The 57,671-nt window shown below is 52.4% G+C and carries 49 protein-coding genes (2 of these 49 cut by a window edge); 21 read left to right on the forward strand and 28 right to left on the reverse strand.

Features of this window, described 5'->3' with window-relative positions; all coding sequences use genetic code 11:
- The 3 genes from ACYVBJ_RS05640 to ACYVBJ_RS05650 all read left to right on the forward strand — a co-directional run.
- Positions 1 to 1,471, forward strand: the final stretch of a protein-coding gene (locus ACYVBJ_RS05640; RefSeq protein ID WP_460981323.1) for a SusC/RagA family TonB-linked outer membrane protein. Its footprint begins 1,646 nt before the window's first position; only the last 1,471 of its 3,117 coding nucleotides appear in the window; the start codon falls outside the window, past its left edge; it ends in the stop codon at positions 1,469 to 1,471.
- A gap of 114 nt (positions 1,472 to 1,585) precedes the next feature.
- The gene (locus ACYVBJ_RS05645) at positions 1,586 to 3,109 is read left to right on the forward strand and encodes a RagB/SusD family nutrient uptake outer membrane protein (RefSeq protein WP_460981324.1); all 1,524 of its coding nucleotides are present in this window, start codon (positions 1,586 to 1,588) and stop codon (positions 3,107 to 3,109) included.
- Positions 3,110 to 3,309: 200 nt separating this feature from the next.
- Positions 3,310 to 4,536 (forward strand): sialidase family protein, encoded by a 1,227-nt coding sequence (locus ACYVBJ_RS05650; RefSeq protein WP_460981325.1) that lies wholly within the window; start codon positions 3,310 to 3,312, stop codon positions 4,534 to 4,536.
- Between the two features lie 34 nt (positions 4,537 to 4,570).
- Here ACYVBJ_RS05650 and ACYVBJ_RS05655 read toward each other — a convergent pair whose 3' ends face one another.
- The 10 genes from ACYVBJ_RS05655 to ACYVBJ_RS05700 all read right to left on the reverse strand — a co-directional run bounded on the left by ACYVBJ_RS05655 (position 4,571) and on the right by ACYVBJ_RS05700 (position 15,293).
- Entirely contained in the window at positions 4,571 to 4,852 is a 282-nt protein-coding gene (locus ACYVBJ_RS05655; protein WP_460981326.1) for a hypothetical protein, read from the reverse strand.
- A gap of 246 nt (positions 4,853 to 5,098) precedes the next feature.
- Entirely contained in the window at positions 5,099 to 5,809 is a 711-nt protein-coding gene (locus ACYVBJ_RS05660) for a 3-keto-disaccharide hydrolase (protein ID WP_460981327.1), read from the reverse strand.
- Positions 5,810 to 6,025: 216 nt separating this feature from the next.
- On the reverse strand, positions 6,026 to 6,817 hold the full coding sequence (locus ACYVBJ_RS05665; RefSeq protein ID WP_460981328.1) for an NIPSNAP family protein: 792 nt from the start codon (positions 6,815 to 6,817) through the stop codon (positions 6,026 to 6,028).
- A gap of 142 nt (positions 6,818 to 6,959) precedes the next feature.
- Complete coding sequence (locus ACYVBJ_RS05670) at positions 6,960 to 7,541, reverse strand: chemotaxis protein CheB (RefSeq protein ID WP_460981329.1); 582 nt, start codon at positions 7,539 to 7,541, stop codon at positions 6,960 to 6,962.
- Complete coding sequence (locus ACYVBJ_RS05675; RefSeq protein WP_460981330.1) at positions 7,523 to 8,332, reverse strand: CheR family methyltransferase; 810 nt, start codon at positions 8,330 to 8,332, stop codon at positions 7,523 to 7,525. Before ACYVBJ_RS05675 ends, ACYVBJ_RS05670 begins: the two co-directional genes overlap by 19 nt.
- A gap of 10 nt (positions 8,333 to 8,342) precedes the next feature.
- Positions 8,343 to 8,708: a response regulator gene (locus tag ACYVBJ_RS05680; protein ID WP_460981331.1), complete on the reverse strand. Its 366-nt coding sequence runs from the start codon at positions 8,706 to 8,708 to the stop codon at positions 8,343 to 8,345.
- A 51-nt stretch (positions 8,709 to 8,759) separates the two neighbouring features.
- Complete coding sequence (locus tag ACYVBJ_RS05685; protein ID WP_460981332.1) at positions 8,760 to 12,353, reverse strand: response regulator; 3,594 nt, start codon at positions 12,351 to 12,353, stop codon at positions 8,760 to 8,762.
- A gap of 26 nt (positions 12,354 to 12,379) precedes the next feature.
- A complete protein-coding gene (locus ACYVBJ_RS05690) occupies positions 12,380 to 13,963 on the reverse strand; it encodes a hybrid sensor histidine kinase/response regulator (protein ID WP_460981333.1) in 1,584 nt (527 codons plus the stop codon).
- A 221-nt stretch (positions 13,964 to 14,184) separates the two neighbouring features.
- Positions 14,185 to 15,150 (reverse strand): YihY/virulence factor BrkB family protein, encoded by a 966-nt coding sequence (locus tag ACYVBJ_RS05695; protein ID WP_460981334.1) that lies wholly within the window; start codon positions 15,148 to 15,150, stop codon positions 14,185 to 14,187.
- Positions 15,151 to 15,158: 8 nt separating this feature from the next.
- On the reverse strand, positions 15,159 to 15,293 hold the full coding sequence (locus ACYVBJ_RS05700; protein ID WP_460981335.1) for a hypothetical protein: 135 nt from the start codon (positions 15,291 to 15,293) through the stop codon (positions 15,159 to 15,161).
- Between the two features lie 181 nt (positions 15,294 to 15,474).
- Between ACYVBJ_RS05700 and ACYVBJ_RS05705 the strand changes: the two genes are divergently transcribed.
- The 3 genes from ACYVBJ_RS05705 (at position 15,475) to ACYVBJ_RS05715 (ending at position 19,133) form a co-directional block, all read left to right on the forward strand.
- Complete coding sequence (locus tag ACYVBJ_RS05705) at positions 15,475 to 17,619, forward strand: M3 family metallopeptidase (protein WP_460981336.1); 2,145 nt, start codon at positions 15,475 to 15,477, stop codon at positions 17,617 to 17,619.
- 209 nt (positions 17,620 to 17,828) lie between these two features.
- Positions 17,829 to 18,155, forward strand: a complete 327-nt coding sequence (locus ACYVBJ_RS05710) for a sensor histidine kinase (RefSeq protein ID WP_460981337.1) — start codon at positions 17,829 to 17,831, stop codon at positions 18,153 to 18,155.
- A gap of 126 nt (positions 18,156 to 18,281) precedes the next feature.
- Positions 18,282 to 19,133 carry an endonuclease/exonuclease/phosphatase family protein gene (locus ACYVBJ_RS05715; RefSeq protein WP_460981338.1) on the forward strand — a complete coding sequence of 284 codons (852 nt, stop codon included), beginning with the start codon at positions 18,282 to 18,284 and terminating at the stop codon, positions 19,131 to 19,133.
- 91 nt (positions 19,134 to 19,224) lie between these two features.
- Here ACYVBJ_RS05715 and ACYVBJ_RS05720 read toward each other — a convergent pair whose 3' ends face one another.
- Positions 19,225 to 20,448, reverse strand: coding sequence for a heparan-alpha-glucosaminide N-acetyltransferase domain-containing protein (locus ACYVBJ_RS05720; protein ID WP_460981339.1), 1,224 nt, complete (start codon positions 20,446 to 20,448; stop codon positions 19,225 to 19,227).
- 262 nt (positions 20,449 to 20,710) lie between these two features.
- Here ACYVBJ_RS05720 and ACYVBJ_RS05725 point away from each other — a divergent pair, with 262 nt between their 5' ends.
- Positions 20,711 to 21,427: an SDR family oxidoreductase gene (locus ACYVBJ_RS05725; protein WP_460981340.1), complete on the forward strand. Its 717-nt coding sequence runs from the start codon at positions 20,711 to 20,713 to the stop codon at positions 21,425 to 21,427.
- Between the two features lie 132 nt (positions 21,428 to 21,559).
- Here the strand turns inward: ACYVBJ_RS05725 and ACYVBJ_RS05730 are convergent, their stop codons facing one another.
- Positions 21,560 to 23,194 (reverse strand): Na+/H+ antiporter, encoded by a 1,635-nt coding sequence (locus ACYVBJ_RS05730; RefSeq protein ID WP_460981341.1) that lies wholly within the window; start codon positions 23,192 to 23,194, stop codon positions 21,560 to 21,562.
- A 206-nt stretch (positions 23,195 to 23,400) separates the two neighbouring features.
- Between ACYVBJ_RS05730 and ACYVBJ_RS05735 the strand changes: the two genes are divergently transcribed.
- From ACYVBJ_RS05735 to ACYVBJ_RS05745, 3 genes are all read left to right on the forward strand, one after another.
- Positions 23,401 to 24,648 carry a DUF819 family protein gene (locus ACYVBJ_RS05735; RefSeq protein WP_460981342.1) on the forward strand — a complete coding sequence of 416 codons (1,248 nt, stop codon included), beginning with the start codon at positions 23,401 to 23,403 and terminating at the stop codon, positions 24,646 to 24,648.
- A 338-nt stretch (positions 24,649 to 24,986) separates the two neighbouring features.
- On the forward strand, positions 24,987 to 28,106 hold the full coding sequence (locus ACYVBJ_RS05740; protein WP_460981343.1) for a ligand-binding sensor domain-containing protein: 3,120 nt from the start codon (positions 24,987 to 24,989) through the stop codon (positions 28,104 to 28,106).
- A gap of 10 nt (positions 28,107 to 28,116) precedes the next feature.
- The gene (locus ACYVBJ_RS05745; RefSeq protein WP_460981344.1) at positions 28,117 to 28,761 is read left to right on the forward strand and encodes a response regulator; all 645 of its coding nucleotides are present in this window, start codon (positions 28,117 to 28,119) and stop codon (positions 28,759 to 28,761) included.
- A 101-nt stretch (positions 28,762 to 28,862) separates the two neighbouring features.
- Here ACYVBJ_RS05745 and ACYVBJ_RS05750 read toward each other — a convergent pair whose 3' ends face one another.
- Both ACYVBJ_RS05750 and ACYVBJ_RS05755 read right to left on the reverse strand, forming a co-directional pair.
- On the reverse strand, positions 28,863 to 29,345 hold the full coding sequence (locus ACYVBJ_RS05750; protein WP_460981345.1) for an ankyrin repeat domain-containing protein: 483 nt from the start codon (positions 29,343 to 29,345) through the stop codon (positions 28,863 to 28,865).
- A gap of 124 nt (positions 29,346 to 29,469) precedes the next feature.
- Entirely contained in the window at positions 29,470 to 30,804 is a 1,335-nt protein-coding gene (locus ACYVBJ_RS05755) for a GntP family permease (RefSeq protein ID WP_460981346.1), read from the reverse strand.
- Between the two features lie 192 nt (positions 30,805 to 30,996).
- Between ACYVBJ_RS05755 and ACYVBJ_RS05760 the strand changes: the two genes are divergently transcribed.
- Positions 30,997 to 31,407 carry a Dabb family protein gene (locus tag ACYVBJ_RS05760; protein ID WP_460978215.1) on the forward strand — a complete coding sequence of 137 codons (411 nt, stop codon included), beginning with the start codon at positions 30,997 to 30,999 and terminating at the stop codon, positions 31,405 to 31,407.
- A gap of 77 nt (positions 31,408 to 31,484) precedes the next feature.
- Here ACYVBJ_RS05760 and ACYVBJ_RS05765 read toward each other — a convergent pair whose 3' ends face one another.
- A complete protein-coding gene (locus ACYVBJ_RS05765; protein ID WP_460981347.1) occupies positions 31,485 to 31,919 on the reverse strand; it encodes a hypothetical protein in 435 nt (144 codons plus the stop codon).
- Positions 31,920 to 32,130: 211 nt separating this feature from the next.
- Between ACYVBJ_RS05765 and ACYVBJ_RS05770 the strand changes: the two genes are divergently transcribed.
- Positions 32,131 to 33,450, forward strand: a complete 1,320-nt coding sequence (locus ACYVBJ_RS05770) for a glycosyltransferase (RefSeq protein ID WP_460981348.1) — start codon at positions 32,131 to 32,133, stop codon at positions 33,448 to 33,450.
- 166 nt (positions 33,451 to 33,616) lie between these two features.
- Positions 33,617 to 35,332: a GMC oxidoreductase gene (locus ACYVBJ_RS05775; protein ID WP_460981349.1), complete on the forward strand. Its 1,716-nt coding sequence runs from the start codon at positions 33,617 to 33,619 to the stop codon at positions 35,330 to 35,332.
- Positions 35,333 to 35,389: 57 nt separating this feature from the next.
- On the opposite strand, the gene ACYVBJ_RS05780 is transcribed toward ACYVBJ_RS05775, so the two are convergent.
- Entirely contained in the window at positions 35,390 to 37,765 is a 2,376-nt protein-coding gene (locus tag ACYVBJ_RS05780) for a PAS domain-containing protein (protein WP_460981350.1), read from the reverse strand.
- A 554-nt stretch (positions 37,766 to 38,319) separates the two neighbouring features.
- On the opposite strand from ACYVBJ_RS05780, the gene ACYVBJ_RS05785 reads away from it, so the two are divergent.
- Entirely contained in the window at positions 38,320 to 38,535 is a 216-nt protein-coding gene (locus tag ACYVBJ_RS05785; protein ID WP_460981351.1) for a hypothetical protein, read from the forward strand.
- Between the two features lie 185 nt (positions 38,536 to 38,720).
- Here ACYVBJ_RS05785 and ACYVBJ_RS05790 read toward each other — a convergent pair whose 3' ends face one another.
- Complete coding sequence (locus ACYVBJ_RS05790; protein WP_460981352.1) at positions 38,721 to 40,385, reverse strand: ArnT family glycosyltransferase; 1,665 nt, start codon at positions 40,383 to 40,385, stop codon at positions 38,721 to 38,723.
- A gap of 195 nt (positions 40,386 to 40,580) precedes the next feature.
- Here ACYVBJ_RS05790 and pgi point away from each other — a divergent pair, with 195 nt between their 5' ends.
- From pgi to ACYVBJ_RS05825, 7 genes are all read left to right on the forward strand, one after another.
- Positions 40,581 to 42,236: a glucose-6-phosphate isomerase gene (pgi, locus tag ACYVBJ_RS05795; RefSeq protein WP_460981353.1), complete on the forward strand. Its 1,656-nt coding sequence runs from the start codon at positions 40,581 to 40,583 to the stop codon at positions 42,234 to 42,236.
- A 170-nt stretch (positions 42,237 to 42,406) separates the two neighbouring features.
- Entirely contained in the window at positions 42,407 to 43,273 is an 867-nt protein-coding gene (locus ACYVBJ_RS05800) for an outer membrane beta-barrel protein (RefSeq protein ID WP_460981354.1), read from the forward strand.
- 137 nt (positions 43,274 to 43,410) lie between these two features.
- Positions 43,411 to 44,328: an outer membrane beta-barrel protein gene (locus ACYVBJ_RS05805; RefSeq protein WP_460981355.1), complete on the forward strand. Its 918-nt coding sequence runs from the start codon at positions 43,411 to 43,413 to the stop codon at positions 44,326 to 44,328.
- A 172-nt stretch (positions 44,329 to 44,500) separates the two neighbouring features.
- Positions 44,501 to 45,406 carry a hypothetical protein gene (locus ACYVBJ_RS05810; protein ID WP_460981356.1) on the forward strand — a complete coding sequence of 302 codons (906 nt, stop codon included), beginning with the start codon at positions 44,501 to 44,503 and terminating at the stop codon, positions 45,404 to 45,406.
- A 112-nt stretch (positions 45,407 to 45,518) separates the two neighbouring features.
- Positions 45,519 to 46,085 (forward strand): precorrin-2 dehydrogenase/sirohydrochlorin ferrochelatase family protein, encoded by a 567-nt coding sequence (locus ACYVBJ_RS05815; protein ID WP_460981357.1) that lies wholly within the window; start codon positions 45,519 to 45,521, stop codon positions 46,083 to 46,085.
- Positions 46,086 to 46,110: 25 nt separating this feature from the next.
- Positions 46,111 to 46,665, forward strand: a complete 555-nt coding sequence (locus ACYVBJ_RS05820) for an NADPH-dependent FMN reductase (protein ID WP_460981358.1) — start codon at positions 46,111 to 46,113, stop codon at positions 46,663 to 46,665.
- A 108-nt stretch (positions 46,666 to 46,773) separates the two neighbouring features.
- Positions 46,774 to 47,433, forward strand: a complete 660-nt coding sequence (locus ACYVBJ_RS05825) for a YdcF family protein (RefSeq protein ID WP_460981359.1) — start codon at positions 46,774 to 46,776, stop codon at positions 47,431 to 47,433.
- 138 nt (positions 47,434 to 47,571) lie between these two features.
- Here the strand turns inward: ACYVBJ_RS05825 and ACYVBJ_RS05830 are convergent, their stop codons facing one another.
- From ACYVBJ_RS05830 to ACYVBJ_RS05880, 11 genes are all read right to left on the reverse strand, one after another.
- Positions 47,572 to 48,198, reverse strand: coding sequence for a carbonic anhydrase (locus tag ACYVBJ_RS05830; RefSeq protein WP_460981360.1), 627 nt, complete (start codon positions 48,196 to 48,198; stop codon positions 47,572 to 47,574).
- 382 nt (positions 48,199 to 48,580) lie between these two features.
- The gene (locus ACYVBJ_RS05835) at positions 48,581 to 48,913 is read right to left on the reverse strand and encodes an MGMT family protein (protein ID WP_460981361.1); all 333 of its coding nucleotides are present in this window, start codon (positions 48,911 to 48,913) and stop codon (positions 48,581 to 48,583) included.
- Positions 48,914 to 48,978: 65 nt separating this feature from the next.
- Positions 48,979 to 49,542, reverse strand: coding sequence for a DUF3109 family protein (locus ACYVBJ_RS05840; protein ID WP_460981362.1), 564 nt, complete (start codon positions 49,540 to 49,542; stop codon positions 48,979 to 48,981).
- A 110-nt stretch (positions 49,543 to 49,652) separates the two neighbouring features.
- The gene (locus ACYVBJ_RS05845; RefSeq protein WP_460981363.1) at positions 49,653 to 52,073 is read right to left on the reverse strand and encodes a lytic transglycosylase domain-containing protein; all 2,421 of its coding nucleotides are present in this window, start codon (positions 52,071 to 52,073) and stop codon (positions 49,653 to 49,655) included.
- Between the two features lie 37 nt (positions 52,074 to 52,110).
- Positions 52,111 to 52,752: an O-methyltransferase gene (locus ACYVBJ_RS05850; protein WP_460981364.1), complete on the reverse strand. Its 642-nt coding sequence runs from the start codon at positions 52,750 to 52,752 to the stop codon at positions 52,111 to 52,113.
- Between the two features lie 216 nt (positions 52,753 to 52,968).
- Positions 52,969 to 53,421 (reverse strand): D-aminoacyl-tRNA deacylase, encoded by a 453-nt coding sequence (gene dtd / locus ACYVBJ_RS05855; RefSeq protein ID WP_460981365.1) that lies wholly within the window; start codon positions 53,419 to 53,421, stop codon positions 52,969 to 52,971.
- 222 nt (positions 53,422 to 53,643) lie between these two features.
- Positions 53,644 to 53,925, reverse strand: a complete 282-nt coding sequence (locus tag ACYVBJ_RS05860) for a DUF2442 domain-containing protein (RefSeq protein ID WP_460981366.1) — start codon at positions 53,923 to 53,925, stop codon at positions 53,644 to 53,646.
- A gap of 1 nt (position 53,926) precedes the next feature.
- Positions 53,927 to 54,205, reverse strand: coding sequence for a DUF4160 domain-containing protein (locus ACYVBJ_RS05865; RefSeq protein ID WP_460981367.1), 279 nt, complete (start codon positions 54,203 to 54,205; stop codon positions 53,927 to 53,929).
- A gap of 16 nt (positions 54,206 to 54,221) precedes the next feature.
- Positions 54,222 to 55,574: a magnesium transporter gene (gene mgtE, locus ACYVBJ_RS05870; protein WP_460981368.1), complete on the reverse strand. Its 1,353-nt coding sequence runs from the start codon at positions 55,572 to 55,574 to the stop codon at positions 54,222 to 54,224.
- Positions 55,575 to 55,628: 54 nt separating this feature from the next.
- On the reverse strand, positions 55,629 to 56,441 hold the full coding sequence (gene rsmA / locus ACYVBJ_RS05875) for a 16S rRNA (adenine(1518)-N(6)/adenine(1519)-N(6))-dimethyltransferase RsmA (protein WP_460981369.1): 813 nt from the start codon (positions 56,439 to 56,441) through the stop codon (positions 55,629 to 55,631).
- 144 nt (positions 56,442 to 56,585) lie between these two features.
- Positions 56,586 to 57,671, reverse strand: the 3' portion of a protein-coding gene (locus ACYVBJ_RS05880; protein WP_460981370.1) for an Ig-like domain-containing domain. It continues 537 nt past the right edge of the window; the window shows 1,086 of its 1,623 coding nt (coding positions 538-1,623); its start codon lies off the right edge, out of view; the stop codon is at positions 56,586 to 56,588.

Below are 57,671 nucleotides of genomic sequence, written 5' to 3' on the forward strand. Positions count from 1 at the left end.
CGCAGGTGGGCAGTATTTTACGACCATCGGCGCAGCAACCGGGGTTTCTAACTCAGCGGGTGGAACGCCTGAGTATTACCGGATTCTGGGGTATCTCGGCCGGATAAATTATACGTATAACGATCGCTACCTGTTGACGCTGACGGGCCGTGTTGACCAGGACTCGCGCTTTGGACCCAACAACCGAACCGGCTTTTTTCCATCCGTCGCGGCTGCCTGGCGCATCAGTCAGGAGAAATTCTTTGATGTCGGCTGGATATCGGAGCTGAAGCTGAACGCATCGTACGGCAAGCTGGGTATTGTGGTGCCGACGTTGGGTTCGTTTCCCTATACCGCCTTCATCAACAGCAACCCACGCGCCATTTTCGGACCGGACCAAACCGCCAATGTAGGGGCGTATCAGGCGCAGTTAGCCAACCCCGATCTCCGGTGGGAAGAGCGGATTCAGCAGAACATCGGCGTGACGGCCAGCTTTCTGAACAACCGTATTTTTGCCGACATCAATGTGTATAACTCGCTTTCGTCGAATGCCATTCTGAATCTGACCGTGCCGGGTTATCTGGGTAACCTGCGCGGCAATCCCTACGTCAATACGGCCTCCATCCGCAACCGGGGTATTGAGTTTTCGGCGACGTACCGCAGCGATAACCGGAAAGAGTTCAAGTGGGACGTCTCGGGGAACTTCACCACGATCAGGAACCGGGTCGAAAACGTTGGGAACCAGGGCCAGGACATCAACTACATCGTCAGCGGCAATACCCGCTCGCAGGTAGGCAATCCGGTGGGGCAGTGGTTTGTGTTGAAAACCAATGGCTTGTTCCAGAGCCAGGAAGAGATCAACAACTACCGGGGGCCCGATGGCTCGCTTGTTCAGCCGTTTGCAAAGCCCGGCGATATCCGCTATATCGATGCGAACAACGACGGCCGAATTGACGTCAACGACCGGCAGTTTGTTACGTCGCCCTGGCCGAAGTTGCAGACGGGTGCTCAGTTCAACGCATCGTACAAGCAGTTCTCGCTGAACGTACAGTTTTTGGGCGTATTTGGCTATACCGTATACAACGATGTTCGGCGCATTCTGGATAGTTACCAGCTGACCAATTTCCGAAGTGACGTTAATCCGTGGTCGCCGACCAATACCGGCGCCAGCGACCCCCGCCTGGGTCTGGAAGCGGGGGATCAGGGGATTATCTCGAATAACCTGCCGTATACGGATCGCTGGCTCGAGAATGCGTCGTATGTGCGGCTGCGTAACGTTGAAATCGGCTACTCACTACCGAAAGCGTTTGCAAACCGGCTCAAAATACGTGGTGCCCGTGTGTACGTCAGTGGACAGACGCTGTTTACCATCACAAAATACACGGGACTTGATCCCGACGTAACGGGGGCCAATATTCAGGAGCGGGGCGTAGACAACGGCCATTGGCCTTCACCCCGCGTTATTTCGCTCGGTTTAAACTGTGATTTCTAAGCAATCCTTGTGCGTCCGTCCTGTCAGGGCCTACCCGTCGCCGGGTAAAACTGGCGACATTTTGATCACGACTGACAGGCCATGACTGCACATAAACTGTACTGACAAAGCCTTATGAAAAATACATGTATGCTGCTGTTGCTGGCCGGGGCTATAACGCTGGCTGGCTGCGATCGAAACCTAAATATCGTTAACCCAAACCAGGTAACTGCTCAGGTCTACTGGCGAACGGCGGCCGACGCCCTGGCGGGTATTAATTCGGTGTACAGCACCACGCACCGGGGCGGTATCTCGCGGTGGATGCCGTTTTATTATATCATCCGGTCTGACGAGGGACGTAGCCAGAGCCCGGCAACGGATATTGTCAACAACATGGACCAGTTCCTGATTACGGACTATAATTACGGTAACGCCTACGCGGTCTGGAACGACAATTACATCGGCGTCAACCGGGCAAATCAGGTTGTTAACAATGTGCCCGGGATTCAGATGGACGAAGCCCTGAAGGCGCGGTACGTCGGCGAAGCCAAGTTTCTGCGGGCCATGTATTATTTTCATCTGGTGACTCTGTTTGGCAACGTACCGCTGATTCTGGAAACAGCCTCGTTGGGCGATAAACCCGGATCGGCCACCATTGCGCAGGTTTGGGCCCAAATTGAGCGGGACCTCACCGAAGCTGCGGCTGCTTTGCCTACTACGTATACCGGAGCTGACCTGGGCCGGGCTACCAAAGGAGCAGCTTATGCCTTGCTGGCCAGAGCGCAGCTACAGCAACGAAAATACACCGAAGCGCTGACGCCGTTGCAGTGGCTGGCCGAAGGCGAGGGACGTAGTGTCTATGCGCTGGTGCCGAACTACCGCGAAAACTTTTTAATTACGACGGAAAATAACCGCGAGTCGGTATTCGAGTGGCAGTTTCAGATCAACCCGGCTGAATATACCGACGACGATACCGAAACGCCCAATCAGAACTATGGTACATCCATTGCTCAGTTCTTCGGCCCTCCCGGCATTGGCTGGTCCGATGGCGAAGCAAACCGTTGGCCCGTGTACGAGTTCAACGAGCCGACAACGGCCGGTACGCGCGATCCCCGACTGGAAGCATCTTTTTTGTTCGATTCAACGGATGTGCGTGGGCCGGCCTTTACGCCGATTTACGGCCAGACCTTTCTGCAACGCTACGGTGCCGACAACAAGCGGGTGTGGTTCCGGAAGTTCCAGAACGACCACTGGAAAAATGAAGAAGGCTACCGCTCTCCCAATAACTGGCGCTACATCCGCTATTCGGACGTTCTGCTGATGTACGCCGAAGCGCTGAACGCGGTAGGCCGAACGACACAAGCCTATCCGTTTGTGGATCAGGTACGACAGCGGGCTGGGCTGGCTCCTTTGTCAACGGCAAAACCCGGCCTGACGCAGGCTCAGTTTCTCAACCAGCTCAAGCACGAACGCGTAACCGAGCTGTCGGGCGAAGGCTGGCGCTGGAACGACCTGGCCCGCTGGGGTGATCTGGGTCCGCAACTGGCCAATCGTGACCCGGCTTTCTCGACGTTTGTGCGGGGGCGGAGTGAGTTGCTGCCCATTCCTCAGCAGGACCGTGACCTGAACCCAAATCTAGGGCAGAATCCAAGCTATTAGAACGTAACAAGGGTAAGAAAGCGTCGAATTCCGTAAACATCGGGTCGGCGCTTTTGCTTAATTAGCCCGGTACGGGCTCGATTCAGGCTTATTTTTCGTTCTCTTTATAACGAGTTTATTCTGAATCGGTTGACTGAAAATGCCAGCTGCCGAACATGACAGCTGACGTAGTTCACCTTTTTCGTAAGCACACTTCATTGATGAATAGTTTATTTATAGATCGCCTGAAACAAAGTAGTCTGGTCGTATTGACTGGCCTGATCGGCTTCGTGTCGTGCAAGAATGAGCCGGGCGTAACACCCACCCCGGTTAACCCGCCGACATCAACGGTGGCTCCCAACGATCAGCCACCGGCCGACAACGCCCAGCCTGCCCTTACCATTGCGTGGGATAATACTGCCAGGAAACTTTCGCACGATGTTTATTTTGCTGAGTACGGACGTGTGCATCGCGTAAAGGGCGATACGTTGCTGCTTACGTATCACTGTGGCGATGCCCAGAATTACTGGGATAATATTGCCATCCGCCGTAGCGTAGACGGCGGAAACACCTGGTCGGCGGCCGAGATCGTCATGGCCGATAATGACCCTAACTATTACGGTTTTGCCAACCCTGAGATCCTGGTTATGCAGAACGGCGACGTCATGCTGGCCTACACGGGCCGGGGTAATCCCGACGATAATGCACACGGCAATATCCAGATACGCATCAGCAAAGACCGAGGCTGGACGTTCGGCGCTCCGCGTATCGTGGCCACCGGTCGTTCGTGGGAGCCGGGCATGATCCAACTGCCCGACGGCGATATTGAGCTGTTTTACTCCAGTGAAGCGGCCTGGTGGCCGAGTGCCAGTCCGCAACAGGAGATTCTGATGGTTCACTCTACCGACAACGGCCTTACCTGGTCGCAGCCCGCGCACGTAGCGTATACCGACCGTATGCGCGATGGCATGGCTGTACCGCTGGTCCTGAAGGATAACAAAGGCATTGTGTTTCCGATTGAGTCGGTCAACAATACGCAGTCGCCCTGGATTCTGTGGTCCTCGCTGTCGGCAAAGTGGCAATACGCCGGGTTGGGTACACCCACTAACCAGCGTCGCTGGCTGGCTACGGCCGAGCGGATCTGGGGGGGCGCTCCCTACATTGTTCAGTTATCGGGCGGGCAAACCCTCCTGTCGACGCAGGATGCGGGCGGACGTTCAATCAGCAGCGACTGGCGTAAGAACACGATGCTGGTATTGGTCGGGAACAGCGTCGCCAAAAACTTTACGAACAGCTCATTCCCCTGGCCGAACCTACCGACGAACGAAGGGGCGTATTATAGCTCGCTTTTCCTGAAGAATGATACGACCCCGGTGCTGATTACGACCCGTAACTTCGCCGATGGGCATAGCGAAATTTACTGGAAAGAAGGCCACATTACGAAGTGACCCGAAGGGTTTACGCCTGGATGACCGCGGCTTTTTAATGAACCGATGCGGGTTCAGGGTCTAACAGGAAAGCTAACTGATCGATTAGCTGATCGGCCAGATACAGGTATTTTTCTTCCGAAAGCAACCCCTGCTCATACAGCGAATGGAGCTGGTTCAGGTCTCGTTCGATACGACGGCGGCTTCGAACCCGTCGACTCGATGGATTGGGGGCCTGAAGCAGTCGTTTGGTGTTATGATGTTCCCAAATCTGACCTGCCACAAAACAAACCAGACCTATACCCAGTACGCCCAGAAGAATGATAAGTATCAACATAGCCAACTAGTTTTGTCCCGCCTTGGGGGAAGTTGGGCTGCCGATGGCTAACCAACTTCCCCCAAGAATGGCCGGGCTAATGAGGCTGCTAAGTAACAGGAATCGCTACGAATACTTGTTCCCGTTCCATCACTTTTATACGTGCTCAATGAAGGTAAGGTCGTCATCTGGCGATGGTTACCAGATTGTATGATAACCCCGACCTGTAATCCAGTGCGGGCGGATTTGCTTGTCTGATTCGGTCAGCTACAGCGTCTTTACTGATACCTCTTTGAAATAAACGACATCGTCGGGGCCATGATTCTGCAAGCCGATATAGCCGGCGACGGGCCTTGGACCCCGGTACGGCTCGAAATCAAACTTGCGGGCTGGCACTGCTGCCCCTTCCCGATAGTCGGTCACTTTTTGCCCGTTCACCGAAACCAGGGTGCGGGTGCCGTCCAGTGTGATCTCCATTGTGTTCCATTCGGGGCCGGGTTTGCCGGGCTTCGCCAGCGGTTTGGTCAGCGAATAGAGTGTTCCCGTTACGTGGTACTCATCTTCTTTAGAGGTTTCCGGGTGGTTGTCAATTTGGACCTCATAGCCGTAATGAACGGGCATCCAGGCTTCGCGTGGCTCGACCGGAATGCGAATAAAGACGCCCGAGTTGCTATTCTGTTTTTGCATGCGGTACACGACCCGTATGGTGCAATTGCTGAACTTTTCTTTCGACCAGTACAGCAGGCCCATGCCATCGTGACCGCGAATCAATCCCTTCTCCACCGACATGCGTCCGTCGCCCACGTGTTTCCAGCCGGTCAAGTCGTTACCGTTAAACAACTGCCGCCAGCCAGTAGTCTTGGGGGTTTGCGTAGTTGGAGATTGAGTCAGCGGAAGCCGCATCGAGGTTTGGCTAAGTCCCAGTAGAACCAATAAACTGGTTCCAGCCAGCCAGTTTGTTGCTATTGTCTTTTTCATGAGTATCGGGTGCTGTTAGTTATCCAGACGGAGCGTAGCTGGTTTCTATTCGCGGTTCGTACTGATAAGGAATCTGGATAGATTTTCTAATGAAAACGAATACGTAGCACCCAGGCTGTGCCGATATGTATCGGTCTCCATTCTAAACACACTTGCCCCGTTGCTATATCATCATAGCAACGGGGCAAGTGGAACAACGTATCGGTTTCGCGATTACTAAATCTCCGAGTAATCGGTTGGGTGGAGCAGGTAAATATCGGCGCGCAGGAAGTTGTGTGCGTATTCGGGCCGGGCGTTGAACTCTTTCCAGCCGGGGTCAGCGCTGAACGTTTTCCAGTGCTCATCGCGGGCTGCTTTGCTTTCGAACGAGGTCATGTACATCAGGCTGGGTAGCTTGGCCCCCGCTTTTACCTGCCCGCAGAAGATTGTGTTAAAACCCAGGCGCTTGAAAATGTCCAGTTCGCCGTTATTAAACTGGCTGATTTTATTCTCGTGCAACTTCTCGGTGGCCGCTTCGTAGTTACGAAGTTCGTAGATGCGTTCGGCTGGCTTAGCCTGGAGCGTGGGCATCTGTAATGCTGGCATCCCCGCAAAGGCTTCCATCAGCACCGAGTCGAATCGTTTGTAGAACGGATTGTTGTACTCGGCGTCGATATAGTCTTTAGCTGCCGTTACGTATTGCTTGTCCTTCATCAGGGTTTCGGAAAGCGACATGAACTGATCCACTGATTTGAACGGGATCAGGACGTACACCAGCGAATCGGCGACTTCGGTGGCGGGCCGGAACACGCCAACCTTACTGACGCCCGCGCGGTGCAGAGCGGGCAGATACGCCTGCCGGAGGTACGTCTCCAGCCGGTCTTTCTGGGTGTTGTCTTTCAGGTGGTAAATTTTGAGTTGATAAAACTCGCGTTTGGGCGCGAAGCCGAATGCCTGCATACCGACGATCAGTAAGGCGGATAGCAGGCCGAGGGCAAATCTGGTGGTTGGTTTACGCGTGTAACTCATGTGTATTGTTAAAAGAAGAATTGTAACGATGAAACCATGTAATTGGTGAAAACTACCCCTGCACGAAGCGAATTCTGGCGAAGATGAGGCATCGGCCCCGTATGGTAGCTGCATCATGTCCAGGCTGCCTATCGCAGGGAATTTAGGTAAGCGTATTCATGAAGCTGATCAGCTCCTCCACCGTGAATACGTAATCGATGGGGAGCTGCCGAATGGCCTGCTGGGGCATAAATTCAGCCAGGGCCGTGCTGGGGTTCTGGGCAATAATCAGCCCGCCCGCCCGCTTGATGGCGTCGAGTCCGCCGACGCCATCGGCGTTGGCTCCCGACAGCAATACGCCGACCAGCCCGCGCCCGTACACATCAGCCGCCGACTCGAAGGTTACGTCGATCGAGGGCCGACTGTAGTGGATTTTCTCGGAGTCGTCCAGGGTAAGCAACCCGTTTGGTTCGATCAGCAGGTGGTAATCAGCCGGGGCTAGATAAATTGTTCCTGGGGTAAGGGGGTCTTTGTCGTCTACCTCTTTGAGGGGGATCGCTGTTTTGGTCGCCAGCAACGTAGCGAGGGTAGAATCAGCCGTGTTTTTCCGGTGCACCACCACAATAAGCGCCACTGGCAGGGGCGACTGCAAGGCAGGCAGCAGTTTAAGCAAGACCTCGATACTGCCCGTCGAACCGCCAATCACGACAACCTGAACACGGCGGCTTACGTAATCTTTCGCCATATTTTTTCGTTGGCTACCTGTTTATAATTAGGCTGAATCGTTGAAAATTTAAGTGTTTCTTTCGACCCCAGGGCCAGATAGCCCAGGGAGGCCAGACTCTCGTCGAACAAGTTAAATACATGCTGCTGAAGGGCTTTGTCGAAATAAATCAGGACGTTCCGGCAAACGATAAGATCGAATTCGTTGAACGACCGATCAGAGACCAGGTTGTGGGTGGAAAAAATCATTTTTTCACCGAGTTCTTCGCGAAATTTTACATAGCTGTACTGGGCCGTGTAGTAACTGGAAAACTCGCTGGTACCGCCGGAGGCAATGTAGTTTTCGGAGTACTGCTTCATGGAGCCGAGCGCAAAAATGCCCTGGCGCGCCGTTTCCAGCACTTCGGGATTCAGGTCGGTGGCGTACAGCAGCGATTTATGGAGCAGATTCGCTTCTTTGAGCAGAATCGCCATCGAATATACTTCTTCGCCCGTTGAGCAGCCGGCGTGCCAGATCCGGATGAACGGCTTGGCCGTCAGCGTGCTCAATACGTCGTTGCGAAGGCTTTTATAGAACAGCGGGTCGCGAAACATTTCGGTTACGTTCACCGTCAGCTCTTCCACGAACCGTTTCAGGTAACTGGCATCGGACTTAACGCGGTAGCGGAGTTCGGCAAAGCTGGGAAACTTGTCGAGCATCCACAGACGACTGATCCGTCGCTTCAGCGAAGCTCGTGAATAGTTGGTAAAATCATAGCCGTATAGCTCCAGCAGATCGTTCAGTAAAAGCTCAACCTCCTCGTCCGTAATCATAATTAAGTGGTCAAATACGCGATAGTAACGCCAGAAGCCGATCAACGTCGATCGGTTTTGCGATGTATTCGGTGGCCCCCGCCCGCAGGCACTTTTCCCGGTCGCCTACCATCGCCTGCGCTGTTACGGAAAAAATGGGGGTGCCGGCCCGGTTGGCGAGCGCCTTGATGCGCGGAATGGCTTCGTAGCCATCCATTTCGGGCATCATCATGTCGATCAGAATGGCATCGACAACTTCATCGGTCTGGAGCAGGTCGAGGGCCTCCTGAGCATTCGAGCGCGAAAGGCAGTCGAATGATTTTGCCTTTAACGTAGCCGTCAGGGCGAAGATGTTTTTAGCATCGTCATCAATAATCAGCACCCGTTTTTTTTGCATCGTACTGGCAGTTAGAAGTAGAGGAATGTAGAGGTTTAGGACGACGCTACGTTAGGAGCGGTCGTAGAGCCACACCCGCAGCAGCGAGATGAGCTGATCGATGTCAACGGGTTTGGTAATGTAATCCGATGCACCCGCCTGAATACACTTCTCGCGGTCGCCGGTCATGGCTTTCGCCGTAACGGCAATGACGGGCAGGTTGCGCCACTGATAGTGCTCCCGAATTTTCCGGGCGGTTTCGTACCCATCCAGTTGCGGCATCATCATATCCAGCAGCACCACATCAATGGCGGGGTTTTCTTCCAGCCGCTGCAGCGCTTCTTTGCCATCCAGCGCGGCAATAACGGTCATATTGTAGCGTTCGAGCGCTTTCGACAGAGAGAAAATGTTTCGTACGTCATCGTCGGCAACCAGAATGGTTTTGTTTTCCAGCACCTGTGTCAGGGCGCCCAGTTTTTTGGCTTCCCGCGCGGCTTCGGGCTGGTTGGCGCCATCGACCAGATGCAGGAAGAGTGACACCTCATCGAGCATACGCTGGTACGAATGGGCCGTTTTAACAATGATCGAGTCGGCGTATTTTTTGATGCGCAGCTCTTCGGATAAGGACAGGCTCTTCCCCGTAAAAATGATAATCGGCAGGTTCTCCAGACCGGGATTTTTCTTGGCCTCCTCCAGCGTTTCGTAGGCTTTATGATCCGGAATACCCATGTCCAGAATCACGCAGTCGACTTCTTTCCGTTTCAGGGCATCTACGCCCTCGTTGATGCTGCTTTTCAGCTCGGAGTTGACGTTAAACGTTTCCAGGAAGTAAGCCAGTGCTTTGGCGTGTTTCGGATTGTCTTCGATGATCAGGACCTTCTTGGCGTCGCGCTTGACGACGTATTCCAGCTTTTTGAACACCTCCTGCATCTGCTCAAAAGCCATCGGCTTATCCACAAAGTCGATGGCCCCTTTCAGCAGGCTTTCGTTTTTCATCTTGTGCGACGACATGATGTGTACCGGAATGGGCCGGGTTTGCGGGTCGGCTTTCAGGGCGTCCATCACCTCCCAGCCGCTCATAACGGGCAGTTGTATATCCAGCAGAATACCCAGCGGTTTATAAATAGTTGCCAGCTTTAAACCTTCGTCACCCCGAACCGATACAATGCCTTTGTAGCCTTTCTTTCGGGCGTAGTCCAGCAGGGATTTGGCGAAGTTGGTATCGTCTTCAACAATCAGGATTGTTTTGTCGCCTTCGGTGATGCTGTTCCGGTCGTCGGGAATGGCTTCGGGAATCACCGTACTGATGTATGTTACGTCCTTAGACGCCTGAGCGGGTACTACGTCCGACTGTGGGTGGGTATAGGTGCTGGAGGGGAGCACTGCCGGTGAGGGAAGGGCGCCCGAAATGGGTAGATACACTGTAAATTCGCTGCCTTCGTTAACCTCGCTGGTCAGCTTAATCTCGCCCCCGAGTAGTTTCACCAGTTCCCGGCTGATCGATAAGCCGAGCCCGGTTCCGCCGTATTTCCGTTTTGTAGAGCCATCGGCCTGCTGAAAGGCTTCGAAGATGAGCCGCTGCTTGTCGGGCGGAATGCCGATACCCGTGTCTTTGACCACGAAGCACAGCCGGTTGACTGCTGGCGATTGCCGACGAATGGTGAGCGTTACGTTACCCGCCGAAGTGAACTTAAGGGCATTGCTGATCAGGTTCTTCAGAATTTGCCCCAATCGCATTTTATCCGTTTCAATCACCGCCGGTACGTCGGAATCTACTGTAATGGCGAAGTCGATTCCTTTTTCTTTCGCAACCAAGCTGAACAGCGCCTGAAGCTCGTCGGTGATCTCCTGAACCGGTACGTCCTGCGTTTCGAGTTTCATCTGCCCGGCTTCAATCTTCGACAGATCCAGAATTTCGTCGATCAGGCCGAGCAGTCCATTCCCCGACGACTGAATGACCTGGGCGTATTCAACTTGTTCGCCCGTCAGGTTGGCGTCGTTGTTTTCGGCCAGCAGTCGGCTCAGCAAGAGAATCGAGTTGAGCGGAGTCCGGAGCTCGTGCGACATGTTGGCCAGAAACTCCGACTTATAACGGGTCGACAGTTCCAGTTCGGCGGCTTTTTTCTGAATCTCTTCGTTACGTTCTTCCAGCAGCATGCCCCGCTCTTCGAGTTCGGCGTTGGTTTGTTGAAGCTCTTCCTGCTGCACCCGCAATTCTTCTTCCGAAGCCTGTAGTTTTTGGGTCTGCATCTCCAGCTCGGCATTCAGATTCTCTAATTCCGAATGCTGCGCCTGCAGTTCTTCGGCCTGCGCCTGGGTCTCTTCCAGGAAATTCTGGAGCTTACTGTAATCGAGTGCGCCATTCACCCCGATCGCAATGGCTTCCAGGTTCTGTTGCAGCATCTCGACTTCCAGCGTGGTCGGTTTCCGGAACAGACCTAGCTCAATAGCGCCTAGGCACGTATCGGCGTAGAGCAGGGGGACAATAAGTAACGAAGCGGGTCGGGCATCGCCCAATGACGACGCCACACGCACGTAATCAGGCGGGAGGTCGTCTACAACCAGTAGTTGCTTCCGCTCAATGACCTGCCCAATCAATCCCTCGCCCGGCCTGATAGTATGGGGAGCGTTCTGTGCGGCAAAGCTGCCGACCAGTTTGTAGGCCCCATTATCGAGCACATACATCGTTCCCAGCGGAGCTTTGACGTAATCAGCGAGCGTATGGATGAGGCTGGTGGCCAACTGGCTTAGGTTGCGCTTGCCGCGAATGGCACCGCTTATGTTGACGCTGCCCGTTTGCAGCCAGGTCTGGTTCTGTAGATCCGTGAACGTCTGTTCCAGAGCCTGCGTCATTACGTTCAAGGCATTACCAATTCGTCCCAGTTCATCGTCCTGCGTATCCTCACTTCGAACCGAATAGTCACCCCCGGCTATCTCCTGTGTAATGTCTTCCATGACCGCAATGCGCCCGGCGGTTTCCTGGTATTTGGCTTCGGCGAGTCGTTGTTCGGCCAGCCGCCTGTCCAGGTCCTGCTTGATGCGGATATAAGTCAGCGCCGTGATCATCATGGAAATGAAGGCGGCAATAACCAATAACAAGGGTGTATACGTAATGTAGATCTGCTGCTGCTCCAGGCGGTTGGCTAATAGTTTCGATTCGGCCAATTTTATTCGGTTAATGACCGAACGCAGATCGTCCATCACCTTCTTCCCCTTAACCATTTCGGCATGGCGCGCGATGGTATCTCGGGCAAACACTTTATCACGGCGGGTCAGGGCAATAACCCGTTCCATCTGCGTGGTTTTGGCCTCGTACAGCGCCTTCACCTGGGCCAGATTCGCCTGCTGGTCGGGATTGTCTTTAGTGAGATCGGCCAGTTTATTGTAACTGTCCGTTATTCGTTCGTACGCCCCGTTATAAGGACTCAGAAACGTCGGATCGAGCGTAACCAGATAGCCACGCTGGCCGGTTTCCGCATCTTTCATGTGCGAAATAATGTTTTCTGCTTCCATCAATACCTCGTTGGTATGATTGACCAGTTCCGAATTACGGATGAGCTTCTGAATGCTATAGAACGAAGCCATAAGGCTAACAAGAAGCAGAAGCGTTGAGAGCGTGAAAACAACCTGAAGTTGCCGAATGACTGAATTTGTAGTTTTGGACATAAGGAACGGCAGAAATACGAATGTCTTTATTGAATCCTAGGCTGATCGGCCTGCACCATGGGCAGTACCAGAATGAAACGGGACCCTTCGCCGGGGTGGCTGCGGGCTGAGATAAGTCCATTGTGTTTATCCATATTCTTTTTGGCAATGGCTAAGCCGATACCGGTGCCTTCGTAGCTGGTGCGGTTGTGTAACCGCTGGAAAATAACAAAGATGCGGCTCAGAAATTTCTCGTCGAAACCAATTCCATTGTCACGCACGGTAATGCGGCAGTACGGTCCGGCCGGTTCGGGTAGACCGTCGATGTCGTTGGTAGCAATCCGGTCGGCCTGAACAGTAATCACCGGCGGCACGCCGGGTTTGGCAAACTTAAGGGCGTTGCTGATCAGGTTCTGAAAAACCTGCCGAATCCGCGACGGAATGGTATCTAAAATGGGCAGTGGATGGATGGTTACGACCGCACCCGTCCGGGCAATCACGTCATCGAAGTCGAGCAGCAACTCATCCAGCAAGGCATTCAGGTCGGTCGGTTTGAACGGTTCGGGAGCCGATAGCTGCGAGTAAGCCAACAGATCGTTGATCAGCGCCGACATCCGGGCCGACGACCGAATCGACCGGTCGAGGTAAGACACCGCTTCGGGATTGTCTTTGAGAAATTTCTCCTTGATTGTGTCGTTCAGCAATTGAATTTTACGGAGGGGCTCTTTCAGATCGTGCGACACGACCCACGTAAACTGCTGAAGTTCGTGATTGGTACGTTCCAGTTCAGCATTTTTGGTGAGGAGTTCAGTCGTGCGCAGAAAAACCTGCTGTTCCAGCAGTTCGGCGGCCTCTTTCTGGGCGTGTATATCGGTAAACGTACCGATCCAGCGAATCAGGCGTTCGTCCTGCCGTACGGGCACAACCCGAAGCAGGTGGTGAACGTAATAGCCGGTGGCTAGCTCTTTCAACCGCACTTCCTGCGAAAACTCGGTACTGGCTGTAAACAACGCGGCCCAGGTCGTCGGTAACGTATCGTCGGGGTGAGTGGCGGGTAGCTGGGCCGCATCCGATGAATACCGAAACCAGTATTCATTGACGTAATCGAGACTGCCATCGGGGGTTGTGATAAAGGCGATCTGCGGCAGTGACCCCAGCACGGTCTGCAACTCCTGCATGCGCGCTGCCAGGTCTTCCTGCGCCTGCTTTCGAACCTCAATTTCTTTCCGGAGAGAATCCTGCGTGGCCCGCAACTCCTGCTGCTGTTCGTAAAGACGGTGGAGGGTTTTAACTTTTAAAACCAGGATATCCGGATCGACCGGCTTGGTCAGGTAATCGATGCCGCCCGATGTATAGCCTTTGGTAATAAACTTCTTTTCGGTATTGACAGCCGACAAAAATATGATGGACGTATCCTTCGTTCGGCTGAATCCGCCGAGGGCCGTTGCCACCTCAAAGCCGTCCATGCCAGGCATCTGAACGTCGAGAATGATAACGGAGTAAGCCGTTTTCAATACTTTTTTCAGGGCTTCTTCACCCGACTGGGCCGTATCGACGGTAAAGCGATGAAGCTCAAGTATCTTTTTTAGGGGAAGAATATTTTCAGGCCTGTCATCAACAATAAGGATCATTTAAGGTAGTGAGTTAGTCAGTCGGGGAACAGACCCAAATCAGTTCTATTCCTGGTAGCATAAAGGCAGACGGGGCCGAACATGAATACGCTCACCCAGCCTTCCCGAAAATAGTGCGTGAATATAACCCGCCGAGGAGGGTGGTTGCAAATTATTGGCAGAATGCTGGTTCAGAAGAGCTGGTATCCGACCGACAAACGGCCGGTACCAGTCGATGCCAGTTACTGACGGCTTTGCTCTACTTTCTGCTGGGTTGGAATAGCACCTACTTCACGTTCCCGCTCGGTTTGCTCCACGTAAACGGCGTACGAAGCAGGCTCGATCTTGACGCCGAAATGGTTGGCATAAGCCAGGGTAAACTCCGCACCGAAGTACAAAATGGCAGCTGTGTAATAAATCCAGGTCAGGATAACGATCAGCGAACCGGCCGCGCCGTAGGTGGAACTGGTACTGGTCGTTTCGATATATAGACCGATGAGGTAACGCCCCAGCATAAAGAGCAGAGCCGTAAACAGGGCACCCCAGCGGACGTCTTTCCAGGCAATTTTGGCGTCGGGCAGCACTTTGAAAATCGTACCGAACAGGATAGCCACAATCACGGTGCTGATGATGAAGTTGATTCCGCTGATCAATATAACGCCTAAGCCCGGGATGTAGCGGGTCAATACGTCGCTGAGCGCCAGTATGATGCCATTAATAATCAGCGATACCAGCAAGAGAAAGCCCAGACTGATAATCAATGATGAGGAGAGAAGCCGATCTTTCAGGATTTTGAGCCATCCCCGCTTGGGTTTGGCTTTCACGCGCCAGATCATATTTACCGAGTCCTGAATCTCCACAAACAGGCTGGTCGCACCCAGCAGCAGCGTTGCAATACCAATGACCAGGGCCGTGTTTGTCTGGCCCGATAGCTCTACGTTCTTGATCATATCCTGAATCTGCTTAGCCGCTTCGTTGCCTACCAGACCGTTAATCTGCGAAAAGATTTGCCCCTGAATGGCTTCCTGGCCCAGAAAAATGCTGATCAGCGATATAACCAGCACCAGTAAGGGAGCCAGTGAAAAAACTGTATAGTAGGCCAGAGCCGCACTCAATTTCAGGCATCGGTCGTCCATAAAGCCGTTGAAGGCATCTTTAAGAACTACCCAGGCATTGGTGAAAAAATGGTTGATCTTATCAGTTGTCATAATCGTCTTTATGTTGAATACGTAAACGGCGTCGGCCGGTCGACGAATGGACGAACAGATCTTGTAATCTGAGCTAATTTAGGTAGGTTCCACTCCGGCTCATCGGCCAGCGGCACGGGTTTTGCCCGTTGGTGACGCGCCATTGTCGATACAGGTTAACTCGCCAGACTATGTATTGCCTTTGAGTTTATCTAAATCTTAGCGAAAGGGATTTCAACTGGCGCTGGCAGCGATTGGGTGCTGGCTGAATCGGGTGCAATCCATGGCGGGTCAAATCTTTAAAATCGGTATCTTTGAGACTTATTCTTCAACCAACTACGTTCAATGAAAACCACGCTGGTTCTTTTATTCGTTGCTTTGTTTATGACTGCATTCGTGCCGGTGGCCGAGCCGCCAACCTCGGATAATCCGTTTTTTAGTTCGTACAATACGCCGTTCGGTGTGCCTGATTTTGACAAGATCAGGCCGGAGCATTTCGAACCCGCCATTGAGGAAGGTATGAAACAACAGGCGGCCGAAATTTCGGCTATCACCCAGCAGACGCAGGCACCTACCTTTGCCAACACCATCGAAGCGCTGGAAGCGAGTGGCGATCTGCTGCGCCGGGTAAATACGGTCCTGTCGAACCTGAACGGGGCCAATACCAACGACGCGCTTCAGAAAATCGCGCAGACCGTAGCGCCCAAGCTGGCCAGACACAGCGACGACATTTCGCTGAATCCGGTTCTGTTCCAGCGCGTGAAAGCCGTGTACGGGCAGCGTACCAAACTTAAACTGAGTGGCGATCAGCAGCGGCTGCTCGAAAAAACCTTTAAAAACTTCGTCCGGAACGGGGCCGCCCTCCCGGCTGACAAACAGGATCGGCTGCGGAAAATCAACGGCGAACTGTCGGTGCTTACGCTTAAGTTTGGCCAGAACCTGCTGGCCGAGAACAACGCCTATACGCTGGTCATCGATAAGCCGGAAGATTTGAGCGGTTTGCCTGCTTCGTTAATGGCTACGGCAGCTGATGAAGCCAAGAAACGCAATCTGGCCGACGGTGCGACGGTTAAGAAGTGGGTCTTTACGCTCCAGAACCCAAGTATTATGCCGTTCCTGCAATACGCCGATAACCGGTCGCTGCGGGAAAAGATTTTCAAGGCGTATCTCGAACGGGGTAACCACAACGACGCGCGCGATAACAAAGAGATCATGGCGAAAATGGTTGCCTTACGGGCCGAAAAAGCGCAGTTGCTGGGCTACGAAAACCACGCAGCTTACGTCTTGGAAGAAAGCATGGCCCAGACCCCGGCCAAGGTGAGCGAACTGCTGAATCAGCTCTGGTCAGCTACCGTACCCGTAACGAAGCAGGAAGCGGTTGAACTACAAGCTATTATGGACAAAGACCCGGCCGCCGGGAAAGGAGAGAAGCTGGCCAGCTGGGATTGGCGCTACTATGCCGAAAAGCTGCGCAAAGAGAAATTCGCTCTGGATGAGCAGGAACTGAAACCTTATTTCTCGCTGGAGAACGTACGGGAAGGCATTTTTACCCTCTGCAATAAACTATATGGCCTGCGCTTTGAACGGCGCACCGACGTACCGGTTTACCACGAAGAAGCCACGGTATATGAAGTGAAAGAAGCCGATGGTCGGCATGTGGGTATTATGTACATGGATTTTCACCCACGGGCCAGCAAACGCGGTGGTGCCTGGATGACCAGCTACCGGCGGCAGGAGGTCGAGAACGGCAAGAACATCACGCCGGTCGTGTCCATTGTCTGCAACTTCTCCCGGCCGTCGGGTGGAGCACCGGCGTTGCTCACGCTCGATGAAACCAGTACGTTCTTCCACGAGTTTGGCCACGCCCTGCACGGTCTACTTTCCAACGTGAAATACGGCAGCCAGTCGGGTACGTCGGTGCCCCGCGATTTTGTGGAACTACCCTCGCAGATCATGGAGAACTGGGCCGTTGAACCCGAAATGCTACGTCTGTTTGCCAAGCATTACCAGACCGGAGCGGTAATTCCGGACGCCTTGATCGACAAAATCAAAAAGAGCAGCCTGTTCAATCAGGGATTTGCGACAACCGAGTACCTGGCGGCTTCGCTGCTTGACATGGCGTATCACACGCTGAAACCCGGCCAGACGCCGACCGATGTGCTGGCGTTTGAGAAGCAGGCGATGGATAAAATCGGGTTGATCGACCAGATTCCACCGCGTTACCGGAGTACGTATTTTCAGCACGTATTTGCGGGCGGCTACTCGGCGGGTTACTACAGCTACATCTGGTCGGCGGTATTGGATGCCGATGCCTTTGAAGTGTTTAAGCAAAAAGGCTTGTTTGATGCCAAATCGGCCCAGTCGTTCCGCAAGAGTGTGCTCGAAAAGGGTGGTACCGATGAGCCCATGAAGCTGTACCGGAATTTCCGCGGTGCTGAACCCGACATCAAGCCCCTGCTGCGCCGGAGAGGCCTGTTGAAAGACGTATAAATATCGCTATCCATGTAAAACCACTCACTTGTCAGGCTTCTTCAGGTTGACAGGTGAGGGGTTTACTGTTGAACGTTCGTTCATCAAACTATACCGTACGGGCACTCAAAAACGTATGAACCGATAGCGTAGTTCTTAGCGAAAATTACCAACTTTGAGGTTGGTTTTGGATAAGGCGTCTTTCGGTAAAAGGTCCGTTACGTTACCGTATGAACGTTGTGAACCCGAGTCAAACGCGCTTATTACTACGTTACTCAGTCTGTCAACGAATTGACGCCGTTGGCCTGCCGGCTGCGGGGCAGCAGCTGTCGTTTCACGAGGTAGTGATCGTGGACAACGGCATTTGCTTCGACCAGAGCGATGTTGATCGAGTCTTCCGGATGTTCCAGCGGCTGCACAGTCGCTCCAGCTACAGTGGTACGGGTATGGGGGTGGCAATCTGTAAGAAAATTGTTGAAAACCATCAGGGGTACATCACCGCGCAGAGCCAGCCTGGTCAGGGGGCGAGATTTGCGGTCTTCCTGCCAATCAACTAACGTCTTGATTCCGGCTAGTTGTCGACCTCATTCAGCGGGTAGAACAGAACTCGCCTGAGAAAGTCCGGTAAGTAATTCGGACGTAGCCTGGCCTTTATTTAAGGCTACATACCTCCTAATGATCCCATGCTTACCAAGCAAATCTCGTTATTTCTCCTGCTTTTCAGTGCATTAATGGTTCAACAGGCGTTTGCCCAGAAAACCGCGCCTATCAACATCGCCACCTATAATTTACGGTACAATACACCGAACGATGGCGTGAACGCCTGGCCGAATCGGAAAGAAAACGTAAAGAGTCTGATCCGCTACCACGAGTTCGACATCTTCGGAACGCAGGAAGGCTTGATCGGTCAACTGAACGATTTGAGCGAGATGACCGAATTTGCCCGCACCGGAAAAGGCCGCGACGATGGCAAAGAAGCAGGTGAACACTCGGCCATTTTTTATAAAAAAGATCGCTTTACCGAACTGCAGTCGGGTGATTTCTGGCTCAGCGAAACCCCCGACAAACCCGGTAAAGGGTGGGATGCTACGTGCTGCAACCGCATCTGTTCGTGGGCTAAGTTTAAAGACCGGACGACGAATAAGGAATTTTACTTCTTCAGCGTGCATTTCGACCACCAGGGCGTTGAAGCGCGTCGGCAGTCGGGAAAGCTGATGGTGCAGAAGATCAAAGAGATCGCTAAAAATGCGCCGGTGATTTGCGTAGGCGATCTGAATTCTACCCCGGAAACCGAGCAGGTTCAGACGATGCAGACCATTCTCAACGATGCCTATAAAGTTACCGCCATGCCGCCATACGGACCCGTGGGTACGTTCAATAGTTTCAAGTTTGACGCCCCCATGAACAATCGAATCGACTACATCTTCGTGAGCAAAGGCATCGACGTCCTGAAATACGCAGCCCTGACCGACTCAAAAGAACAACGCTATCCATCTGACCATCAGCCGGTTGTGGTGAAGGCGGTAATCAGGTAATGTTGTTTTCTGACGTAGTGATTGCTGGCGCGATTGAGACGCAAAAGGTTACGCCTTCTCGCGTCAGCAATTTTTTCTTCGGGCCGTTACGTTAAATCTTCAGTCTGATTCGCAGCTTGCCCAGAACGGCCGTTATGCCAATAACCAGCAAGGCAAACAGGAGCGACTTAAGCAGGCCCACAACCCCAACCGTCAGCGATTGCGGGAGTGAAACGCCTGATAAATCAGCAATGCTGTAATAGACATACGGAATCAGGTAACAGGTGAGTGTGCTGGTACCAGCCGGTCTGATGAGGCTGAACCAGTTCGCTTTATCTTTAAGGTCAACTACGTAGTACGCGATTGCGTAGACAACAAAGGCAATACCTGAGCACAGAAACACCCAGGTCGGCGTTGCCTGAATTTTAGAGATGATAAAGAAGTTTCGGGAGATCAGCCCCGCCAGGATCAGCAGGACGCCAAGACCAATATAAACCACCGGCAGTTTTTGGGTATTGTAACGAGTGAGCAGAAGCGTAGCGAGTATGCCCGCAAAGGCAAACGCGTGAAAAGCCCCATTCCCCAATATCCAGTCGCGGGGGCCGTCTGGCCAGATAGCGTGCAGCCAACCCGCATGACCCGCGATGTTGATCAGTGTAAAGAGAACCCAGGAAAGTACTAACAGAACCGGCTGTTTATATGCGAACACATAAAGCAGGGCGCAGGTCAGGTACGTCCAGCCGATGAGGCCGAGGATACCCCACCACTGGGGCGTCATCGGCCCCGTATGGTCAGGGCCAGTGCCTTTAAATTTGATGGCTAAAAACACCAGCAGTATTACCCCCGCAAGCTGTAGACCACTGAAAATCCACTTCGTCGAATCGGTACGTTTGGGATATACATTCCAGATCAGAAAGAAGCCCGTTACCATCAGAATCTGGAACCACTCACTGCTCAGTCCGGTGGCCTGTTGATTCAGATCAGGAACGTTAACGGTGAAAATGCCCATAACCAGCAGCGCCAGAGAACGTACTACAATGTGGCGTGCAATCTGAATTCGCGACTCGCCTTTGGCGATACGCTGACGAGTGGCAAAGGGAATCGACATGCCCACGATGAACAGAAAGCAGGGAAATATCGTATCCGAGAAACCCAGAAAGTCCTGATCCGCCTTGGCGTGTTCAAGCCAGGCCGGAACGCCCGATAGGGTCCACAGATCATTGACGAAGATCATCAGCAGCATGGTCAATGCCCGAAAGACATCAATGGAGAAAACGCGTCGCAGCGCCAGCTCTCCGGTGGTTTTGGTTGCGTCAAGGGTTCCTGCGCTGATCATTATAAAGCAGTTCGTTTCTAAGGTTTTTTCAAACAGGTGTACAGACTGATTGCGGGTCTGGCTGCCCAGGTTAACGCTTACAGCTCGATACGTTTAAAAGCGCAATCACCGCACAGGTCTACTCCTGGTTACAGCCTGTACAGGTATAAACAAAGGGTCTACGGGGCTCGTCGGGCCAGTCTCTTCAAACTTTCAGTAGTCTCGCCGTGTTATCGCCGAAGTCTTCAACAGACATTAATGTATCAATTCAGTTATTGTACGTATGGCAGATCACATCAGAACGGCGCTGATTACAGGCGGCTCAAAAGGTATCGGTTACGGCATTGCCGAAGTGCTCATCAAGCAAGGGGTTAACGTGGCGGTTACCAGCCGCTCGTCGGTGGCGGCCGAATTAGCCGCAGTCAAACTTAACGGGATAAATGCAGATCATGCCCTGGGCCTCGCAGCCGATGTGCGCGATCTGGCGTCGCAGCAGCGGGTTGTCGACGCTATCCTGCAGAAGTGGGGGCGGCTCGACTACGTCATTGCCAACGCGGGGGTTGGGCATTTTGCCCCCATTCAGGACATGACACCCGAGCAGTGGCACGAAACCATCGACATCAACCTGACGGGGGTGTTCAATACGGCCAAAGCTACCCTGGATGCGTTGAAGCAGACCCAGGGGTACTTCATCACGATCGCTAGTCTGGCCGGCACAAATTTCTTCGAGAAAGGCTCGGCCTATAACGCCAGTAAGTTCGGTCTGGTTGGCTTTACACAAGCCATTATGCTTGATTTACGGAGTGAAGGCATTAAAGTGTCGACAATCATGCCCGGTTCAGTTGCTACCGAGTTTGCGGATAATCAGCCGAGCGAGAAAGACGCCTGGAAGATTCAGCCGCAGGACATCGGCGAGATGGTGTACGACCTGCTTAAAATGAACCCCCGGACGCTGCCCAGCAAAATCGAAGTGCGCCCAACGCGACCGGGTGGTAGATAGGATAGGGGTACGGTTAGTTTCTTTGCCAGGGGCCGCGTCATCGCGGCCCTTTTTCGTATTCGCATATTGTGAAGATTTGCTGATGCTTACTGGCTATCTCTTAGCAGTAGGTGCGCTAGCATGACCTGTGTTTTACTCGCGGGCGATGAGCTGCAACGCGTCGAGCCGGGCTTTTTCCAGGTCAAGGCTCTGCTCCGCAGCCCGCAGCGCTTCGTCGCTGAACTCGCCTTCGCGGTACATTTTTACGATCAATTGCTGCTGAAAATTGCTGATGGCCAGTTGAGCGGCCAGGAGCTGGCTAAGCGGAAACGTACTCTCTTCGGCGGTTGGCTTTATAGCCGGGGTAGCCTCCAGTGCCCGCGTTAATTCGGTGACCACTACCTCATAACGCCGGATAAGCATGCGGTGCAGATTAGGCGTCATCCGGATGGGAAAATCCTGCTCAATAAAGCAAAGGACCTGATTGGCGAGCGTCAGCTGAAGTTCGCGTTCTTCCTGCTGCGGATTTTCCTGGGGCTGTACACCCAGCAACCGTACCAGAAGGGGTAAGCTTAACCCTTGTAAGACCAACGTCACGAAAATAACGCTGAACGCCAGAAACAGAATCAACGGCCGGTTCGGAAAGACTCCCCCCTGCGGCAAAGTTAGGGGAAGAGCCAGTGCGGTAGCCAGCGATACGACCCCGCGCGTGCCAGTCCAGGCAACAATCAGCACATTCTTCCAATTGACCTCTTCATCAGGTTCTCCCCGGGCAACGTCTTTCGGCTTGGTCGCTGGTCGTAGCAGCGAGGGGTAATATGCACTCAGGAATACCCATAAAATACGAACAATAATGGTAACGGCACTGATCGCGAGGCTGTAGTAGACTAGCTGCCACGTAGTATATGCGTGTAGATCGGCTACGATACTCGGCAGCTGTAAACCAATCAGGATGAACACCAGGCCATTCATGATAAAAATTAATGTATCCCATACCGCTCGGGTATGAATGCGGGACTGGTACGACAGCACCTCCGGGGTCTTCCGCGTAATGACCAGTCCCGTGCTGACCACCGCCAGTACGCCGGACGTGTGCACGTGTTCGGCGGTTAAGTACGCCACGAAGGGGGCCAGAAACGTCAGGCTGGTTTCAACCAACGTATCGTCGATCCGACGGAAGATGGCCACAAAGAGTAAACCCGTAACGATACCGATGACCAGGCCTCCCCCGGCGACAAGCAAAAATTGCAGTCCGGCTTTCCAGAGTACAAAGCTGCCCGTCGTTACGGCGGCTACGGCATACCGATAAGCGATCAGGGCCGACGCATCGTTGAGCAGACTTTCGCCCTCTAGTATGGCAATGACGCGTTTATTGAGCCCTAAACCTTTGATGATACTGGTGGCGGCAACCGCATCGGGTGGCGAAACAATGGCCCCGAGCACAAACGCCAGTGGCCAGCTAAAGCCCGGAACCAGATAATGAGCCACAATAGCCACCGCCGTTGCTGTAAAAAAGACCAGCGTAACGGCCAGGGTGCTGATGGTTCGGATCGACGTAGTAAACTCCTGCCACGACGTTTTGGCGGCTGCATCATACAGGAGTGGGGGCAAAAAGAGCAGAAAAACAATATCAGGCTCCAGCGCCAGGTTGGGCAGAAACGGAACAAACCCAATGACTAGGCCCGCTCCTACTAAAAGAATTGGATAGGGCAGCTTAATTTTATCGGCTACGGCAGAGAGACCAATTAAAATAGCCAGAATAAAAATGATGGTTTCAAGATTTGCCATACACAGACGTAACAAGGGAACCGGATGAACCTTAACGAATATCCCCGTACTAATAACGGCCTGGTAAGCCTGCTGTTCGGCGGGAACCGTACAAAACTCAATCGATTTAGTTTAGCTTGCCTCACAATGGCGCGGGCGCTTTGCGGAAATTAAGCCGTTACCTGCCGGTTGCTCTTAACGTATCGTCACCTTTACCGTCCCGACCCGTGGAACCACTGATTACGCACGACGCCATTATTCTGGGCATTTTACTGGTTTTGCTGGCGCTCATTTTCCAGACGGCTAAATCGCCGAATCCGTTCTGGCAGAAGTTTTATACCGTAGTGCCGGCTCTGCTTTTGTGCTACATCTTCCCGGCGTTGATGAACAGCCTCAACATCGTGTCGGGCGAAGACTCGAAGCTGTATACCGTTGCGTCGCAGTATCTGCTGCCAGCCGCACTGGTCATGCTCACCTCTACCGCCGATCTGCGTTCCATCTGGAAGCTCGGTTCCAAAGCGCTGCTTGTCTTTCTGGCCGGCACATTCGGAGTTATTATCGGCGGACCGATTGCCCTCTGGGTGGTGGAGCAATGTTCCGATAGTTTCCACCAGCAGGCTATTGAGCAGCAGTACTGGAAAGGGCTGGTTACGTTGTCGGGCAGCTGGATCGGCGGCAGCAGCAGCCAGTTAGTCCTGAAAGAGATCTACGGCAGCAGCGAATCCTTGTTCACGATCGTGCTGGTGATCGATGCCGTTGTTGCCAACACCTGGACGGCCTGTCTGATTTACGGCGCTGCGTTTACAACCCGCATTGATTCGTTCCTGAAAGCCGACACATCCAGTATTGAAGACGTAAAGAAGCGCGTGAAAGCGTACCATCAGCAGACCGATAAACCCGCTACGATAAGCGATATCACGAGCATACTGGCGTTAGGGTTTGGCGGGGCCGCTGTGGCGCATGCTGCGGCCGCTGGTATCGTATCCGTGCTGATGCGCTACCAGTCGGTTCTGGAGGCTAACGGGCTGCAACCCTTTCTGTCCAACTTCTTATGGATCGTACTCGTATCGACGACCTTAGGCATCCTGCTCTCGTTTACCCGGGTTCGGAACTTCGAAAAATTAGGCACCACCGACTTCGCTACCTTGTTCATCTACTTCCTGATTATGACCATCGGCATGCGGCTGGACGTAACGGCACTTAGCGGCAACATCGGTCTGCTGTTTGTGGCCATCATCTGGATGTTCATTCATATATTGGTGATGTTCATAGCCGCCCGAGTCATGCGGGCTCCCTACTTTTTCGTGGCCGTAGGTAGCCAGGCCAACATTGGCGGTGTGGCAACGGCTCCGGCCGTAGCGAGCGTTTTTCACCCGTCACTGGCACCCGTAGGCGTACTGCTGGCGGTGCTCAGCCACGTATTGGGAACCTACGGCGGTATCGCCTGCGGCTGGCTGATGCAGTTTGTACAATAACCAATTGCCAGCAGACAGGCTAGAGTAAGCCATTTAAAACTGCCTGATCGTTTCGGTTGTGCCCAACCCTTGTCACTCCAGTTCAACCGCGGCCCTGGCTCACGAGAGAATCAAATTCCTTGAGGTATTAAAAGCCGGAGCTGCGATCGACTGAGGAGATTCAGGTAAATGCCAACTTAACGAGAAGATCGTCAGTCTACTTAAGAAGTAAGATGGTGTGGATAGAATGGAAATTAATGTAAATTTCTGACCCTTAGCGCGGATAGGCTATACCCCTTTAGGGGTATTTTCTAAAAAATATCCAGCCTCTATCTTCATACTGATTATGCAACTTTCTCATGAATCGCACGTGGTTTATTGCACTGTGGTTAGTTCTTGATTTATATCTGTCGAGCAACGCCCAGATCGGTCATCTTCGGTTCGAACATCTTACCGCTAACCAAGGCCTTTCTAACCATGTCGTCTATGATATGCTTCAAGACCGCCAGGGGTATTTGTGGTTTGCTACGGAAAATGGTCTGAATAAGTATGATGGCTATACCATTACTACTTATCACAAAACGCCTGGTGATACCACGTCATTGGCTGGCAATTCAATACCTAAATTGTTCGAAGATAAAGACGGGACGCTCTGGATTGGCATGATGGGACAGGGGCTCTGTAAATTTGACCGACGTACCGAAAAATTTAGTTGCTACACGCCTAACCCGCTTACTCTTAATCAGGGTAGTATTCGTGCCATCGCCGAAGGCCAGGACGGATATCTGTGGGTATCGAACGGCCGGGCCGAATTGCGAAGATTTGATAAAAAAACTGGTGAGTACTCGCGCCTTAACTACGCAACTCTGTTCGCTTCCCGGTCGGCAAACGGTACGTCCGAAACTCCAGTCGTCAATGCCCTTTATGGGGATCGGACGGGTACTATATGGGTATGCAGTGAAAAGGGGTTACACCGAATGGTTAGTCGATCGACAGGTGAAGGCAAGCCCCCTCGGATCAGCTTTACGACGTATCGCCATAGGCCAATGGAGGCCAGTAGCCTGAGTCATGATCAAGTGTGGGAAGTGTTGGAAGATCATGCCGGAATGCTTTGGGTAAGCACAGACGGTGGGCTGAATCGCTTCGATCCCAAAGCAGAAACCTTTGCCTTATACCGCTGCGAAAGCTCCTCGCTAACGATCGGTACGGCCTTTAATCAGCACTTCCGATACCTGACCGAAGATCAGCAGGGCAATTTATGGATGGGGACTGCCCACGAAGGTCTATTTCGGCTCGATCCTGAACGGAAGCAATTCCTCCAACTGCTGCATAAGCCAAATGACCCTGCCGGATTGAGCAGTAACCATATATGGTCGTTACTGGTTGATCGGTCTGGCATATTGTGGGTAAGTTCGTTCGGGGAGGGTGTCGATAAGGCGAATCTCAATCAGCAACCGTTTCAACACTACCAGTCTTTACCCTTCCAGCCACGGAGCTTAAGCTACAAGTTCGTTAATGCTATACTGGAAGATCGGTCGGGAACCCTCTGGGTTGGCACAGGCAATGGCCTGAACCAAATGAATAAACAAACCGGTGAGTTTACTCACTACAAGCCCGACCCTACTACGTCTAAAAGCCTCCCGAATCCTAACGTAGAGTCTATGCTCGAAGACCGGGATGGAAATTTGTGGATAGGTAATGGGGGAGAGCTTGTTCTTTTCGATCGGCAAAAGGGCGAATTTACGTCACTGTCGAACAACACATTGCGCTACCCCGGGCTCAACGGCAATACACAACTGTTTTTTATCTACCAGGATAGGCAGGGCTTACTGTGGCTGGGGACGCACAACGGGGTTAAGCAATTTGATGTAAAAACGGGTAAGGTTGTGCATTATGCCTATGATCCGCAGAACGCGACGGGAATTAGTGACGCCTGGGCTTTGTCAATACTGGAAGACAGGCGGGGAAACCTGTGGATTGGTACGGGAAGTGTTGCTTTGAACCGTCTGGACCGACGTACCGGACGATTTACGCAGTATCGCCCTGACCGACATAAACCCGGCAGTATTACCTCGGATGGTGTTCCGTCCATCTTTCAGGATACGAAAGGTAACCTGTGGTTTGGTACGCTCGGGGGGGGACTGTGCCGATTTGACTACGACAAAGAAACCTTCCAGGCTTTTACGCAAGCCGACGGCTTAGCCGATAATTCTGTGTATTCCATTGAAGAAGACCACCTGGGGCAACTGTGGCTGTCCACATCTAAAGGCCTGTCCAGGTTTTCGTTTGCCAGTAAGACTTTCACTAACTACGACGCCAACGACGGTATACAAAGCAACGGATTCAGGCAAGTCCATTACAAGGGCAAAGACGGCACGCTATATTTTGGTGGCGACAATGGGTTCACGGCGTTCGACCCCAGGAAATTAACGAAAAATCGACATGTGCCATCTGTCGTAATCACGCAGATAAAGCTCTTCGATAAGTCGATGCCCGGTAAAGGCGGAGCTGGTCAAATTGATCTGAACTACGACCAGAATTCTCTTTCGTTTGAGTTTGCTGCGCTGGATTATAACAACCCATCTAAAAATAGCTATGCTTATCAGTTAGTCGGTCTGGAAAAGAACTGGGTACAGAGCGGTTCACGACGTTACGTCAGCTATACCAATCTCGATCCGGGAACGTACACATTTCGGGTTAAGGGCTCAAATAACGACGGCGTCTGGAACGAAACGGGTACAGCAATTCAGGTCATTATTTATCCGCCCTGGTGGAACACTACCTGGTTTCGGCTACTGGCAGGCGTATGTACTACGTTCTTGATTGGCGCATCGATCAGACTCTACACGCGGGCCAGACTACGTCGGCAGCGAAGTGGCATGAAGCAAGTCTTGCAGGCGCAGGAAGAAGAACGCCAGCGGCTGGCGGCCGATCTGCACGATGATTTAGGCGCGACTCTGTCCGTGATAAAAGGGCAATTGCAAACGCTGCATCGATCAGTCGAGGGTCTGGAAACGCCTATCCATTTAATGGAAAAAGCCATTGTTGATCTGCGCCACATATCTCATCATCTTATGCCTCCCGAATTCGTCAAGATCGGCCTGGCCGAAGCCATTCGGGAAGTTATCAGACGAGCCGAAATCAATTCAGATATTCACTTTCTGTTTATTCCGTTTGGCGAGGAAAGGCGGCTCGATGATGAAACCGAACTAACGATCTACCGCATTGCCATTGAACTGATCAATAATGCAATCAAACATGCCAAAGCCTGTCAGATTACAATACAATTGATTTTCTATCCCCAATATGTATCTTTATTGATTGAAGATGATGGTCGGGGATACTCGATTGAGACACAGAACGAACGGGCTGGGATCGGCTTACGTAACATCCGATCCCGAGTGGCTTATTTAGGGTCGAAATTAATAGTGGATTCCGGCGAAGGAGGCACGACCATCACTTTGGAAGTACCGTACTAATTTCTGTCCCATGCTCTCGGAGATAAAGCCGACTACTGTTCTTATTGCCGACGATCATCAATTATTTAACGAAGGACTACGCACGCTGCTGACGTTTGACGGAAGCCCATTTAACGTAATTGGGCAGGTATATACAGGATCGGAAGTGCTACCTGCTATCCATCACTGGCGACCCGATATTGTGCTGTTGGACATTAACATGCCGCAGCGTACAGGACTGGACGTAGCCCGGCAGATTGTACGTGAGTTTACCAATATCCGGGTAGTAATCATTTCGATGTACAGTTACCAGAAATTCGTTGAGGAACTGAAAGAGATCGGTGTTGCGGGTTATCTCTTGAAAAGTGCTTCGCAACAGGAGTTAATTGCCTGTCTGAATCGAATCATGAAAGGAGAGGCCTACTTTGACATACGATTGAGCGAAACTATTGATAATCTGCATCAGGAAGATGAATTTGTCAAACGGTTTAAACTATCGCCCCGAGAACTACAAATCATTAAGTTGATGAAGCAGGGATTGTCGGCCCCTGAGATTGCACAGCGGCTTTTTCTGGCCGAAGAAACCGTGAAAACCCACCGCAAGAACATCTATTACAAGCTTGACATAAACAACGTAGCGGAGCTCATCCGATTTGCCAATGAGCAAGGCTTATAGTCACCAATACATACAATGCATGACCAGCCTTCCTAACCCATGGCTTCTCTGTAGCGCTGTAAACTACGTAGGTCGATTGATGGGCAAATGAGCAGGAATCATTAAGGAAACATGGTCAAAGCTTCTTCGTTGCCTTGCTGTATGGCCAGATCTCGGGCGGTTAAGCCCCGAATGTCGCGGACAGACGCATCGGCCCCTGCGTCGAGCATGACCTTAACCAGTTGATTACGGCCGAACAGGGTGGCAAACATAAGTGCCGTGCCGCCGTTTCCGTTCTGAAGGTTGAGATCAGCCCCGCGTTCGATCAGCAGCCGGGCAATTTCGGCGTATCCTTTAAAACAAACGCCCATCAGCGCTGTATTCCCGCTGACATCCTGCACATTGACATCTGCCCCCGCATCCAGCAGCGTTTTCGTAGTTTCAAGATGACCGTCGTAGGCTGCCACAATCAAGGGCGTGAAGCCTTTGCCGTTCTGAATGTTTACGTTAATGTTGGCGTCAATGAGTTGCTGAATGTAGGCCGTATCGCCTTTGCGGGCAGCATCAAAAAATAAGTCTTCGGGCTGAGTGGAAGAAAACGACATGAACGGGTTCTGTTTGCGTAAAAAATGGTGACTACAACCATAACAACGTAACGCGGAATGTTTCTTGTCGCCAACCCAGTTTTTTACGGACGTAAGCGCTAACCTTCCGCCCCAACTCATGTCTCTAGCCGAATATGACGTACAGGAGAAGCGTCGTCGCTAAACTAACCAGCCCCTGTAGAGCCGTCAGTACCGTCAGGCTTCGATAGGCATCGGCGGGCGCAATCCCGCTGAACTGCGACACAACCCAGAAGTACGCGTCGTTACTGTGCGAGACGACCATCGCTCCGCTGCCCACCGCCATCACCACCAACGTAACGTCGAGCGGCTGCGTAAACCCTACCGCGGTCAGCAGCGGAGCCAGCATGGATGTTGTGAGCACCATCGCCGAGGTTGTGGACCCCTGAGCCGTTTTGAAGAAAGCCGAAATGCCGAACGCGAGGACCAGAAACGCTAAGCCTGACACCTGACTTTGCTGAAGCCAGCTACTGACCAGCGCCGTCAGGGGAGTTGCCTTTAGCACCGCCCCAAACGCGCCCCCGGCTCCAACCAGAACCAGCGTTGGTCCGCAGTGCGCTACCCCCTCCCGAACGCAGGTCAGGAGTTGCCCGGCCCGATTGCGCGGAAACAGCAGATACGACCAGAACACGGCTAGCAACAGGGCCACCAACGGATTGCCGAGCGTAATAAAGGCGGCCACAACGCCCGTAGTGGCATCGGGGAAAAGGGTTTTAACGATGGACGCCAGCGTAATCAGCAGAATTGGAATGGCGATGGGGCTGAAGGCGAGGCCGGTAGAAGGTTGCTCGATTTCCGGAACAGGTTTAAGGTGGGATTCCGTCTGAACGACAATGGCCGCTCCGAAACGGCGCCCGAACCACTGGCTCAGCAGGACGTTGGGCAGACTAACAACCAGGCCGATTCCGATCACCAGCCCCAGCGACCCGGCGATGCCCAGATTGCCCGCGGCCGAAACTGGGCCGGGTGTGGGCGGAACCAGGGTGTGCGTCGCAAATAAACCACCCGCCAGCGCCAGGCTAGTCGTCGCGACGGCCGTTTTTGTGCGCTCGGCCACCACCTGCGCCAGCCGGGCCAGAATAATGTAACCTGAATCGCAGAAGACCGGAATGCCAACAATGGCACCAATAACCGACATGGCCAGCGCGGGTTGTTTCTTGCCGAACACGCGTAAGATTGTATCCGCAACGGTTAGGGCCGCTCCGGACCGGTCGAGGATAGCACCGATAATGCAGCCCAGAATAACCATCAGGCCAATCTTGGTCATCAGTTCACCAAACCCTTTGCCAATCGTGTCGGCAATCTGAGCCGGAGGCATTCCGGCTGCTAACCCAACGCCAAACGCGGCCAGCAGCAGAGCTAGTAAGGGATGCAGCTTGAAAACGGTGGAGCTAACGACAATGAACAGAATGGCAATTAAGACGGTGGCGATAAGAAGCATGGCAAGAGCAGGGATTGTTCAGTAAAGGCAAACCCCGCTAAGCGCTACCTACAGGCCGGTTATTTTCTGCCAGCCGTCGGTTGGAAACAGTGAATTGTGAATGAGTAAACGTGGTTGATTGTCAACCAAATTTGCTTTGTGTGCAACTGTCATCCATTTTTGTGGCCCTAAGCAACCTGTACACAATTCTATATGAAAGAGCAATCACGCCGGGCGTTCGTTAAACGTAGTGTCGCAGCCGGACTAGGTGCGGGCCTGCCAGTTGGCACACTGCCCCTGGGCGCATCCAAAGAACTGTTCGTTCACCACGTTTTATTCTATTTAAAAAATCCGGGCAATAAAGCCGACGAGGCCAAGCTACTGGAAGGGCTGAATAAGCTGGCTAAAGTGCCGACGATCAAGCTGGTGCATATTGGCAAGCCAGCCGGCACCACGCGCGCGGTTATCGAGCGGAATTATACATTTTCGTGGTTGTGCTTCTTCGACAGTGCGGCTGATGAAGAGATCTATCAGAAGCACCCAATCCACGACGAGTTTCGGAATAACTATGCCTCGCTGTGGGAAAAAGTCGTTATCTACGACTCAATTGGTCCCAAGCGCTAAGCAACTCATCTAGCATTCACGTTGATTACAGCCAGTGGTTGGTATTGGTAAACTGGTTTACCAATACCAACCACTTTCTATTTGGCACGTACTTCTACTACGTAGGTTTTTTTTGCCTGACCGCTGCCTTCTTCGCCGGTTTTCTTCTCCGAAAACGTTACGTTGGCTTTCCCCACGGTCACCCCTTTGATCAGGAACACAATGGGTCCCGAATCGCCCGGCTGGGTGGTTGCGGTGGCTTCCGGACCGGGCTGCTTGCGCGTTACGTCGACCACTTCCTGATTATCGGACGTACCCACGAGCTGGGTCGTTCCATTGCCCGTGGCCGATACCGTCACTTCTTTTATCTGGCCGACTTCGAGACGGAGCTTGCTTTGTGAACCGGTTTGGGCGGTTCGGCTACAGGCGCTTACGCTGATCAGGACTATACCTATTGTGAATCGGATCGCCCGCGCGGGGCTGAATACCGATTGAAAATTTGGCGGAGTGAAGGAGGCATATCGTGTTTTCATACCCTCATAACGAGCCGGTTGAGTCAAAGTTTTTTATGCTTCTGAACGGTCAGCTCCCACACGCCCCACGACGGCTGACGCTACGTTGTTCTACAGCCTCCGTTTGTCGGTTCAACGGCCGGAAGCCGCACTTCATCGGGACAGCTACTGAAGGGCCTGAGCGCGGCCGCTACTTTCGTTGCGTAATCTTTCTCTTTGAACAACTAAACTCATGAACACCCCCAAAATTCTGTTCGCTACGATGCCCATGGACGGTCATTTCAATCCGTTAACGGGTCTGGCCGTGCACCTGAAACAACAAGGGTACGATGTCCGCTGGTACACGGGTGGAGCCTATGCCGACAAATCCGAACGGATTGGCATACCTACGTACCGCTTTCAGCAGGCACAGGTCATCAACCAGGATAATCTGGAGGAGCTGTTTCCGGAACGGGCCGCTATCAAAGGGGCAATTGGAAAAATCAGCTTTGACATCAAACACGTATTCGTCTTACCGATTACCAATTACATGGCTGACCTGACGGCTATCCGCGAGAAATTTGCGTTTGATATCATGGTCAGCGATGTAGGCTTCAGCGCTATGCAGGTGGTAAAACACGTGTTCAACGTACCAGTAGTAGGAGTGGGCATATTTCCCATTCCACAGACCTCCCGCGATCTTCCGCCCAATGGCCTGGGCTTAACCCCGGATAAGAGCGTGCTGGGGCGGCTGAAGCAATCTATTCTCCGGTTCGTTACAAACCAGCTTATGAAAGGGCCAACGCAAACGTATAATGAAGTCGTGGGCCAGTTTGGGGTTGAGCCGCAGCAGGACAGTATTTTCGACATCGCCGTACGTATTCCGGATGTGTATTTGCAAAGCGGAACGCCGGGTTTTGAATACGAACGGAGCGACCTGAGTTCGAATGTGCGTTTTGTTGGGCCGTTACTGCCGTACGCTTCGGGGGCAAAACGAACGTTTGCCCATCCGACCAAGCTCAGTCAATACAAAAAAGTGATTCTGGTTACGCAGGGCACCATTGAGCGCGATGCGGAAAAGCTGCTGGTGCCGACGCTTGAAGCTTATAAAGACACCAATACGTTAGTGATCGTAACGACTGGTGGTTCGGGCACGGCAGCCCTCCGGGCTCGTTATCCGCAGGCGAACATAGTGATCGAAGACTTCATCGATTTCAACACGATCATGCCTGAAGTAGACGTATTCGTAACCAACGGCGGCTATGGTGGGGTGTTGCTAAGTATTCAGAACCAACTGCCGATGGTGGTGGCAGGCGTACACGAGGGTAAAAACGAAATCGCGGCCCGTATCGGTTATTTTAAGCTGGGGGTTAACCTGAAAACCGAAACACCAAAGCCCGCCCAGGTCAAAAAAGCCGTTGAGCAGGTCCTGCAAAACAGCGATTACAAGCGCAGCGTAACCCAGCTCAGCCAGGAGTTCAGCGAATATTGCCCCAACGAGTTGTGCGAACACTATATCAACAACCTGCTGATGGAGCAAGGTAGAACGGCCGTACTCGACGCTGTTGCCTGACGCGCTGTTTCGGTGACCATCAGCCTTTTACCCTTTAAAAGTCGGCTCTGTCATGAACATAGACTTTTACGGGGTAAAATCATTTCATCAATGTGGAAAAGAAATAAATAAACGCTTAGAATGGGTTAAATTCGTTTCTTTTTAACCCATTGACGCTCGAAACAAAATGACCGATGCACAGCACACTCCGCCACCAATACGTTACGATGCCATCGTTGTCGGATCGGGTATCAGCGGAGGCTGGTCGGCTAAAGAGCTGTGTGAAAAGGGGTTGAACGTATTACTGCTGGAGCGGGGGCGGATGATTGAGCACGTCTCCGACTACCATACGGCGACGAAAGCACCCTGGGAGTTTCCCCATCGCAACCAGCAGATGCCCGATGATCTGCTAAAAAACTATCCCGTTCAGAACCGCACCGGCTTTGCCATTACCGAGGCTACGCATCACCATTTTGTGAATGATCTGGAAAACCCGTACGTCGAAGAAAAACCGTTCGACTGGATTCGGGGCTATCAGGTAGGCGGAAAGTCGCTGATGTGGGGCCGGTATTCGTTTCGCTTCTCCGACCTCGATTTCGAAGCCAATGCTAAAGAGGGAATCGCCGTCGACTGGCCTATTCGGTACAAAGACGTAGCGCCCTGGTACGACTACGTGGAGAAGTTTGCCGGTATTGCCGGTGACCGCGACGGCCTGCCGCATTTACCCGACGGGCAGTTTCAACCGGCTTTACCCGACAATTGCGTAGAGCAGCATTTCCGAAAAACTGTAAACGCGCAGTTTGCTGATCGAAAAGTGATTTCGGCCCGGGCGGCTCACCTAACGGCTCCGACTAAAGAACAGATGGCGCTGGGCCGCGCCAAATGCCAGTTCCGCAATCTCTGTATGCGCGGTTGTCCGTATGGCGCTTATTTCAGTACGCAGTCGGCTACATTACCCGCAGCCCGGCGAACCGGAAAGTTAACCGTGCGGCCGCACTCCATCGTGAATTCCATTATTTACGATGAGCAGAAAGGGCGGGCGACAGGCGTTCGGGTCATTGATGAGCAGACCAGCCAATGGCACGAGTTTCAGGCGAAAATCATCTTCCTGAATGCGTCGGCGCTAGGCTCTACGTTCATCCTGATGAACTCTAAATCGAAGCGGTTTCCCAACGGGATGGATGATAGCGGTCAACTGGGCCATAACCTGATGGATCACCACTTCCACGTTGGGGCTACTGCTGATTACGAGCAGGATCTGGATAAAGTTTATTATGGTCGACATCCGGCCGGGCTGTACATTCCCCGGTTCCGGAACGTAGGCCAGGATAAGCAGCCGTTCAGTCGGGGATATGGGTTTGAAGTCTACACGGGTCGGCAGAACTGGGAACACGCATACGGGACAGACGGCTTCGGCGCCGAATTCAAGGAGCAGGCAACTCAGTTCGGCGACTGGAAAATTACCCTCGACGCTTTTGGTGAATGTCTGCCTTACTACGACAACAAGGTAACGCTGACCGATGCTGTTAAAGATAAATGGGGACAGCCTGTACTCAAAATGGATGTGCATTACCGCGAGAACGAATCGCTGATGCGAAGCGATGCGAAAGAACAGGCGGTTCTTATGCTGGAAAAAGCCGGTTTTACGAATATTGAAGGCTTCGACAGCCAGGCACATCCGGGCCTGAGCATTCACGAAATGGGTACGGCCCGTATGGGCAACGACCCGAAAACGTCAGTCTTCAATAAGTGGAATCAGCACCATGTCGTGAAGAACGTGTTCTGCACCGATGGGGCCAGTATGACCTCGTCGCCCTGCCAGAATCCGTCGCTAACGTACATGGCGCTTTCGGCGCGCGCGGCAGACTATGCCGTTCGGGAGCTGAAGAAAGGAAATCTGTAGTGTTGCTACGTAAATTATTCGTACCATGCTGACGCTGGGCCTGCTGCTGCGTACCGTTTAAGAGCAAGGTAAGTAGATGCTGAACGTAGCGCCCTGGCCCGGCTGGCTCATTGCGGTTATGGCTCCGCCGTGATTCGCCACAACCTTTTCGCAGATGGCTAACCCGATGCCCGTACCGGCAAACTGAGACGAATTGTGCAGCCGCTGGAACACCTGAAAAATACGGTCGAGATACTTCGGCTCGAACCCGATTCCATTATCCATAATATCGATGCGATGGTACGTCGGCATCTGTCGTGCCGGAGCTATTGAAGGGGGTAAGTCCTCCGCCGATATTAGGTGAGTTTGAATACGGATAACCGGCGGAACGCCTGGCCGTTGAAACTTTAGCGCATTGCTCAGTAAATTAAGGAAAAGCTGACCCAGCTGCGAGTCGTCGCCCTGAACGGTTGGCAACGGATCCATATCGACAATCGCGCCGGTCTCCTGAATCGTCAGTTCCAGATCAGCCAGCGTAATGCTGAGTACCTGCGTAAGCGATACGGCTCTGGAGGCATCCTGTCGGGTCGAAATGCGGGAGTACGTGAGCAGATCTTTAATCAGCGTCGACATGCGATGGGCAGCTACCTGCATGCGTTCCAGGTAACGAACGCCATCGCCCAACTGATCCGCGTAGCCGTTTTTAAGCAGATCGCCGAACGACTGAATTTTACGGAGTGGCTCCTGCAAATCATGCGACGCTACATAAGCAAACTGCTGGAGATTGCTATTCGAGCGCTGCAAATCCTGATTAGCCGCCGTTAGCTCCGTAGTACGTTGGTTAACCATCTGTTCCAGCGTCTGAGCCTGCGTTTTCTGATCGTCGATGTCGGTGCAGGTGCCGAACCATTTCACAATAGTCCCCTGCTCGTTGCGCAGGGGAAGCGCACGGGCCAGAAACCAGTGATATACCCCGTCATGACGACGCATCCGGTACTCAATCTGATAGAGCGAACCCGTTGCCAGCGCCTGCCCCCAGACCTGCTTTGTCCGATTCCAGTCGGCGGGGTGGAGTACTTTGGCCCAGCCCTGGCCTTTCGACTCGTCGTAGGTTAGTCCGGTAAATTCGTACCACTGCTGGTTGAAAAAGTCATGGCTGCCATCGGGGTACGTAGCCCAGACCATCTGGGGCATAAAGTCGGTGACGAACTTGAACTGGTTGACCATATCCTCAAGCACCTCATTCTGAAGAATCAGTTCGTCTTCAACCTGTTTCTGCTTCGACAGATCAACCATTGAGCCGACCATCCGAACCGGTTTTCCATCCCGGTGAATGGTGTAGCCACGGTCCAGCATATACGCGTAGGTGCCATCGGCCTTCCGGAAACGATACTGATCGGCCCAGTTCTCGCCACCGTGGTCGATAACGGCGTGGATGCTCCGCACGACCCGCTCCCGATCGTGGGGGTGAATGAAATTTGACCAGGATTCAACGCCCGGCAATATATCTTCTTTCCGGTAGCCTAACAGGGTCTGGTAGCCTTCGTTCCACCAGACTTCGTTCGTTTCCAGATTCCAGTCCCAGACAATGTCGTGGGTTGCTTTGGCAATCAACTCAAAACGCATTTGACTGGCTTCTACCCGCTGCTGAGCCAGCACCTGTTCCGTTACATCAATGGCGGTGGCCAGAATGCCGTACACCGAACCGGCGGCATTCCGCAGCGCTTTGTATGAAAAGTCAAAGTAGTACGTTTGCAACGAACCGTCAACCTCCAGATTGGCGGCAGCCGCTCTGGCCTCGTAGAGGTTACCGGTTGAATAGACGTTGTCCAGCAGGCGGCCGAATGGCTGATTTTCCAACTCAGGCAGCACTTCGGCATGGGTTTTCCCGATAACGTCCCGGCCCTTTCCCCAGTATCGAAGCATAATATCATTAGCAACTGCAATGGTCATTTCTGGCCCGGTTAACAGGCAGGTCGCCACGGCGGTCTCTTCCAGCAGACTCCGAAACCGCTGTTCGTTGGTTTTGAGCTGTTGCTGCAATTCCACATCTTTCGTTACGTCCTGAGCTACCCCTGAAAACCGGTAGATTTCCCCGGCTTCGTTGAAGTAACCCTGACCAATGAATCGTACCCAGCGCAATACGCCATCATCGGCCCCAATGGTCCGGTACGTTACGTCATACTGGCCGTTCGACGTAGAGCTAAAAACTTGCTGAACCGCTTTGTTCACCCGGCTCGAATCGTCCGGGTGAACAAAGCGAATGGCCTCCTCATACGTCAGTAATCGGTTTTGCGTCAGCCCAAACAATTCACGGCATCGGTCATCCCATTTTACCAGCTTTGTAACCGGGTCCATTTCCCAAACGCCAAGCCGGGCTGCTTTCAACGCAAAGTCGATGTCTAGCCGCTCGGTAAGTGCTTTGTCAGTAACGGACACTGGGGGGTTAATCATTGGTTAGGAATCGGACTAGTCGGTTGATGAACGGCTACGTATTGAGTTGGTGATTAAAAACAGAGTCGGAGAAGTGGCAAGTACCGGCGGTCCGCACCTTGCCGCCCGCCGTCAAATGAACAGAACCATTTCGATCCGCGTTTCGAGGCTGAGAAATACTTAAACTAACAGCTGACTAGCTATTGTTGTTTTCCGCGCCCGATGGGTAACAAAATTATCCAGATGGCTACTCAGGTCCGTACAAACTCTTTGCGCTGTAAAAATAATGCGATTGTTGAGATAGACAGAACGCTTTATCCACTTTTAGCCGATAAATGGCAACAGGCTGAGCCCGCGCATTTCTGATTGTCGGATTGAGTCGCTGCCCAAAACCGCTTTACTTCATGCATCCAGAAACGAATCGAAGGCAGGTGAACATCCGCCGAATGACCAGCCTGTACAACCAGCTGATCAGCGGCTTCTGATCGGGGTTAAGCTTCGGCTCCCTGGCTTACAGCTGCGTTGTCGCTGTGGAGTTAAGACGTAATCCTGGGTGTTCGTCTGACATCGGGTTTTTGCCCACTTCCTTTTTCAACCGGCTGCGGCTGGGAAACACGCCTGGGCCGTATCATAAACCAGGCATTCGGGTAATTCGCAACTATACGCAGGATGGCGATTTTGTCAACGCTCTGATCCGTCGTCGGTTTCCTGATTACAAGCCTGGGCAAACGGTGTCTATCGTAATGCACTTGAGCAGATCGGTTGTTTACGAACGGTTTCACCTGATCTGACTGCTGTTTTTACTATACGCTCTTGCAAACGGTTATTGGGGGCGGGCGCTCGGCCTAACGGGTATCAACAGGCTTTATAATGGCTGCAGCAATACAATCGCTTGCAGCTTGAGTCGTTCGAAAAGCGTCGGCGGGCCAGGGCGTAACCAAAAGCTGAGGTGCCAGAAAATTTTCCGGTGCTGGGTCTAACGAGCGGCCCGCCGGTAAAACACAAAGCCATTTTCTTCGCCTGTTTTTTTGATGTCGGGCAGCGAATCGAGGGGTGTATGCAGTTCATTGGCTTTCTTGATGAACCAGACATCTTTATCAATTTTGCCCCGCAGCAGCCAGTCCATATTGTAATAGTTGGGATTAGTTACGGGCGGTTTCTGCGTGTAGAAATAGGGTCCGTAACTCCGGTAGCCGTACGTCGTTACGTATACATCCTGCCCCTGTGCCCGCTCGAAGAAGCGCATGGCCGCATCCTGCGAAATGCCTTCGATCCGACCAATAAAGAACCAGAGCGTCAGCGTAATGAACACCGCCATGCCGCCGAATAGCGCATACACCGCCCGGCTTGGCTCCCGTGTGCTGAACCACCAAAGCGTCAGGATCAACGTAATCAGCAGCCACACGCCCAGCAGAACCTCCCAGCCGGTCCAGTTGATGTTTGCGTTCAGATTGCCTTGCGTAAACGCGTCCTGATCGGCAACGGATTTGACAAGGTCCATCCGATGCGCCAGAATGGGCAGGCCAATCGTAGCCAGTACGTAAACCCCGCCGACCAGGAGTAGCCCCGCCCGAAACCAGTTGGTAAACGGAAGTTTACGTTCTTCCAGCTGGAGCAGCGTCAGGGCCGCCAGGTACGTTACCGGGAAGTAGCAGAGCGACGAGTAATGTACAATTTTAGACTGCACCACGCTGAACAGAATCAGCACAACCCAAAACAGAATCAGCATCCAGCGCCGGAACTCGCGTTGGTAGTTACGTTCGAGAAAAAGCGCGCCAAACCCGCGCAGGGCAAAAATAGACGCCGGAAAGCAACCCACCAGCAACACAATGAAATGGTAGCCCGTGAATCCGGCATGGCCCGCGTCGGGCGTACTGAACAGCCGGATGTTGTACGTCAAAAATTCATTTACAAAAGCCGGGCCGTGCAGGTACGTTTCCAGCCCTCCCCACGCCAGCGATACCAGCGAAGCAGCCACCGAAAACAAGATGAATTGCAAAGGGGTAATGAACCAGCGGAACCGGCTGAGTATCCAGTACACCAATAGTACTAAACAAACGATCAGGTACGCCACGGGCCCTTTGGTCAGAATGCCCAGGCCCAGCACAAATCCGCCAATCGCCAGATATGTCCATTCCGATTTCGGCACCAGCAACGTACTGCTGAGTCGTTCGCGTTTCCAGGACGCAAAAATCAGATTGACCAGCCCGATAAAAATGAACAGGTTGAAAAAAGGATCGATGATGCCCGACCGGAAGTACAGGTGGGGCGTAACGGACCCTAAATATGCCAGGGCCCACAAAATGCCGAAGCGCTGGCCGTGCAGTTTCGCGCCCAGGTTGTACAGATAAATCAACGTAATGATGCCGCAAATGGCGTTCGGCAGCCGGGCCGCAAACTCGGTGGTGCCGAACAGACTCATCATCAGTGACTGGCACCAGAAAAAAAACGGAGGCTTTTCGTAGAACGGTTTGAAGTCGATGTGCACGCGGAGGTAGTCCTGCAGCAGCAGCATCTCCCGCGAACATTCCGCAAAATTGATTTCGTCCCAGTCAAATAGGCGAACGCCCCCCAGAAAGGGGATGAACAATAAGGCGCCCACACCGGCGAATAGTAACGAATAAAATACTTTTTGATTCATTAGCGGTTACGATAACGCTGACAGACCTGCCACACGTTTGTGTGCGGGGGCGTAAAAATAGAGGAAAAAAGATTGTGGGGGATTGGCGATATTCGCGCCGACAACCGAAGAGAGTCTTCAGTTTACCGGCAATGACTGGTTTGCTGGAGCTATGAACTAAACGAAAACCCAAGATTCGTTAACCGAAAACTGCTTATGCTTGCTACTCATCGATTCACCGACCTGCCGGCCTACGCGCAGCTTCAGGCGCATTACGACACCCTAAAAGACCGTCACCTGCGCGACCTGTTCGCCGAAGACCCCGATCGGTTCACCAGGTTTTCGCGCCGATTTGACGAAATTCTTCTCGATTTTTCGAAGAATCGCATCACCGAAGAAACGTTTGGTTTGCTGCTGCAACTGGCTGAGCAGGCAGGCTTGACCGACGCCATCGGAAAAATGTTTTCGGGCGATAAAATCAACCGGACCGAAGACCGGGCCGTGCTGCACGTAGCATTACGTAACCGATCGAACACGCCAGTTCTGGTCGATGGCGAGGACGTAATGCCGGAGGTCAACGCCGTGCTGGACCGGATGAAATCGTTTTCGGAGCGGGTGCGGTCGGGCGAGTGGAAAGGATATACCGGCCAACCCATTACCGACGTCGTGAATATTGGCATTGGCGGCTCTGACCTGGGGCCGGTGATGGTGACCGAAGCGCTGAAACCCTACGCAAAAGACGGCCTGCGGGTTCACTTCGTATCGAACGTAGACGGGGTGCACATTTACGAAACGCTGCAAACGGTTCAGCCCGAAACGACCCTGTTCTTGATTGCCTCGAAGACGTTTACGACCCAGGAGACCATGACCAATGCCCAAACCGCCCGGCAGTGGTTTCTGGACAATGGTGGATCGGAAGGTGATATTGCCAAACATTTTGCTGCCCTGTCGACCAATCGCAAGGAGGTAGAGACGTTCGGCATCGATCCCGAAAACATGTTTGGGTTCTGGGACTGGGTGGGTGGACGCTACTCGCTCTGGTCGGCCATTGGTCTGTCGATTGCCCTGTATATTGGCTTCGATAATTTTGAAGAACTGCTGGCCGGTGGACACGCGATGGATCAGCACTTCCGCGACACGCCCCTGGAGCAGAATTTGCCGGTGATCCTGGCGTTGATTGGCATCTGGTACAATAACTTTTTTGGCGCACAGACCGAGGCCATTCTGCCGTACGACCAATATATGCACCGATTTGCGGCTTATTTTCAGCAAGGCGACATGGAAAGCAACGGTAAATCGGTCGACCGCAATGGCGATCCGGTTGATTACCAGACCGGACCAATCATCTGGGGTGAACCCGGTACAAACGGACAACACGCATTCTATCAGTTGATTCACCAGGGAACAAAGCTGATCCCCTGCGACTTTCTGGCACCTGCCATCAGCCAGCGACCCATCGGTGAGCACCATAAAATTCTAATGGCCAATTTCTTTGCGCAGACCGAAGCGCTGATGAATGGCAAAACCGAAGAAGAAGCCGCTGAAGAGCTGCGCAAATCCGGCAAAAGCGAAGCCGACGTACAGGCGCTGGCTCCGTTCAAAATGTTCCCGGGCAACCGACCTACCAACTCCATTCTGTTTAAGAAATTGACACCCCGTACGTTGGGCAGCCTGATTGCGCTTTACGAGCATAAAATTTTTACGCAGGGCGTTATCTGGAACATTTTCAGTTTCGATCAGTGGGGTGTTGAACTGGGCAAACAACTGGCGAGCCGCATTTTACCGGAGCTACAGGATGATGCCGATGTGAACACGCACGATAGCTCGACCAACGGACTGATGAACGCCTTTAAGGCAATCCAAAGTCAGTAAGCAACGGGCAACATTCGAGGCTGAAGACGTTAAAATCTTAATAATATATTAAATTTATAGGATTATTAGAATATTGCTAAACAATGCCCGATGGGGCCTGTTAATGGGGTATATGCGGAGACGTATACACCCCATTTTTTTTATAACTCAACGAATACCTTTTAAACGTTATGAAAACTCAAGTTACAATGCTCTCGGTCTGCATGCTCAGTGCGGCTCTGGCGTATGGCCAAACAACAACAAATTCGTATTCAACGACTAGTACAGCTACAAATCCAACGTATACGTCGCCGGTAACCACCGACAGCACGAATGCAACCAGCAACAGTACGTATTCGACCACACCGTCGACTGGATCAGACAGCAATGGCTCGTCGGGAACGTATTCAACCAACAGTACCGGTACGACCAGTACATTGACGACCACCGATACGTATAGCACCAGCACAAAGCCCGCTAAAGCCGCCAAGGATTACAAAAATTTTGTGTTCGGTATTTACGCGGGTTTAAACACGACCAAATTTAAGGGCGAAGCGCTTGACGTAAACGGCAACAGCGACGCCCTGACGGGTCGGTTGGGTTATCAGGCGGGTTTCTTTGTGCGCGGTGGTGGTCGGCTGTATGGCCAGTTGGGTGCCGAATATTTTGCGTCGAGTTCCAACTATTTCACCGCTGGTTCGGGCCAGTCTGCCCAGAGCATTCGGGATCAGATCAACATTCAGTACGTACAGATTCCGGTTTACATTGGCTACAAGCTGGTTGAGTCGGATCGGGGGATTTCGGCGGTGCGGCTCCAGGTAGGTGTTGAGTACGCCAACCGCATCAGTGCCAGCAGCGGAAATTTTAACCTGACGAACGCAGAGATCAAAAGCGGTACGTTCAACGGACTGGGTCAGCTCGGGTTCGACATTGGGCCACTGCTCATCGATCTGACGTACCATTATGGCTTCAGCAACAGCATCAACGCCGTAAATTCAACCGGTTTTGCTGGTTCGCAGCGCCGGATTCTGAGCGCCAGTGTAGGCTTTAAGTTCTAGTAAGCCGGACGGATTAAACTGATGTCGCTACAGACAAAATTGGAATAGTTAAAAACAAAGTGCTCTAGTGGCCTGTTATTGGGGTGTGATCTCGGTCACACCCTTTTTTTATACAATTCAATGAAATGATAAACGTTATGAAGAAGCAACTCTCACTTCTGGCCCTGGGCCTATGTGGTTTCGGCATCGTGAATGCACAAACCACCAACTCCTATTCGTCGTCGACTACGACTACCAATTCTACTCACAGTGCATCGCCGGTAACGACCGATAGCTCCAGACGCTCAACAACGTCGGATATGAACAACGGTTCAACCATGAATAATGGATCGACGATGAGCAACGGAGCAATGACCAACAGCAGTGGCGCTATGGACAATAGCAACAGTACCACCACTGGCACGATGACGAACAGTACGGCGGCACCCGTTTACGGCACTACGACCACCACGACGACGATGACGACGAGCGACAACAGCAATGTGTCGACCCGGGCAAATCGGCGCGCTGATGACGACAAGCCCTGGGGTAAGGAAGGTAAGTTCGGTATTTATGCCGGGGTTAACTTTTCGCGTTTTGTCAACGAGCCCATTCCGGATGGTGCTTACCGTGCAGGCTGGCAGGCTGGTTTATACGGCCGTACAGGGGGTACGATCTTCGGACAGATCGGTCTGGAATACCGGAACTCGACGTCGAACTTAGTACGCACCGGATCCGGCCAAACTACGCCAACCGCCGGTGAAGTTCGTGGCCAGATCGACCAGCACTTCCTGGCGATTCCGGCTTATGTAGGGGTTCGTGTGGGTAGCGCGCTGGGGCTGCGTATTCAGGCCGGTGCTGAGTTGGCTTCGCTGGTTGCGGTTGGTAAAAACAACTTCAACTTAGGAAAAGACGACCTGAACCGGACGATTCTGAATGGTCTGGTAGGCGCTGGTATCAACCTCGGGCCGCTGACACTCGATGCGCTGTACAATCATGGTTTTGCGAACGTATTCGATAAGGGCGCTGATACGAAGCGTAATATGTTAGCCCTGAACCTGGGTTTCCGGTTCTAAACCATACCAGACAATCAACCTTATGGGCTGCTTTCCAACGAAAGCAGCTTTTTTATTTGGTGATGCTGCTAACACTAAAAAACTGGGTCTGGTGTCAAATACGCAAACATTAGTTATAAGCGAAGGGTTGTAGAAGTGAATGCCGGATTCGGTTTACTCAACTCAACACGTTATGAAAAAATCACTAAAAACGCTCCTCTTCCTGCTGGGTGTGGGCAGCACTGGCTACGTATCTGGCCAGACCAATTCGTATGATGACCGGTACGACCGTAATGATCGGGATAATCGTCCGTCACGTCGCGAAGAACGCCGGGACGATCGGCGCATGGATGACCGCTTCGATGAACGCCGGGAATATAAGCTCCGAAGCGAAGAAAATCGACGCTACGACAATCGGTACGAAGAACGAATGGGCAACAGCCGCCGGAATGATCGTATGTATGACGAACGCGATTTGAGTCAGGCGTATGACGAAGGGTTTGAAGACGGGCAACGTAGCGTGGAGGTAGAGCAGCGCCGGGAACGGCGGGAGAACTACAAAAACTTTACGTTTGGTTTATACGCCGGAGCCAATTCAACCCGCTTTGAGGGCGAAGATGTAAAGGGCAATACGCTCGCCGGGCGGCTGGGTTACCAAGTAGGCTTTTTTGTGCGGGGCGGTGGCCGGGTATATGGCCAGATCGGTGCGGAATATTTAACGTCAAGTTCTGATTTTTACCGGGCGGGTGATGGACAAGTCAATGGCATAAAAGACATTACGTCGAATGTCGATCAACAGTATCTGCACATCCCGGCTTATATCGGCGTGAAACTGGCGCAGTCGGAGCGGGGTGTATCCGCAGTGCGTCTTCAGGTGGGGGCTGAATACGCTACTCCGCTGGGCGTAGGCAACAACGAATTCAACTTCCAGCAAAGCGATTTCCGGGCCGCTACCGTAAATGGGCTGGCTAACCTGGGTTTCGACGCGGGACCGCTGATGATTGATTTCGTATATCATTACGGATTTGCCGATGTCTTGAAAACGGCATCGAACACCAAACGCCGGATTCTGGGCGTGAACATCGGGTTTAAATTTTAAGTAACGCCACTGACGTTGAAGGCTGCTCACCCGGGCAGCCTTTTTTGTTGCCCGCTGCGGTATCATCCCAATGGAAGAATGGCCGGATGGTAAAAGAACGTAACTTCGTCTCATGAATACGCTGTTCCCCATTTTTGTTAAGGCCGAGAAGCTGCACATCCTCATTGTAGGCGGTGGGTACGTTGGTCTGGAGAAGCTAACGGCCGTATTGGCCAACTCGCCGGAGGCCCGCATTACGCTCGTCGCCCCCGAGATTCGGGAGGAGATTCGGGAAATGGCGGGGCAATATCCCAAACTGGAGTTAATTCTACAGGCCTATACGGACAGTCACCTGGCTGACAAAGAATTAGTCATTGTCGGAACGAACGATAAGGCGGTGAATCAGCAGGTGCAGCAGGACTGCAAAAGCCGGCGTATCCTGGTCAATGTAGCCGACACGCCGGATCTGTGCGATTTTTACCTGAGCTCAGTGGTCAAGAAAGGCGATCTGAAAATTGCTGTTTCCACCAACGGCAAGTCGCCAACGTTTGCCAAGCGGTTTCGGGAGGTATTGGAAGAGATCCTGCCCGACAGTTTACAGGAAACGCTCGACAACCTGACGGTCATCCGCAATCAACTGAAAGGCGACTTTGTGCAGAAAATGGAGAAACTAAATGAGATAACGAAGGTGTTGCGCTAGACAAGGTTTTTTCTGTCGAACGCTCATGAATTTTCTCGCCATTTCTGGTAGCCTGCGGGCAACATCAACCAATACATCTATCCTGCGGGCGGCTGCTGCGCTGGTCCCTCAGGGCGTAACCGTTACGTTGTACAACGGACTCGACGACCTGCCGCACTTCAGCCCCGAACGGGACGGTGAACACTCGCCCGCGCCAGTAACCCAGCTGCGTACCTTACTACAGCAAGCCGATGCGGTGCTGATCTGTACTCCCGAATACATTCATGGTATGCCGGGTGTATTAAAAAACATGCTCGATTGGGTCGTGTCGTCGGGAGAGTTTGTTCATAAACCTGTAGGCATCATCAGCGCGGGCCCCTCGGATACGGGCGGCTCGCGGGCGCACGCATCGCTTACGCACACCCTGGAAGTGATGACCGCTCATTTGACGGACAAAACGTCGCTGATCATACCGTTTGTCCGCAGCAAGATCAGCGCCGATGGACAGATCACCGACCCTGAGCTGGCCCAGGCACTACGTACCGTAGTCAGTGAATTGATCGATGCCGTCGGAGAACACAATCTGGCCAGCCAGAACTAACGTAACGTTCCATGCACGTAATCTTTGTCTGTCATAGCCCAAGTTGGCCTAATCAGACGTCCTGTCTGTATTTTTACCCCAATTTTATCAGGCATTGCCCTCCATCAAGTGACACAGCACACACACGACTTAGCCGAAAAACTCTGGGATTACCATCATACCAACCATACGCTTGAAAAAGCCGATGTCATTCTGGTACTCTGCAGCCACGATACGCGGGTAGCCGAACGGGGTGCCGAATTGTTTCTGGAGGGCTGGGCACCCCTGCTGATTTTTTCGGGCGGACTGGGCGTCATCACCAGGTCGATGTGGGCCGAGCCGGAAGCTGAGTTGTTTGCCCGAATAGCCATTGGTTTGGGCGTCCCGTCGGAGCGTATACTGGTCGAAAACCGATCCAGCAATACGGGCGAAAACGTTTTATTTACCCGGCAACTGCTGGCTAAGCTCCATATTGATCCAGAAACCTTTATGGTGGTGCAGAAGCCGTACATGGAGCGCCGGAGTTATGCTACGTTCCGCAAAGTGTGGCCAGAAAAGTCCGTAATCGTTACGTCTCCGCAGGCATCGTTCGACGAGTATCTAAGCGCTTACTCTAACCCGGAGCTTACCGCCGACGATGTAGTTAGTATTATGGTTGGTGATTTACAGCGAATAAAACTGTACCCTGATAAAGGGTTTCAGATACCCCAGGAAATTCCAGCCGACATCTGGGCCGCTTTCGAAGAACTGGTCAGCGCCGGGTATAACCGACATCTGGCGGTTAGTTAGCCCACGTTAGTATCAAGAACGTACGCGGCTGCGTTTGATGGTAGCGCTAGGAAGCGCGTATTTTTGTCATTCCTCTCTACGCCGGAATGACAAAAACACGCGCTTCTTTTTTGAATAAAATAGCTCCTTGAGCTTATATTAATCGAGATGGTAGATCTCCCTTATGTTTTCCAGAAGTTTAACAAAGTCAATTTGCAGATCGATCAATTTTCCCGAATGAATATCAAAAACCCAACCGTGCACTGACAGATTTCGGTCAAGCTGGGCTTTCTGTACTTCTGCCGTTTTAAGAACATTTATGCATTGTTCCTCGACATTCAGTTCTACTAATCGTTTATAGCGCTCTTCTTGATCCTCGATACTATTGAGTTCATTCTTGTGCATTCGGTACACATCGCGGATATTTCTCAACCACGGATTCAATATCCCTAAATCTGCTGACTTCATGGCGGCCTGAACGCCACCGCAATAGTAATGGCCGCAAACCACAATGTGCTTTACCTTCAGGTGTGCTACGGCATAGTTAATTACCGACATTACACCCAGATCCGTATTAGGAACCATATTCGCAATGTTTCTAAGTACAAACACTTCACCAGGCGATACACCCATGAGTTCTTCGGCTGAAACACGGCTATCTGAACAACCTATGTAGAGGATGTCGGGAGTTTGCCCTTTAGAGAGGTCACTAAAATAGTCTGGCTCTATGGCTAACTTTTTTTCAACCCAATTCTGATTGTTTTTGAAGATCTGAGAAATGTCCATTTTATCCCGTTTGTGTTAATCAATGGTTTATCGCTGGTTAGTAGTCAACCCTGGCGTAATTCAATTGTTCGGGTACTCACCCACCAGGAGTTGTTACGTTGTCAGCTACTGCATTCGCGAAAATTAGCCCAATAAAGCAAAAAACTTGCTACGCGTTGCTTTAAGATTGATCGTCGGCAAACGCGTCTTTACTCACTACAACAGCGCGGCTCACAACGGTTTACGTGCTGGTTAGAAAATTTAAATCTCTGACAGTGAACGTATTATCGCTCAAGTGAAGGCCTGAGGCAGTAGGGTCTGTTATGCTGATCTTAGGGAGAACCGACAAAAAACGCGGCTCATTCCAGCCATGAGTCGCGTACAAAAATAGGGTGTAAACAGGTTAAAGCGTTAACTCAACGGCCGGGTCCCAGAAGAGGGTTTTGAAGTCAACGACCCGATCGTCTTCAACCCGAACTCCTTCGTCTTCCAGAAGTTGCTGCATAATGGTTGGGCCACCGAAGAAGTGCTTGCCCGAGAGAACGCCAACGCGATTGACCACCCGGTGCGCCGGAACATCCTGACCGTGCGACGCGACCATAGCCCAGCCTACCATACGCGCACCAGCGCGCAGGCTGAGGTAACGGGCAATGGCCCCATAAGTGGTTACCCGGCCTTTGGGCACCTCCCGCACAACGCGGTGTACTTCTTTAAAGTAGTCTTTATCTTCGAGCATACTCTCCGGAAACGTAAGCGGCAGCCAATCGTATGTTTGACGATTGGCTGCCGCTGATGAAATGGCTATTTCTCTTCGATTGCCTGGGTTAACTGCCCATACCATTCTTCGCCGTAGGCCCGGATCAGAGCTTCCCGCACGAATTTGTAAATTGGTACGTTCAGTTGCTCGCCAAAGCCACAGGCCGGGCTACAAATCGGCCAGCGGTCGTAATTCAACGCGTGAAACGATTCGTATTTGGTGACGCGTATGGGGTACAGATGGCATGAAATGGGCTTTTTCCAGTCTATTTTGCCGTCGTTATACGCTTCTTCGATGCCGCATTTCAGGATACCCCGATCATTCCAGGTTGCATACACGCACTCGCGCCCACCGACGGTGGTGGTTACGTAGCCGCCTTCTCCATCCGATTCATAACCGCCTTTTTCTTCCAATACGCGAATGCCTTCGGGCGAGAGGTACGGCTTTACGTCTTCGTAGATTCGGTCAAGTATCGCGGGCTCGTCGCCTTCGAGTGGAGCCCCCATGTCGCCCTCAACGCAGCAGGCCCCTTTGCATTTATCTAAGTTGCAGACGAAGAACTTCTCCGCTACATCGTCGCTGATACAGGTATTGTCAATCAGAATCATATACGTAAAGTTACGCAGCCCAGACCAATTTTGAACAGGGCTGTCCGCGAAAAAGCCGCCCTCGTCTGGAAGGCGGCTTTCTCTGTATTAGGCTAAGAGCAATGGACGGATCAGAGCGGTTTCACAATCTTGATTTTCTGCCCTTCTTTCACACCTACGTCGACGAGATTATTCCAGGATTGAATTTGCTCGATGGTTACCCCGTACTGCTTCGAGATCCGGAACATGGTTTCGCCCTTAGCCACGGTATGATACGTCACTTCAGGCTGAGGAGCCGTAGCCGCTGGTCGGGTTGGCTGCGTGCTGCGAGCGCCCGTTGACTTGACTGTTAGCTGCTGACCTGCTTCCAGTACATTGTTCGTAGTCAGGTTATTGAGCGCCAGAAGCTCATCGACGGTCAGTCCATACAGGCGCGAGATGCTGTAGTACGTCTGACCGGGCTCTACCGTGTGCGTACTGGCTGAACGGTTAACGGCCGCTGGTTTCGTAGTTGCTGGCGCAGGAGAGGCAGCAACCTTTGGCTCCGCATTCGTCGTTGTCGATGGAGCAGGCTTTGAGTCAACTTTAGCAACAACTGGCGCTGCCGGACGAGGTGGGGCTTTGGTCACGGGTACTGTAACAGACCCATCGGCCTGTTGCTCACGGGGACCTTCGTAGGCACCCGACTCGGGTTGAGCAGGTGTTTTTTTGGTAGGCTGTGTGCTGGCGTAGGTGTCGGTTGGTCTGGTTGGTTTCGGCGTGTTCGGCTGTAAGTCATCATCCATTACCAGAGCCGGAGTTGATGGGCGACCACCACTGACGCTGCTTGCTGAGGTAGTTGGTTTCGGCGTAGTAACACCCGAGCCAGTAGCGGCTGGCGTGACCCGCTCGGGTGTAGTTGCAACGGGAACCGTTTTCGTAGGCACTGACGCATCGGGTGTGCGCACAATCACCACCCGTTGCGAACCCTCGGTTTCCACCGAACGGCTGGTGGTGGGTTGAGCGGGACGGTTCGTAGAAACTGCGGGCTCGGAGCGTGGGGCCGCAGCAGGTTCCGACGTACCATCGTTCGGGGTAACTCCGCCACCCACTAATTTGGGCTGGTAGACTTTGCGTTCGGAGGGAGTACGGGGAACATTGTCAAAGCCAGTGACCGGACGGCTCGGGCCGGTTGACGCTACGTCGGTCGTACGGGGAGCCGGGGTGGGCGTCTGATCGTAGACGGGTGGCGTTGGCGCGTTGATAACTTCGACGGGTTTGTTGGCTGGCCGCCGTTCCCGCAGCCACATTACCCGGCCCGTTGCCAGTTTCTGTACCCGATCCAGCCGGTTGTACCGCATCAGTTTCTTGAGTCGGATGCCGTACCGCTGTGAGATGCTGCGGGCCGTTTCACCGTCGCGCACGTTATGAAAAGGCACCAGCGCTTTCTTCCGTTTCTTTGCCAGATAATATACATCATTGACAATCACCGGATCGCGGTCGCTCATGTCGTTATACCGAAGAAAGCTCGACAGGCTGATTTTGGCTTTGCGGGATAACGAAGCCGCGTTGTCGCCCGCCTGCGCCTGAATACCCGGCAGTCCGTTGATTTCGTACAACACCGGGTCGTTTTTACTGCTAAGGCCCGTTGTCACCCGACGTAGTACTGGAAAGCCTACATCCGTCTGCACAAAGTCAGGCGTTTTTTTGCCGCTGACATTGACAATTTTCTGGCGTACATCGTTGATCTGATCGCTGACCACAGGAATAGCCATTACGTAGGCTTTATCGGTCGGAACGGCATCGCCCAGTACCCAGCGGTTGTATTTGCGCAACTCAAACTCGTCAACGCCCAGTTCTTCGGAAATAGCCCGCATGGTTTTGCCTCCTCCGTTCGGATACTCGATCAAGGCAAAACGGTTGCTGCTCTGGTGCGTTTGCAGGGCGTTTTCAATAGCCAGCTTGTGCGCAAAAAAGCGAAGAATATAGCGGTCAGTACGTCCGTCGAGGGCGACTTCACGGGCGTAGGACCAGTCGGGAGGAATCAGTTTGGCAATGCCGCCCGCGCCTAAATAATACGAGTACAGCGAAGCGATCCAGTTGTTGAACTGCGTGTTGCTTTTTTTGAGGTACTTGGCCGCGCCATGCGTTGAGGCCGAGATACTTTTGCGCTCGTCAATTGCGTCGTCGACCCGCAGTCCGTAATCCGTGGCGGTTTCCCGCTTAAACTGCCAGAAGCCAACGGCCGTCGACGACGAGACGGCATCGGGGGTAAGGGAGCTTTCCTGTACGGCCAGGTACTTAAAATCGGTCGGTACGTCCTCATCGATCAGAATGGCTTCGATCACGGGAAAATACAGCGCGACGCGGTCCAGCTTAGCGGTCCAGTACTGCCGGTTAGCCAGCAGGGCGTTGACATCCTGCTGCACAATACGTCGGGCGTCGGGATCTAAACGTACCGAAATATCGGCGAAGGATAGCTGCTCCGGCACCGTCGGTACCGACGTTTGTGCAGAAGCGAGGAAGCCGATTAAAAGCGGGAAAAGGGTTAGGGGGTACGTAAGCTTTTTCATAAAATAAACATCGTAAGTCGTAATCGTAAGCCAAAACTTACCGTTTTCGCATCACCATAATTCCGTCGCGGACGGGCAGCAGCACATTTTCTACCCGTTCGTCAGCCTGCACTTTCTGGTTAAAAGCCAGTACCGCACGGGTATCTTCGTCGGCAGGTTTTACCGGCTCGACAACCTTGCCACTCCAGAGCACATTGTCGGCCAGTATGAACCCTCCGGGACGTAGTTTGTCGATAATCAAATCGAAATAAAGGGCGTTATTGCGCTTATCCGCGTCGATAAAGATCAGATCGAACGTTTCATGCAGCGTGGGTATAACGTCAGCCGCCAGCCCAATGCACAGGTCAATTTTCTGGTTGAAAGGCGATTGCTGCCAGTAGGAGCGGGCAAAGTCTTCTAATTCTTCGTTATGATCAATCGTAATCAGCCGACCGTCGTCGGTTAATCCTTCGGCGAGGCACAGGGCAGAATAGCCAGTGTAGGTGCCGATTTCAAGAATCCGTCGGGGGCGAATCATCCACGAAAGCATGGATAGCAACCGGCCTTGAATATGCCCCGATAACATACGGGGGGCCATCACATGAGCGCGGGTATTTCGGTTAAGCTGATGAAGCAACTCACTCTCGGGAGAGGTATGCGCTTCGGCGTATGCAGCGATGTCGGCAGGTAAAAAATCCATTCGGCTGACGTAGCCGCGCAACCTCTCGGGAATAGGGCGGCTCAAGGGCTGGTTTTAGTAAAAGTAGTAGTTTTTAGCAAACCAACGCGTAAAATGCTCCGCTAGTGTCTAAAAAATACGTAAAGGGGCGATTAAGTAGGTTATTTCGCAGTAAGCGGTAAACGAGGGGTTTTCCGCGACAGATAACCAGGGAACCTACAATAGCTGCGAACGGAGCTAAATCCTGTTCTTCGAGTCGATAAGTATTGTTACAGGCCCGTCATTCAGTAAGGCTACTTTCATGTCGGCCCCGAATTCACCGGTTTGAATGGGTTTGCCCAGGTCAGCCGCCAGGCGGCTAATTATGGCTTCGTAGAGCGGAACGGCTACGTCCGGGCGAGCGGCCTCAATAAAGCTGGGACGATTGCCTTTTTTCGTGCTGGCGTGAAGTGTGAACTGGCTGATCAGCAGAATATCACCACCTACAGCTGCCAGATCGAGGTTCATTTTACCGTCGTCATCATTAAAAACGCGCAGGCCGACGATCTTCTTGCTAAGCCAGTCCACATCCTCCTGCGTGTCGGTATGCGTAACGCCGAGCAGGACTAAGAAACCGATGTCAATCTGACCTTTAACCTGATCATCAATAGTAACGGAAGCTTGGGAGACACGCTGAATAACGGCAATCATACGTAAACGATGAGCGGACGAGATGGAACAATTCGCCAAAAATAGGCATGAATCATAGGTGTCGAAACGAGAACGTAATCTTGTGCGTAAGACGCTGGATGTCGAGAGGCATCGGGCGGAGCAACTCCAAACGTATCAAACCTCAGTCAGCACTAACTGGGCAATCAGGACATATAAGCTAACCAGCTTATTGACCGTTTGATGAAGCAGATGTTGAACGCGTTATGGTTCGTGTCGATACAGATTGAAATTGCCTAAAATCTGTTCAATATGAATAACCTCGTCACTATCATCAAAAGAGAAGCCATTGCCGTAAATGTACCACTGTTGCCGTTGTTCAGTCGTCAACTGCTGAATACTAGGAAAACGATCTACGGGCATGAGGATAATACGGCCATCCTCTAACTCAACCTGTAGCTGATTAGAGGTTGGAAAGCTAACCGATCGCACCTTTGGAATGATGTGCCAGTATCCTTCAACATGTTTAGTTTGGGCCGGAGTCATGTTAGTTGATTTTTAGAATATCAATCTTTTGACCAGTCAGAAACTGGTTCCACTGCTGAATCAATTTGTCTTTGTATGATTCGGTTATTAGTAACACGTCACGTTGTTCACTCAGCGATAACTCGCCGGGCTTCGCAATTTCGACGATAGGTTCCAGCCAGATTTTACAAAGCTTTTCAGTGCCTTTGCGACCAACATGTACATGTTTCCGGTTTTCGAAGATATCGGTTCCGAGTATAGTGAATATCCAAACCGCCTGATAGATTAAAAGTTTAGGCATGATCTAAGGAAACGGCTCACACCTCGGCGAGCAGCAGTTGAGCAATCAGGAAGTACACGCCGATGCCAATCAAGTCGTTAGCTGTCGTGATAAACGGGCCTGAAGCTACCGCGGGATTGATGCCGATCCGGTTAAGCAGGAGGGGAGTAACGGTACCCATAAAGGAAGCCAGCAGCACGACCGCCAAAAGCGACGAAGCGACCACGAAAAATAAACGGGGTTCTCCAATAATAAAGGTATAAACGCCCGCAATCAGGCCCACTACCAGGCCGTTGATAATGGCCACCAGCAGCGTACGAAGCAGGCGTTTGGCCAATGTGGTGTTCAGGCCGGAGGTATCGGATAAGCTTTGCAGAATTAACGACGAGGTTTGAATGCCAACATTGCCCCCGGTCGATCCGATGATCGGGATGAAAGCGGCCAGGGCGGCAATTTTGCCGAGCTCGCTTTGAAATCCGTTGATTACTGTAGCCGCCAACAGGCTGCCCACGGCCCCCGCCACGAGCCAGGGTAATTGTACTTTTGAGCGCTGCCAGACGCTGTCGTCTTCTTCGACCTCTCCCGATAAACCCGAAATAACCTGAATGTCCTCTTCGGCCTGCTCGGTAATTACGTCGACCACGTCATCAATCGTAATCCGGCCGAGCAGCCGTTGCTGTACGTTAACGACCGGAATGGCATCCAGGTCATATTTCTGCATGACTTCGGCTACCTCCGTAACGGGTCGATACGTTTCTACGAAGACGACATCTTCGTCGTAGATGTCGGCGATCTTGGCGTTTTTCCGTGCCAGCACAATCTTTTTCAACGACACCAGACCCAGGAGTTTTCCGACGTCATCGACCACGTAAACCGCATACACATTCTGAACGTCTTCGGCCTGCTGGCGAATTTCCTCAATACAGGCGTTAACCGTCAGGTTGACGTTGATCTTGATTAACTCTTTCTGCATCAGGCTACCCGCCACTCCATCTTCGTAGTGAAGCAAGTCCAGAATAAAGCGTGCCTGTTCGCGGTCTTCGAGCAAACCAATTACTTCCTCCCGTACCTGGATGGGCTGCTCGTTGAGCACGTCAACGGCATCATCGGAGTCCATCTGGTTAATAAACGGCGCCAGCTCGACAGACGTAAAAGTCTTCAGTAGGTTCGTACGGTCTGTTGAGTCCAGATTGGCCAGAATCTCGGCACCGACCGGTTTGTCCAGCAAATTCAGCAGATAATGCGCCGGTTCAGACTCCAGCTCGTAGAGGATACCCGAAATATCAGCCGGGTATAACTCCTCCATTTCGGCTTTGAGCCTGGTGTCGTCGCCCGCGTCAATAGCCGTCTGGAGGTGCTCGAGATAGTCTTTAGTCAGTTCAAATGTCACGATTCAAAAGAGCGAAAGAGTGAAAGAACGAAAGAGCGAGATCGGAAAGGCAAATCAGTTCTCGCTCTTTCGCTCTTTCGTTCTTTCACTCATTAACACCGTCAGTTCAACAAACTCGTCTACGCTCAACTGTTCGGCGCGTTTGTCCATGAAGCGGCTGTCCTGCGCAGCTTCGGGGAGACCCAGTGGCTTTAATGCGTTCCGGAGGGTTTTCCGGCGCTGACCAAACCCGTGTTTCACGACCTGCGTAAACCTCCGTTCGTCGCAGCCCAATTCAGTTTTCTCATTCCGACGGAGCGACAGAACACCCGAGTGCACCTTGGGGGGCGGGTTAAATACGTCGGGGTCGACGGTGAATTCATACTTGATGTTGTACCAGGCCTGGAGCAGTACGCTCAGTATGCCATAGTCTTTATTGCCCGGTCCCGAAGCTACCCGCTGCGCCACTTCGCGCTGAAACATGCCGACTACTTCCGGAACGCGGTCGCGCATCTCCAACGCCCTGAAAAGAATCTGGCTGGAAATATTGTAAGGGAAGTTGCCGATGATGGCGAAGGGCTCGGTGCTAACCTGTTTCGCTGGCAGCAACTCCGGCTTTATGTTCAGAAAATCAGAAGCCAGAATACGTCCTTCTAAGGCCGGGAAGTGCTGCTTTAAATAGTCGACCGACTCACGGTCAATCTCGATCACATACGTCTCAAAGCGACTGTCTTTAAGCAGGAACTGAGTCAGAACACCCGTTCCCGGCCCGATTTCTAACAGCTTCTGGTAGCCACCATGACCGGTCAATAACTCGGCAATACGCTGCGCGATGCTGAGGTCTTTGAGAAAATGCTGACCAAGTTCTTTTTTCGGTTTAACGTACATGATACCGGTTGGTTGGAATCGCTTTCACAAGCCAGCACAAAGGTACGGGGCAACGGGCGAATTACCGGCGGTCAGCTTTTTAAAAAGAACGTATAGGCTATTTTACGAAACGTGACTTATTGCTCTTACAGCAGCAGATACTCGTCAGAAATCGATGTCAGTAAGCTCAAAGTTTTGTTTGAGCCGGATAATGCCGCCCTCTTCGGCACCGGGGTGGTAGATGATCGTTTCGGGCTGTATTCCTTTCTGAACGTTACCTACGTCGCGCTTGCGGTTGCCGTTGGCGTCAATAATCAGCCGGACGCGGTACTGCCCCGGTTTAAGACGGGCGAAGCTGTACGTACGGGTGCCATACGCCGATCGGACTACCTTATACTTCTCATCCAGTAGCTCGACAATGAATTTTTCATCAGGCCGATTGACTCGGCCGGCTATCAGGCCGTAGCTTTCCTCATCCGCGATGGTGTAGCGGGTTATGAAGCGGGCGAGCGTATCGCCCTGAACGCTGATGAATGCTCCTTTCCCGAGCCGCAAATACAGGGTATCGCGGGAGTTGGTTTGCTTATTGATTTCCAGCCGCGAAAAACTATTGCTCCATTTTAAATTCTCGGGCGTAAACTGGAGCGGTTTGGTTGTATCGCGGCCGATGTCGATCAACGTCGTGTCGTAGCGAAAAACGGGTTTGTTGAACGTAAGCGTAAACGCCAGATTGTTGTCGATCGATTCGCCAGCCGGAGGGGTGATCTGTACTGTCAGGGGCGTCCGGTTTTTAGCCCTCGTTTTTAACGGTGAAAAATAGATTCGCTCTTTAAGATCAGTTACGTTACCGACGGAGTCTTCGGCCACAATGGTTAAATTCAACGTATCGTCGGCTGCGCGATTGGCGGGGCGATATAGTCGAATCAGTTTAGGCGATTCAAGGAATGATATTAAGGTATCGCCGGGCTTGGCGAACCGTAGCTGGTAGCTGGCAATACCACTGCTTAACTCTAAGCCTACCGTCTCGTCGGTGCGCTCACGCCGACTGATGCGCGGTTTGCCGTACCCCCGGAAAGCGACCAGGTTCACGTCCGTTACGTTCTTGTTCAGGTTCAGTACACTGTCGCGGAAGCCGACGCGTTCGCCCGGTGTGTTGTTTACCAGGTTTAAATCTTTGTCGTCGAACCCATACACTTTGTAGTTGCCGGCTTTCACGTTTTCGATCCGGTAATTACCGTTGCTATCGGTTCG

The sequence above is a fragment of the Spirosoma fluminis genome (assembly GCF_054778895.1).

Coding starts and splice junctions, on each gene's coding strand:
- rsmA (WP_460981369.1), bottom strand. CDS start 56,441: ATGTACGTTAAACCGAAAAAAGAACTTGGTCAGCATTTTCTCAAAGAC.
- ACYVBJ_RS05700 (WP_460981335.1), bottom strand. CDS start 15,293: ATGGCGCGTCACCAACGGGCAAAACCCGTGCCGCTGGCCGATGAGCCG.
- ACYVBJ_RS05815 (WP_460981357.1), top strand. CDS start 45,519: ATGAATACGCTGTTCCCCATTTTTGTTAAGGCCGAGAAGCTGCACATC.
- ACYVBJ_RS05665 (WP_460981328.1), bottom strand. CDS start 6,817: ATGAGTTACACGCGTAAACCAACCACCAGATTTGCCCTCGGCCTGCTA.
- ACYVBJ_RS05750 (WP_460981345.1), bottom strand. CDS start 29,345: ATGTCGTTTTCTTCCACTCAGCCCGAAGACTTATTTTTTGATGCTGCC.
- ACYVBJ_RS05770 (WP_460981348.1), top strand. CDS start 32,131: ATGAACACCCCCAAAATTCTGTTCGCTACGATGCCCATGGACGGTCAT.
- ACYVBJ_RS05800 (WP_460981354.1), top strand. CDS start 42,407: ATGAAAACTCAAGTTACAATGCTCTCGGTCTGCATGCTCAGTGCGGCT.
- ACYVBJ_RS05670 (WP_460981329.1), bottom strand. CDS start 7,541: ATGGCGAAAGATTACGTAAGCCGCCGTGTTCAGGTTGTCGTGATTGGC.
- ACYVBJ_RS05780 (WP_460981350.1), bottom strand. CDS start 37,765: ATGATTAACCCCCCAGTGTCCGTTACTGACAAAGCACTTACCGAGCGG.
- ACYVBJ_RS05740 (WP_460981343.1), top strand. CDS start 24,987: ATGAATCGCACGTGGTTTATTGCACTGTGGTTAGTTCTTGATTTATAT.
- ACYVBJ_RS05645 (WP_460981324.1), top strand. CDS start 1,586: ATGAAAAATACATGTATGCTGCTGTTGCTGGCCGGGGCTATAACGCTG.
- ACYVBJ_RS05720 (WP_460981339.1), bottom strand. CDS start 20,448: ATGATCAGCGCAGGAACCCTTGACGCAACCAAAACCACCGGAGAGCTG.
- ACYVBJ_RS05810 (WP_460981356.1), top strand. CDS start 44,501: ATGAAAAAATCACTAAAAACGCTCCTCTTCCTGCTGGGTGTGGGCAGC.
- ACYVBJ_RS05655 (WP_460981326.1), bottom strand. CDS start 4,852: ATGTTGATACTTATCATTCTTCTGGGCGTACTGGGTATAGGTCTGGTT.
- ACYVBJ_RS05685 (WP_460981332.1), bottom strand. CDS start 12,353: ATGTCCAAAACTACAAATTCAGTCATTCGGCAACTTCAGGTTGTTTTC.
- ACYVBJ_RS05715 (WP_460981338.1), top strand. CDS start 18,282: ATGCTTACCAAGCAAATCTCGTTATTTCTCCTGCTTTTCAGTGCATTA.
- ACYVBJ_RS05725 (WP_460981340.1), top strand. CDS start 20,711: ATGGCAGATCACATCAGAACGGCGCTGATTACAGGCGGCTCAAAAGGT.
- ACYVBJ_RS05845 (WP_460981363.1), bottom strand. CDS start 52,073: ATGAAAAAGCTTACGTACCCCCTAACCCTTTTCCCGCTTTTAATCGGC.
- ACYVBJ_RS05760 (WP_460978215.1), top strand. CDS start 30,997: ATGAAAGAGCAATCACGCCGGGCGTTCGTTAAACGTAGTGTCGCAGCC.
- ACYVBJ_RS05805 (WP_460981355.1), top strand. CDS start 43,411: ATGAAGAAGCAACTCTCACTTCTGGCCCTGGGCCTATGTGGTTTCGGC.
- ACYVBJ_RS05820 (WP_460981358.1), top strand. CDS start 46,111: ATGAATTTTCTCGCCATTTCTGGTAGCCTGCGGGCAACATCAACCAAT.
- ACYVBJ_RS05865 (WP_460981367.1), bottom strand. CDS start 54,205: ATGCCTAAACTTTTAATCTATCAGGCGGTTTGGATATTCACTATACTC.
- ACYVBJ_RS05790 (WP_460981352.1), bottom strand. CDS start 40,385: ATGAATCAAAAAGTATTTTATTCGTTACTATTCGCCGGTGTGGGCGCC.
- ACYVBJ_RS05680 (WP_460981331.1), bottom strand. CDS start 8,708: ATGCAAAAAAAACGGGTGCTGATTATTGATGACGATGCTAAAAACATC.
- ACYVBJ_RS05705 (WP_460981336.1), top strand. CDS start 15,475: ATGAAAACCACGCTGGTTCTTTTATTCGTTGCTTTGTTTATGACTGCA.
- dtd (WP_460981365.1), bottom strand. CDS start 53,421: ATGATTGCCGTTATTCAGCGTGTCTCCCAAGCTTCCGTTACTATTGAT.
- ACYVBJ_RS05675 (WP_460981330.1), bottom strand. CDS start 8,332: ATGATTACGGACGAGGAGGTTGAGCTTTTACTGAACGATCTGCTGGAG.
- ACYVBJ_RS05755 (WP_460981346.1), bottom strand. CDS start 30,804: ATGCTTCTTATCGCCACCGTCTTAATTGCCATTCTGTTCATTGTCGTT.
- ACYVBJ_RS05690 (WP_460981333.1), bottom strand. CDS start 13,963: ATGATCCTTATTGTTGATGACAGGCCTGAAAATATTCTTCCCCTAAAA.
- ACYVBJ_RS05840 (WP_460981362.1), bottom strand. CDS start 49,542: ATGATTCTGATTGACAATACCTGTATCAGCGACGATGTAGCGGAGAAG.
- ACYVBJ_RS05850 (WP_460981364.1), bottom strand. CDS start 52,752: ATGGATTTTTTACCTGCCGACATCGCTGCATACGCCGAAGCGCATACC.
- pgi (WP_460981353.1), top strand. CDS start 40,581: ATGCTTGCTACTCATCGATTCACCGACCTGCCGGCCTACGCGCAGCTT.
- ACYVBJ_RS05730 (WP_460981341.1), bottom strand. CDS start 23,194: ATGGCAAATCTTGAAACCATCATTTTTATTCTGGCTATTTTAATTGGT.
- ACYVBJ_RS05830 (WP_460981360.1), bottom strand. CDS start 48,198: ATGGACATTTCTCAGATCTTCAAAAACAATCAGAATTGGGTTGAAAAA.
- ACYVBJ_RS05775 (WP_460981349.1), top strand. CDS start 33,617: ATGACCGATGCACAGCACACTCCGCCACCAATACGTTACGATGCCATC.
- ACYVBJ_RS05835 (WP_460981361.1), bottom strand. CDS start 48,913: ATGCTCGAAGATAAAGACTACTTTAAAGAAGTACACCGCGTTGTGCGG.
- ACYVBJ_RS05650 (WP_460981325.1), top strand. CDS start 3,310: ATGAATAGTTTATTTATAGATCGCCTGAAACAAAGTAGTCTGGTCGTA.
- ACYVBJ_RS05710 (WP_460981337.1), top strand. CDS start 17,829: ATGAACGTTGTGAACCCGAGTCAAACGCGCTTATTACTACGTTACTCA.
- ACYVBJ_RS05695 (WP_460981334.1), bottom strand. CDS start 15,150: ATGACAACTGATAAGATCAACCATTTTTTCACCAATGCCTGGGTAGTT.
- ACYVBJ_RS05860 (WP_460981366.1), bottom strand. CDS start 53,925: ATGACTCCGGCCCAAACTAAACATGTTGAAGGATACTGGCACATCATT.
- ACYVBJ_RS05765 (WP_460981347.1), bottom strand. CDS start 31,919: ATGAAAACACGATATGCCTCCTTCACTCCGCCAAATTTTCAATCGGTA.
- ACYVBJ_RS05745 (WP_460981344.1), top strand. CDS start 28,117: ATGCTCTCGGAGATAAAGCCGACTACTGTTCTTATTGCCGACGATCAT.
- ACYVBJ_RS05660 (WP_460981327.1), bottom strand. CDS start 5,809: ATGAAAAAGACAATAGCAACAAACTGGCTGGCTGGAACCAGTTTATTG.